Source organism: Klebsiella sp. Q2, from assembly GCF_009900705.1.
Classification (GTDB): Bacteria; Pseudomonadota; Gammaproteobacteria; order Enterobacterales; family Enterobacteriaceae; genus Klebsiella; species Klebsiella quasipneumoniae.
On record NZ_JAAABE010000003.1, the window covers coordinates 505,845 to 563,190 of the forward strand.

Below are 57,346 nucleotides of genomic sequence, written 5' to 3' on the forward strand. Positions count from 1 at the left end.
CGACAACCATATCATGATCGCGACGATCGTGGCCCTGATCGCCACGATCCAGGTGATTCAATTTTTGGGTGACCGCCTGGTCAACCGTTTACGCCACACGCAGGGGAACCTTGTATGACAACAGAGCAATTTGAGTTACGTAAAGCGCGGCGCTGGCCCTGGCTGGCGGCGCTGGCGGTGATTATCCTGCTCGCCATCGCTTTCTGGTGGTGGCGGGGACATACCCAAAGCCAGCAGGTGGTCTTCGGCAGCACGTTAAAAATTCACTATGAGCCGGCGATGGCCGGCGAGCAGCGGATTATTGAATATATTAATCAGCATATTGCGCCCGATTACGGCCTGAAGCTGGAGGCGGTGGGGGTGCAGGATCCGGTTCAGGCTGACCGCGCGGTAGCGGAAGGACAGTATGACGGGACGATCTATCAGCATCAGTGGTGGCTTAAACAGGTGGTGGACGCCAACGGCTTTGCGCTGTCGACTACGGTGCCGGTGTTCCAGTGGGCGTTCGGCATCTATTCCGACCGCTACTCGTCGGTACAGGCGTTGCCCAACGGCGCGACCATCGTGGTGCCTGACGACGGCGCCAATCAGGGACAGGCTCTGTGGCTGCTGCAGCGCATTGGTTTGATCTCGCTTGACCCGGCGGTAGAGCCGCGCACGGCGAAGCTGAAAAATATTGTCGACAACCCGCATCAGTTTGTCTTTAAAGAGCTGGATCTGCTGACCATGCCGCGGGCGTTAAATTCGGTGGATGCCGCCATCGGCTATGTCTCGCAATTTGACGCCGGGAAAGTGCCGCGTGAGAAAGGCATTTTATTCCCGCCGGCGCCGCGCACCTTTGCTTCGCAATTAGTGATTGGTACGCCGTATTTATCGCAGGAAAATATCGTCAAATTAAAACAGGCCTTTTCTGACCCACGGATCCAGACGTGGTTAAAAACCACCAACGATCCGCTGGTAAAAGACGTATTAGTTCCGGTATCGGCGGAATAAGCGTCCTGCACGACGTCTCTTTTCGTTGTTATTTACTTCCTTTTAGGATGCGCGAAAGCGCGTCCTTTTTGTGCTGGTGATTTTAATTAACTTATTGATTATATTGATTTTTATAGTATGAATTGTTGTTTTGATTCTCGCCGCTCGAGGTTTATAACCGCTGATGACCTGCACAAAATAATAAGGTGAAAAAATGAGTACATTACCAGTGGATAATCCCGGTATCGCTTCGGTACCGGTCAGTAGCGTCGTGGATGTGGCGCGGCTAATTAATTCCGGCAGGGAACAGGCGAAATATGCGCGGATGATTGTCTTCCTCGCGCTGGGCGGCGTTTTTCTCGACGCGTATGACTTAACCACGCTCTCTTACGGTATTGATGACGTCGTGCGTGAATTTCAGCTCTCGCCGCTGCTGACCGGCCTGGTGACCTCCTCCATTATGGTCGGGACCATTGTCGGCAATATTATTGGCGGCTGGCTGACCGATAAATATGGTCGCTATTCGGTGTTTATGGCCGATATGTTCTTTTTCGTTATTTCGGCTATCGCCGCCGGGCTGGCGCCAAACGTCTGGGTGTTGATTGGCGCTCGCTTCCTGATGGGCATCGGCGTCGGCATCGACCTGCCGGTGGCGATGTCCTATCTGGCCGAGTTTTCCCGCTTTGCCGGCAAAGGCAACAAAGCGGCTCGCCTCGCGGCGTGGTGCCCGATGTGGTACGCCGCCTCAACCGTCTGCTTTCTTATTATCTTCGGTCTCTATTTCCTGTTGCCGCAGGAGCATCTTGACTGGCTGTGGCGCGCCTCCCTGCTGTTCGGCGCCGTGCCGGCGCTGCTGATTATCGCCGTCCGCAGCCGGTTCATGAACGAATCCCCGCTGTGGGCGGCGAACCAGGGCGATCTGACCTCTGCGGTGCGCATCTTACGCGACTCCTGGGGGATCCATGCCCATGAGGTCCCGACGGCGAAGCCGGCGTCGGCGCCGAAAGTGAGCTTTCGCGTGCTGTTCGAAAAACCCTACCGTGAGCGGACTATCGTCGCCGGGGTGATGAACATCTGTATCTCCTTCGAGTACACGGCGATTGCCTTTTTCCTGCCGTCAATTCTTGCCCAGTTTCTCGGGGCTGGCGTCTTCGAAACTATTTCGGCATCACTGGGGCTGAACGCCCTGTTTGCCTTTACCGGCGGGCTGCTTGGTATGCATCTGGCGTGGAAATACCCTTCGCGTCATGTGGCGATAGCCGGCTTTGCCCTGCAGTTTGTGGCGCTGATTGTGCTGGCGCTGGTGGGGCAACCGCACGCGACGGCAGGCATCGTACTGGCCATCGCGATGCTGGGACTGTGGCTCTTCGCCGAAGGATTTGGCCCGGGGGCGCAGCTGATGATCTACCCGGCGCTCTCCTATCCCACCGCCATTCGCGCCACCGGGGTCGGTTTCAGCCGGGCGCTCTCCGGGATCGGCAGCGCGCTGGCGCTGTTTATTCTGCCGCTGCTGCAGGCCTCGCTCGGCACGCAGATGTTCTGGGTGGTCTCGCTTGCCGCCATTATTCCCATTTTCTTCCTGCTGGCGGTCCGTCATGAACCGACACGAGAAGATATTGACGCAATTCATGAATAAGGAACCGACTATGACCTTGCTCTCCACTGGCACCGATTATGACGCGCTGGCGGCCGCCTTCCGCCCGATATTCACCCGCATCGCCCAGGGCGCCGCGGAACGCGAACAGCAGCGCGTTCTGCCCGAGGAGCCGATCCGCTGGCTGAAAGAAGCGGGCTTCGGCACGCTGCGTATCCCGCGCGAGAAGGGCGGCTGGGGCGCTTCGCTGCCGCAGCTCAGCGCGCTGCTGATTGAGCTGGCGCAAGCGGATTCTAACCTGCCGCAGGCCCTGCGCGCGCACTTTGCTTTTGTGGAAGATCAGCTGAATCAGCCGGATTCCGCCGGGCGCGACCGCTGGTTTCGTCGCTTCCTTGACGGCGAGCTGGTGGGCAGCGGCTGGACGGAGATCGGCGCGGTTAAGCTGGGGGACGTGAACACTCGGGTGACGCCGGCAGAGGGCGGCTGGCGACTCGACGGCGAGAAGTTCTACAGCACCGGCGCGCTGTACGCCGACTGGATCGATGTGTTTGCCCGGCGCAGCGATACCGGTGGCGATGTGATTGCCCTGGTCAGCACCCAACAGCCCGGCGTGGCGCGGGAAGATGACTGGGATGGCTTTGGCCAGCGGCTGACTGGCAGCGGGACCACCCGCTTCACCGACGCCCGGGTGGAAACCGACCACGTCTACGACTTTGCCCAGCGCTTTCGCTATCAGACCGCCTTCTATCAGCATGTGCTGCTGGCGACCCTCGCGGGCATCGGCCTGGCGGTTGAGCGGGATGCCGCGCAGGGCGTCAAGCACCGGTCCCGGATGTACAGCCACGGCAACGCCGCCGTACCGCGCGATGATGCCCAGGTTCTGCAGGTCGTTGGGCAGATTAGCAGCTGGGCATGGGCGACCCGGGCCGCGGTACTGCAGGCCGCAGAATCGCTGCAGCAGGCCTATGTGGCGCACGTCAGCGACGACGAAGCGCTGATCGCCCGGCGCAACCAGCTGGCGGAAGTGGAAGCGGCGCAGGCGCAGGTGATCGCCAGCGACTGGATCCCGCGGGCGGCGACGGAGCTGTTCAATGCCCTCGGGGCGTCGGATACGCGTACCCGTCTGGCGCTGGACCGTCACTGGCGCAATGCGCGGACGGTCGCCTCGCATAATCCGGTGATTTACAAGGCGCGCAATATCGGAAACTGGCTGGTGAACGGTGAGGCGCCGACCTTCATCTGGCAGATTGGCAATGGTGAGAAAACGGCGGGATAAGTCCGTCGGCGACGGGGGGCGCAATGCCTCCCGCCGCCGGGAAAACTAAGGTTTATCCAGCGACCAGGTGGCGCTGCGTACGTCGACTTTCACCGGCAGCAGGCCGATGCGCGTAAAGGTATCCGCCAGCGCCTGCTGTTCGTTATACACCGCCGGCGTCATGCGTTCAGCGCCGTAGGGCAGGCGGGCCAGGGTCTTCAGCCAGATGGCTTTATCCAGCCCGGTTGAGGTCGACAGGAGGCCGGCGGCCTCGTCCTGATGGCTGTTCGCCCACACACTGAGTTTACCCAGCTCATCCACCACCTGTTTTGCCGTCTCCGGGTAGGTATCCGCAAACTTACGGCTGGCGAGATAGAAGGTGTAGTGCGGCACCAGCCCCTCGGCGTTGCTTATTTGTCGCGCTTTCGCGTTGGTTTCCACTTCCGCGAGGAACGGATCCCAGATCACCCACGCATCAATCGCCCCGCGCTGGAAAGCGGCGCGGGCGTCCGCCGGCGGCAGATAGACCGGGGTGATGTCTTTATAGCTGAGGCCCGCTTTTTCCAGCGCGGCGACCAGCAGGTAGTTGACGTCGGACCCCTTGTTCAGCCCCACGCGCTTGCCCTTCAGATCGGCTACGCTGCGGATCGTCGACTGCTCCGGGACCACAATCGCTTCCGTTTTTGGGTTAGCGGGGGAGTGGGCAAGGTAGACCAGATCGGCTTGCGCCGCCTGGGCAAAGGCCGGCGGCGCATCGCCGGTGGCGGCCAGATCGATACTGCCGACGTTGAGCCCCTCCAGCATTTGCGGACCGGCGGGGAATTCGACCCAGCGGACGGCAATGCCCTGTTTTTTCAGGCTCTCATCCAGGGTGCCGCGATATTTCAGCAGCGCGAAGATGTTCGCCTTTTGATAGCCGATGTTGACGGTCTCCGGCGCTTTGGCCAGCGCGGAGGCGGAAAGGGCGGCGAGGACCAGCGGCCAGGCGGGGCGGAATCGGTTGGACATTGTCTGTTCTCCTTAGCGTTTTGCGTAAGGTAACAAACAGCGCTTATAACCATTAAATAACTAAATTTTAATTGATATAACAAAAGGTGGGTGAGAGGGCCCGCCGCGGCGACGCGTGGCGGGCCAGCAGGTTAATCGCAGGCGACGATCTTCATCGCCAGACCACCGCGGGAGGTTTCCCGGTACTTGGCGTTCATGTCTTTGCCGGTTTCGTACATGGTCTCAATGACTTTATCGAGGCAGACGCGCGGCTCGCTGGTCCGGCGCAGCGCCATTCGCGCGGCGTTGACCGCTTTCACGGCGGCGATAGCGTTGCGTTCGATGCAAGGCACCTGCACCTGGCCGGCGACCGGGTCGCAGGTCAGACCGAGGTTATGCTCCATAGCGATCTCTGCCGCGATGCACACCTGGCCCGGGCTACCGCCCAGCAGTTCCGCCAGACCGGCCGCCGCCATTGAGCAGGCGACGCCCACTTCACCCTGGCAACCCACTTCGGCGCCGGAGATCGAGGCGTTCATCTTATACAGCGAACCAATCGCGCTGGCCACCAGCATATAGCGGGCCAGGGAGTTGCTGTTCACCTTGCGGATAAACTTGTCGTAATAGGCCAGCACTGCCGGCACGATACCGCAGGCGCCGTTGGTCGGCGCGGTTACCACCCGGCCGCCGGCGGCGTTCTCTTCGTTCACCGCGAGGGCGAACATATTGATCCAGTCGACCACCGCCATCGGGTCGCTGTTGGTGGTGTCCTGGCTCACCAGCATGCGGCGCAGCGCGGCGGCCCGGCGCGGAACGCGCAGTTTGCCCGGCAGGACGCCTTCGGTGGTAATGCCGCGCTCAATCCCGGCGCTCATCACTTCCCACACCGCGGCGAAGTGTTGCTCCAGTGCCTCTTTACTGTGTAGCGCCAGTTCGTTCTGCATCATCAGGCCGGAGAGCGACAGCCCGGTTTCGCGGCAGTGACGCTGCAGGTCGGCGGCGTTTTTATAGGGGTAAGGGACGGCCACCGGCGCGTCAGTGGTCTGGCCGAAGTGCGCTTCATCGACGATAAAGCCGCCGCCGATGGAGTAGTACGTCTGGCTGTAGAGCACCTGGTCGCCGGCCAGGGCGGTGATGCGCATGCCGTTCTCATGCAGCGACAGGTTGTCGGCATGGAAATTCATGCACTGATCGACCGGGAAGTCCACTTCGTGCTGGCCGTTGGCCAGCATCAGGCGACCGTGGGTGTTAACGTCCTGAATAAATCCCGGAATGGCGTCAATGTCGACGGTGTCCGGCAGGTTGCCGGCGAGCCCCATGATAATCGCGATATCGGTATGGTGGCCTTTACCGGTCAGGGAGAGGGAGCCGTAGACGTCGACGACGACTTTGCTCACCTCGGCCAGCAGGCCGCGCGCGATCAGGTCGTCAGTAAATTGTTTGCCCGCTTTCATCGGTCCAACGGTATGGGAGCTGGAAGGGCCAATGCCGATTTTAAAGATATCGAATACGCTGATCATATGTATTCCCGTGCTGTCGGAAAGCGCGCCGCCGTTCAGCGGCGCGGGGGGAGGTGTTGACTGAATTAGCTGAACAGCGAGTAGAAGATCGCGGAGATGGCAATCAGACCCATAATCACCACGAAGACGTTGCTGACGTGGCCGCTGTATTTACGCATCGCCGGCACTTTCTGAATCGCGTACATCGGCATCAGGAACAGGATCATCGCGATAATCGGGCCGCCGAGGGTCTCGATCATGCCGAGGATGCTCGGGTTCAGCGTCGCTACAATCCAGGTGGTAACCAGCATGAACAGCGCGGTCAGCTTATTCAGTTTGTTGATTTCGATCGATTTGCCTTTACCGCGCAGGGACTTAATCACCATGCCATTAAAGCCTTCGCGGGCGCCAAGGTAGTGGCCGAGGAAGGATTTGGTGATGGCGATCATCGCGATGATCGGCGCCATCCAGGCAATGATTGGCGCGTTAAAGTGGTTCGCCAGGTAAGACAGAATCGAGATGTTCTGCTCTTTCGCCGCCGCCAGGTCTGCCGGAGAGAGGCTCAGGACGCAGCTGAAGACGAAGAACATCACGGTCAGCACCATCATGATGTGGGCGCGAGCCAGGATGCTGGAGCATTTTTTCTCGGCGCCTTCGCCGTACTCTTCACGCTTGGCAACCGCGAAGGAGGAGATGATCGGCGAGTGGTTGAAAGAGAAGACCATTACCGGGATCGCCAGCCACAGGGTCATCAGCAGGCCGTTGCCGGTGACGGAGGCGCCGCTCAGGGAGAGGGTCTCCAGCGCCGCGCCGTTCCACTGCGGGATCAGGTACAGCGCCAACACCATCAGGGCGATAACGAACGGGAACACCAGCACGCTCATCGCTTTTACAATCATCTGCTCACCGAAACGCACGATAGTCATCATGCCGACGATCAGGATCAGCGACAGAATAGCGCGCGGCGGCGGCGTCATGTGCAGCTGGTGCGCCATGAAGCTTTCGACGGTATTGGTGATCGCCACGCTGTAGACCAACAGGATTGGATAGATAGCGAAGAAGTAGAGCAGGGTAATCAGCTTACCTGCGCCTACGCCGAAGTGTTCTTCAACCACTTCAGTAATGTCTTCGCCCGGGTTTTTGCCGGAGAGCACGAAGCGGGTCATACCGCGGTGGGCGAAGAAGGTCATCGGGAAGGCCAGAATCGCCATGATAATCAGGGGGATCATGCCGCCGACGCCGGCGTTGATCGGCAGGAACAAGACGCCCGCGCCGATCGCTGTACCGTACAGGCCCAGCATCCACATGGTGTCGGTTTTACGCCATCCGCTGCGGGTTTCGCCCGAAACGATGGTGCTGGTTTGAGTGGTTTCCATCTGTATCTCCTGGAGGAATCAACAAAATCTAATGAACAAATACAATTGTGTAACACGAAATTCGTTTAATTACGGTTTTTTTAGAAATTTTCTCCGTAATAATTGGGCCGGAAAGATACATTTATATGGTTTATGCATCAGTGATCGCGATCTCAAATGCAATAATCCACTTTCAATGTGCGTATTTTTAGTCCAACAGCCTGTTTCTGGTGATCAGCCAGCGATTTGTGGCGCGCAGGCTACCATTTGCAGCATATGAGATAAAAGCGGGGCGGCGTAATAACGAGGGATTTACTGTAAAAAAGAGAAGTGGTCGACGTTTTCGCGCTTAAAACCATTTTTTGCAGTGATAATTGTCGCAGTTTTTACTAACGCAAACGATTGGCTATGTAAAAACAATTCAGGTGTTTGATTAGTCACAGAAAGGTTTTTGGCGCGTTTTGGAAGTCAGAGAAAGCGTGCCCGCCGGGGCAACAGGCTGCCCCGGCGGGACGGAAATCAGGCGATGATTTCGTAGCAGGGAATATAGGCGGTACCGCCAGGAAGCTTCATGCGGTGCTGGGCGACGAAGCCCTGCAGCAGATCGTCCATGCGGCGCATCATCTCCGGGTCGCCGTGCAGCTTGTATGGACCGTACTGCTCGATGGCCTGGATGCCCACCTCTTTGACGTTACCTGCGACAATGCCGGAGAAGGCGCGGCGCAGGTCGGCGGCCAGCACTTCCACCGGCTGGTCCGGGGAGAGTTTGAGGTTGGCCATGTTTTCATGGGTCGGATCAAACGGCATCTGCAGGTCCGGCGAGATACGAATCGACCAGTTGAAGCTGTAGGCGTCGTCGGTCTCGCGACGGCTCTCTTTCACCAGCGGCATCGCTTTTTTCATCTGCCGCGCCACTTCCGCCGGGTCGTCGATGATGATCCGGTAGTGGCGACGGGCGGATTCGCCCAGGGTATGGGTGATAAATTCGTCCAGCACGCGGAAGTAGTCAGCGCTCTCTTTCGGTCCGGTGAGGATCAGCGGCAGCACCTGCGCTTTGTTATCCGGATGCATCAGAATACCCAGCAGGTAGAGCAGTTCTTCGGCGGTGCCGACGCCGCCCGGGAAGATGATGATCCCGTGGGCGATGCGCACGAAGGCCTCCAGACGCTTTTCGATGTCCGGCATGATGATCAGTTCATTGACCAGCGGGTTTGGCGGTTCTGCGGCGATAATGGACGGTTCGGTCATGCCGATAAAGCGGCTGTCTTTGTAGCGCTGCTGCGCGTGGCCGACGGCGGCGCCTTTCATCGGCGCTTCCATCGCGCCAGGCCCGCAGCCGGTGCAGATATTCAGTTCCCGCAGTCCCAGCTGCGTACCGACGCGGCGGGCGTAGAGATATTCGTTTTCGTTGATCGAGTGGCCGCCCCAGCAGACGATCATGTTCGGCGCTTCGCCGACGTGTAGCGCGCGGGCGTTGCGCAGGATCGAGAACACCAGGTTGGTGATATGGACCGAACTTTCGAGATCGAGGTTCGGGAAGCGAACGGTATTGTGGATCTGGCCGTACACGAAGAGGATGTCGCGCAGTACGGCGAACAGGTTGGCCTGCAGGGAACGAATAATGCGCCCGTCAACGAAGGCGTCTTCCGGCGGGTTGATCAGTTCCAGCTTCACGCCGCGTTCGCGACGTAGCACGTTAATATCGAAATTTTCAAAACGGGACAGGAGCTCCTTGCTGTTATCGGTCAGGCTCCCCGAGTTGAGCACAGCAAGCGAGCAGTTGCGAAACAGTTGATACAGGTCGCTGCTGGCGGTGCGCTTAAGCATATCCACTTCCAGCTGCGACAGCATATCCATTGAACCAAGCGGGCTAACATGTGTAATCAAGTGAACTCCTTACAGGACGCTTATGGTCTTCCTGTGATTACAATAGCCCTGCGAGCGGCGTTTTCACAACCTTGCGCGCGCCTAAACGCACGCAAATTGTGAAAATGTTTATTATTGTCGGGCGAGGCGGCCGGTGGCAGGGGAAAAGTCGCCGTTGCTGCGCCAGGGGTTGATATCCAGACCACCGCGTCGAGTATAGCGGGCGTAAACGGAAAGCGATTCCGGCTGGCAGAAACGGAGAATATCGTTAAAGATGCGCTCGACGCACTGCTCATGGAATTCGTTATGGTGGCGGAACGAAACCAGATAGCGCAGGAGCTGCTCGCGGTCGATTTTCGCCCCACGATACTGGATCTGCACCGAGCCCCAGTCCGGCTGGTGGGTGATCAGGCAGTTGGACTTCAGCAGATGGCTGACCAGCGTCTCTTCCACGATTTTGCCGCTGGCGGCGCCCTGCAGGTAGTCGGCGCTGAACTGATAGTTATCGATCTCGATATCCTGATCGTCGATGCAGGCGCCGTGCAGGTGGGCAATCGGCTGGCCTTCCAGTTCATCCAGACGGTACAGCGACACCTTGACCTCGCCCTGCGCGCAGGCGCTCAGATCGCGGGTCAGCGTCTCTTCAACCTCCTGCCAGCTGGCGAAACGCGTCTGGTTGAAGCTGTTGAGATAGAGCTTAAAGCTTTTTGATTCCACCAGATTGACGGTGGTGTCGGGCAGTTCGACGTGGCCGACGGCCACCTGCGGCAGGCCTTTGCCGTTCAGCCAGGAGAGTTCGTAGAGCGTCCAGATATCGGCGCCGTGAAACGGCAGGTTGTCGGCATGCAGGCCAAGCGGGTCGCGGTTAAGGCTGCGCGGAACGCCCTGCAGCAGCGAGGCGTCATAGGTATCGCGGTAATCGGTTGATTTACCGAGCGTCAGGCCGGCCAGCGCCTGATGATTATCGTAAGAAGACATGTTTCACCATAGTAAAGCGGGTACACTATTAGCCCAGTGTATCCTGTCTAACGTGAAGAGAGAAACCGGTGGACCATCAGACCGCAGAAGCGCTGCATGCTTTTACCCAACGTTATTGCGCCGCCTGGCAGCAGCAGCGCCACAGCCTGCCGCGCAGTGAAGAGCTTTACGGCGTTCCGTCGCCTTGCGTCGTCGACACCCAGGACGAGGCCGTTTTCTGGCAGCCGCAGCCGTTTTCGCTGGCGCAAAATATCAGTGCGGTTGAACGCGCCCTGGATATTGTGGTACAACAGCCGCTTCATTCTTATTATACCACTCAGTTTGCCGGCGATATGACCGGCCGGTTCGCCGGCGAAACGCTAACGCTGCTGCAGACCTGGAGTGAAGAGGATTTCCAGCGGGTGCAGGAAAACCTCATCGGGCACCTGGTGGTGCAGAAGCGGCTGAAGCTGGCGCCGACGCTGTTCATCGCTACCCTCGAGAGTGAACTGGATGTCATTTCCGTCTGTAATCTCAGCGGTGAAGTCGTCAAAGAGACCCTCGGCACCGCCAAACGCCTCACCCTTTCCCCCTCGCTTGCGGGTTTCCTCAACCAGCTTGAGCCGGTGCTGTAATCCAGTCTGCCTGGTCATTTGTGAGAGATCTCTTACAAAACCTGTAAGAGATCATCATCATTTAAGGCAAATTTAATCCAATCTTTTTTTGTTAAGTTATTGGTATTAAATTAGATCTTAATTTTTTCGTCCTTTTGAGTGGGGACTAATCTTAAGAGATTGTCTCAAGAAGGGTTGTAAGAAGAGGCAGAATCAGTGATCCTATGTCTGTCGACAGGAAGTCGCGAAATGAAGCGAACATCAGGATGATGGCGCTTCTGCAGGACCCGCCAGGATGGCGTTGCAAGGACAGGCTTCAGGATGAAGCAAGGATAACGCAGGATCGCGTAATGGACACCTCCAGGATGGAGAATGAGAGCCGCTCAGGATGAACGGTGGATCAGGAAGATCGGGACAAACTTAAGGATAAGTCATTTCACATCGGGGTGGTGTGAAAGCAGGATGCACGAGTTTATGGATGAACATGGTCAGGAGACCTCAGGAAAAGTTTTCAAGGACGAGCAGGGAGCACCAATGTAGCGGGAATGCTGCAAAACGAACCGGGAGCACTGTTTATACAGTGCTCCCTTTTTTTATTTCTCCTGCGGATTTGCTATCCTGCGCCCGGTTTTTAACTCATCGAGGTTTCCCCCATGACTCTTCACGATAGCGTGCGCGATCGCCTGCGCGCCATTGAAGCCCTGCTGCGCGAAACAGAACACTGGCAGGAGACGGCGCCGGACAGCAGCGCCTTCGCCAGCGATAAGCCGTTTTGCCTGGATACCCTGGAGCCGCTGGAGTGGCTGCAGTGGGTCCTGATCCCGCGTATGCATCAGCTGCTGGAGAGCGGCCAGCCGCTGCCGCAAAATTTCGCCGTTGCGCCGTATTACGAAATGGCGCTGGATCAAGCCCACCCGGTTCGCGAATCCATGCTGGCGGAGCTGCTGCTGCTGGACGCGCTGTTTGCCGGTGAGCAGGCCTGATGCTGGAGATAATCTACCAGGACGACTGGCTGGTGGCGGTCAACAAACCGTCGGGCTGGCTGGTGCACCGCAGCTGGCTCGATCGCGATGAGAAAGTGGTGGTGATGCAGACCGTGCGCGACCAGATCGGTCAGCACGTTTTTACCGCCCATCGCCTCGACCGGCCCACCTCCGGCGTCCTGCTCATGGGGCTGTCAAGCGAGGCGGGTCGGCTGCTGGCGCAGCAGTTCGAGCAGCATCAGATCCAGAAGCGCTACCATGCGATCGTCCGCGGCTGGCTGATGGAAGAGGCGCTGCTCGATTATCCGCTGGTGGAAGAGCTGGATAAAATCGCCGATAAGTTCGCCCGCGAAGATAAAGGCCCGCAGCCGGCGGTGACCCATTATCGTGGTCTGGCGACGGTAGAGATGCCGGTCGCTACCGGGCGTTATCCCACCACGCGCTACGGGCTGGTGGAACTGGAGCCGAAAACCGGCCGCAAGCACCAGCTGCGCCGCCATCTGGCCCACCTGCGTCATCCGATCCTCGGCGACAGCAAGCACGGCGATCTGCGGCAAAACCGCAGCGCCGCGGAGCATTTCGGCTGCCACCGCCTGATGCTGCACGCCAGCGAACTGTCGTTAACTCATCCCTTTACCGGTGAGCCGCTGACCCTGCGCGCCGGTTTTGACGACGTCTGGATGCGTGCGCTGTCGCAGTTTGGCTGGCGCGGGCTTCTCCCGCTAAATGAAAGGGTTGAGTTTGCCGACGACTGCGGTCAGGATGAAGAGAATAAGGACAATCCTGGGAGATAATAGCATGGCGGAAGTCGGAATTTTTGTCGGCACCATGTACGGCAACTCGCTGCTGGTTGCGGAAGAAGCAGAAGCGATCCTCAGCGGACTGGGACACAAGGCTACCGTGTATGAGGATCCGCAGGTCAACGACTGGGAATCCTATACGGGGAAGTATGTGCTGGTGGTCACCTCCACCACCGGGCAGGGCGATCTGCCGGACAGCATCGTCCCGCTGTATGAGGGCATCAAAGATATGTATCAACCTCACCTGCGTTACGGCATTATCGCGCTGGGCGACAGCACCTACGCCAACTTTTGCGGCGGCGGCCTGAAGTTCGATCAGCTACTGCAGGAGCAGGGCGCGAAGCGCATCGGCGAGATGCTGAAGATTGACGCCAGCGAAGATCCGGAGCCGGAGAGCGTCTCTAATCCATGGGTTGAGCAGTGGGCTACCCTGCTAGAATAAAAGCGCTGCCCTCTCCCTACGCAGAGGGCGCCCTTTCAAGCTGTCGTGGCCAGATACGCGGACAGCAAAAGTGTAGCCCTTTTCGGGCCGCACGCCTTCAGGCAAATGCACAATATCCTTAGCAATATCATGGGTTAAGCTAGCCAGTTTCACCGCGTCAAGAGAGGTATTTCACACTCCGGCTCTTTTTGCTGCCCTTTTGACCACCCGCGGCGCTGGTTTTTCATTTCCGTGAACTTCCCCCCATTCTTTCAGGCATACGCCATAAACCACCTGCAATAGCGGCGTAAAAGCTGTGTAGATGCACGGTGAGCCGCGGTGTGCCTCTTCATATACTGCTCCAGCCAGTGACAAATGCAGTGCCAGATATAACGACAACTATCAAAACACGACCACGTCATTCTGATTACCCTACAGGTTGTGCTGTTCAGAATGAACGTAGCTAAACGCTATGATTCAGGAGTACAACAATGAGTTCATTAAGTCAGGCGGCGACGGCGGCTGAAAAGCGCACCAATGCCCGCTACTGGATAGTGGTGATGCTGTTTATCGTCACCTCTTTTAACTATGGCGACCGGGCGACGCTGTCGATCGCCGGTTCGGAAATGGCCAAAGATATCGGCCTGGATCCGGTGGGGATGGGGTATGTCTTCTCCGCGTTCTCATGGGCTTATGTCATCGGCCAGATCCCGGGCGGCTGGCTGCTCGACCGCTTCGGTTCGAAGCGCGTCTATTTCTGGTCGATCTTCATCTGGTCGATGTTTACCCTGCTGCAGGGCTTCGTCGACATCTTCAGCGGCTTTGGCATTATCGTCGCGCTGTTTACCCTGCGTTTCCTCGTTGGCCTGGCCGAATCGCCGTCGTTCCCGGGTAACAGCCGTATCGTGGCCGCCTGGTTCCCGGCGCAGGAGCGCGGCACGGCGGTGGCGATCTTCAACTCCGCTCAGTACTTTGCCACCGTTATCTTCGCGCCGATCATGGGCTGGCTGACGCATGAGGTGGGCTGGTCGCACGTCTTCTTCTTTATGGGCGGCCTGGGGATTGTGATTAGCTTTGTCTGGCTGAAAGTGATCCACGATCCGAACAACCATCCGGGAGTAAACAAGAAGGAACTGGAATATATCGCCGAAGGCGGCGCCCTGATCAACATGGATCAAAAGAGCAGCGCGCAGAAGGTGCCGTTCAGCGTCAAAATGGGCCAAATCAAGCAGCTGATCGGATCGCGGATGATGATCGGCATCTATATCGGTCAGTACTGCATTAACGCCCTGACCTATTTCTTTATTACCTGGTTCCCGGTTTACCTGGTGCAGGCGCGCGGCATGTCGATCCTCAAAGCGGGGTTTGTCGCCTCCGTTCCGGCGGTGTGCGGGTTCGTCGGCGGGGTGCTGGGCGGGGTGATCTCTGACTGGTTAATGCGCCGCACCGGCTCGCTGAACATTGCCCGCAAAACGCCGATAGTACTGGGGATGCTGCTCTCTATGACCATGCTGATGTGTAACTATGTCAACGTGGAGTGGATGGTGATTGGCTTTATGGCGATGGCCTTCTTCGGCAAAGGGATCGGCGCGCTTGGCTGGGCGGTGATGGCGGATACCGCGCCGAAAGAGATTAGCGGTCTTTCCGGCGGCCTGTTCAACATGTTCGGCAATATCTCCGGTATCGTCACCCCGATCGCTATCGGCTATATCGTCGGCACCACCGGCTCGTTCAACGGGGCGCTGGTTTACGTCGGCATCCATGCCCTGGTGGCAGTGCTGAGCTACCTGGTGCTGGTGGGCGACATCAAACGTATTGAACTGAAACCTGTAGCGGGACGTTAATCATGACTACCCAATCCAGCCCGATTATTACAGAGATGAAGGTCATTCCGGTGGCCGGACACGACAGCATGCTGCTGAACATCGGTGGGGCGCATAACGCCTGGTTTACCCGCAATATCGTGGTGTTGACCGATAACGCCGGCAACACCGGCGTGGGCGAAGCCCCTGGCGGTGAGGTTATCTACCAGACGCTGCTGGCGGCGATCCCGCAGGTGGTAGGTCAGGAGGTCGCCAGGCTGAATCGCGTGGTGCAGCAGGTACACAAAGGCAATCAGGCGGCGGATTTCGACACCTTTGGCAAAGGGGCGTGGACCTTTGAACTGAAAGTCAACGCGGTAGCGGCGCTGGAGGCCGCGTTGCTCGATCTGCTCGGCAAAGTGCTCAATGTGCCGGTCTGCGAGCTGCTGGGGCCGGGCAAGCAGCGTGATGCCGTCACCGTGCTGGGCTACCTGTTCTATATCGGCGATCGGCAGAAAACCGACCTTGGTTATCTGGACCATACGCCGGGCGATCACGAATGGTATCGCCTGCGCCACCAGCAGGCGTTGAGCAGCGAAGCGGTGGTGCGCCTGGCGGAAGCCGCTCAGGATCGCTACGGTTTCAAAGACTTTAAGCTGAAGGGCGGCGTGCTGCCCGGCGAGCAGGAAATTGACACCGCCCGGGCGCTGAAAAAGCGCTTTCCGGACGCGCGCATCACCGTCGATCCTAACGGCGCCTGGCTGCTGGATGAGGCGATCGCCCTGTGCAAAGGGCTGCAGGATGTTCTGACCTACGCCGAAGATCCGTGCGGCGCCGAGCAGGGTTTTTCCGGCCGGGAGGTGATGGCCGAGTTCCGCCGCGCCACCGGGCTACCGGTCGCCACCAATATGATCGCCACTAACTGGCGCGAGATGGGTCATGCGGTGATGCTCAACGCCGTCGATATTCCCCTGGCGGACCCGCACTTCTGGACGCTCTCCGGCGCGGTACGAGTGGCGCAGCTGTGCGACGAATGGGGGCTGACCTGGGGCTGCCATTCCAACAACCATTTTGATATTTCCCTTGCGATGTTTACCCACGTCGGCGCCGCGGCGCCGGGTCAGCCCACCGCCATCGACACCCACTGGATCTGGCAGGAAGGCGAGGCGCGCCTGACCAAAAATCCGCTGCAGATTATTAACGGCAAGATTGCCGTGCCAGACGCGCCGGGACTCGGCGTGGAACTTGACTGGGAGCAGGTGCGCAAAGCCCATGAGGCCTATAAAGCGCTGCCGGGCGGCGCACGCAACGACGCGGGCCCGATGCAGTACCTGATCCCCGGCTGGACATTCGACCGCAAACGTCCCGTTTTCGGCCGCCACTAATTACAAAAGGATGATGCTATGACGACTTTCTCTTCCACGCCCGTTGTCACCACCATGCAGGTGATCCCGGTTGCCGGCCATGACAGTATGCTGATGAATCTGAGCGGGGCCCACGCTCCGTACTTCACCCGCAATATCGTGATTATCAAAGATAACGCCGGCCATACCGGCGTCGGTGAAATTCCGGGGGGCGAAAAAATTCGCCAGACTCTGGAGGATGCCATTCCGCTGGTGGTGGGCAAAACGCTGGGCGAGTATAAAAACGTGCTCGGTGCGGTGCGCAATCAGTTCGCCGACCGTGACGCCGGCGGCCGCGGCCTGCAGACCTTTGACCTGCGCACCACCATCCACGTGGTGACTGGAATCGAAGCGGCGCTGCTGGACCTGCTGGGCCAGCACCTTGGGGTCAACGTCGCCTCGCTGCTCGGCGATGGACAACAGCGCAGCGAAGTTGAAATGCTGGGCTACCTGTTCTTTATCGGTAACCGCCACGCCACGCCGCTGGCCTATCAGAGCCAGCCGGATGAACAATGCGAGTGGTATCGCCTGCGCCATGAAGAGGCGATGACGCCGGATGCGGTGGTCCGCCTCGCGGAAGCGGCGTATGAAAAATATGGCTTCAACGACTTTAAGCTGAAGGGCGGCGTGCTGGCCGGTTTTGAAGAAGCCGAAGCGATCGGCGCCCTGGCGAAGCGCTTCCCGAATGCCCGCGTGACCCTCGATCCGAACGGCGCCTGGCTGCTTGAAGAAGCCATTCAGATTGGCAAGCAGCTGAAGGGAGTACTGGCCTATGCGGAGGATCCGTGCGGCGCTGAGCAGGGCTTCTCCGGCCGCGAAGTGATGGCGGAGTTCCGTCGCGCGACGGGCCTGCCGACCGCCACCAATATGATCGCCACCGACTGGCGGCAGATGGGCCATACGCTCTCCCTGCAGTCGGTGGATATCCCGCTGGCGGACCCGCACTTCTGGACCATGCAGGGATCGGTTCGCGTGGCGCAGATGTGCCATGAGTTTGGCCTGACCTGGGGTTCGCACTCCAATAACCACTTCGACGTGTCGCTGGCGATGTTCACCCACGTTGCGGCTGCGGCGCCGGGCAAGATCACCGCTATCGATACCCACTGGATCTGGCAGGAGGGCAATCAGCGTCTGACCAAACAACCGTTTGAAATTAAAGGCGGAATGGTGCAGGTGCCGAGCACGCCGGGTCTGGGGGTTGAGCTGGATATGGACCGCGTAATGCAGGCAAATGAGCTATATAAGAAACATGGCCTTGGCGCCCGCGATGATGCGATGGCGATGCAGTACCTGATCCCGGGCTGGACCTTTGACAACAAGCGTCCATGCATGGTGCGCTAAAAGGCCGCCGGCCTCTGCGGGGGCCGGCATTGCGCGATAGCCACAAGGGTTAGCTCAGAGTAAGGACTGCAGATGAAAATAGTGATCGCACCGGATTCCTGGAAGGAGAGCCTGAGCGCGCTGGAAGTAGCCAGTGCGATAGAGCAAGGCTTTCGCGAGATTTATCCTGACGCGGAATATGTCAGGCTGCCGGTTGCCGACGGCGGGGAAGGGACGGTGGAAGCCATGGTGGCGGCGACCGGCGGGCATCAGGTTCCGCTGACGGTGACCGGGCCGCTGGGGGAGCCGGTAGAGGCATTTTATGGGCTGTCCGGCGATCGCCAGTGCGCCTTTATCGAAATGGCGGCGGCCAGCGGGCTGGAAAGCGTTCCCCCGGCGCAGCGTAACCCGCTGCTGACCACCTCCTGGGGCACCGGGGAGCTCATACGCCATGCGCTGGACGCTGGTGTGCGGCAGATCATTATTGGCATTGGCGGCAGCGCGACCAATGACGGCGGCGCCGGCATGGCGCAGGCGCTGGGGGCGAAACTGCTGACCGCCGACGGTCAGCAGATCGCGCCAGGGGGCGGTGCGCTGGAGACGCTGGCGCGCATCGATCTTAGCGAGCTGGATCCACGGCTGGCAGATTGTCGGATTGAAGTGGCCTGCGACGTTACCAACCCGTTGACCGGCCCGCAGGGCGCCAGCGCGGTATTCGGCCCGCAAAAAGGGGCGACGGCGCAGATGATTGACCTGCTTGACGGCGGCCTGCGGCACTATGCCCGGATCATCGCCCGTGATTTAGATTGCGACGTGCTGAGCCTGGAAGGCGGCGGCGCGGCGGGCGGGATGGGCGCGGCGCTGTATGCGTTTTGCGGCGCTCAGCTGCGCCCGGGCATTGAGATTGTCACCGATGCGCTGCAGCTGGCGGAGCGGGTGGCGGATGCTGATTTAGTGATCACCGGCGAAGGGCGTATCGACAGTCAGACTATCCACGGTAAGGTGCCGGTGGGGGTGGCCCGGGTGGCGAAGCGATTTAACGTACCGGTGATCGGGATTGCCGGCAGCCTGACCGCCGATGTCGGCGTCGTGCATCAGCACGGGCTGGATGCGGTATTCAGCGTGTTGTACACCATCTGCACTCTGGATGAAGCGCTGGCCAATGCCGCCGCCAATCTGCGGATGACGGCGCGAAACGTCGCCGCGGTTTTGCAGATGGGCGGTAAGCTGTAATTGAGGGATCCCGGCTGGCGCAGTGGTATTTGTAGCCCGGATAAGGTGCGTAGCACCGCGATCCGGGAACCATCCCCGGTGGCGCTTACGCTTACCGGGGCTACCAACCGAATACCGGACCGTAGGGCGTAGCCCGGATGAGGCGCATAGCGCCGCTATCCGGGGTTTACACCCCCATCCGGCACGCTTCGCGCGCCACATTGTCCATCTCATCTAACAGCTCAAGCAGCTCCGGCTCCAGATCCTCGGCGGCGGTGCCTGCGCGCAGCTGGCTCTCCAGGGTGTGGCACAGCTTTTTCAGCCGCGGCACGCCGCTGTAGCTGCAGCTGCCATGCAGTTTGTGGATCAGATCCACCAGCCCTTCCGGCTGCTCGCCAACCAGTTGCTCTTCCACTTTGTTACGTACCTCCGGCATAAAAGCGATCAGCATCTGCAGCATCTCCCTCGCCAGATCTGGCTTCATCGCCGCCTGGCGCAGCGCCAGCTGCCAGTCGAGCGTCTGGTTATGGTCGATGACCGGCTCTGTGGGCGGTATCGCCGCCGGGGCGATACTGTGTACTCCGGGCTGATAGCGCAGCAGCAGGGCGTGCAGTTTCTCTTCTTCGATCGGCTTCGCCAGATAGTCGTTCATGCCGGCGCTCAGGAGCTTCTCGCGCTGGCCCTCCAGGGCGTGCGCGGTGACGGCGATAACCGGCGTTAGCTGGTGATGCGGCAGATGATGGATAAGCTCACAAGCGCGGATGCCGTCCATATCCGGCATCTGAATATCCATCAGGATCAGATCCATCTGCAGTTGCTTGGCCTTGTCCACCGCCTGCTGGCCGCTGTCGCAGAGGATCACCTGCTGCACAAGGTCATCCAGCAGGGCGCCAATGAGCTTCAGGTTTGCCGGGTTGTCGTCGACGGCCATCACGGTCATCGGCAGCTTATGGCTGTCGGCCTGCGTCAACGGCGCGGAGGCTGTCGCATGATTGGTGGCCACCAGCGCTGGCAGTAAACGGGTAGTGGTGAGCGGTTTCAACAGGCAGGCGGCGACGCCATCGCGTTTCAGGGCTTCGGCGCTAACCTGGGCATGACACGGCAGAGCCAGCAGTACGTTGTCTGACATCGCGCAGGCTTTGGCCAATTTTTCCCGGTGCGGTGACAAATCGCGCATTGAGACCGGGATACCGACCAGCAGAATGTCGTACTGGGCTTCCGCCAGCGAGGAGAAGGTGGGGCTGTAGATCACCTCCAGCGGCGTGGCGGCCAGCATCTCCAGCGTGCACTGCGCCGCCGTTGCGTTGGCTTCCACATAAGCCAGACGCTTGCCCGCCAGCCCGTCGGTATTCAGCATATCCGGGATGGCGTTCGGGTTGAGATCGAGGTTGATATGGAACCAGAAGGTGGAGCCGCGGTTCGGCTGACTGTGAAACGAGATATCGCCGCCCATCTCCTTGACCAGACGCTGGGTGATCACCAGCCCGAGCCCGGTGCCGCCGTGGCGGCGTGAAATACTGGCATCGGCCTGACGGAAGGCCTGGAACAGCCGGGACTGATCGCGCTCGGGGATGCCGATGCCGGTATCGTGGATCTGAATTTCGATCTGCACCCGCGAATTACTGATGGCCCGCTGCTCCACCAGCACGTCGATATTACCGTGCTCGGTAAATTTGATGGCGTTGCCCACGAGGTTGGTCACAATCTGCTGCAGACGCAGCGGGTCGCCGATGACGTTATCCGGCACGTTGTTCTTAATGTTCAGCGTCAGCTCCAGCCCCTTATCATGCGCGGAATGCGCCAGCAGGGTGACCACCTCATCAAGCGAGGTGCGCAGCAGGAACGGAATACTCTCCAGGATGAGTTTCCCCGCCTCCAGCTTGGAAAAGTCGAGCACGTCGTTGATGATCGCCAGCAGATTATTGGCCGAGCGTTCGATGGTGGTCAGGTGGTCGCGCTGCGTGGCGTTGAGATCGGTTTTCAGCGTCAGGCGGGTAAAGCCGATCACCCCATTGAGCGGGGTGCGCAGTTCGTGGGACATATTGGCCAGGAATTCAGACTTAATGCGCGCCGCCTCCTGGGCGCGCTTTTTCGCCAGGTCCAGTTCGACGTTCTGAATCTCCATCTGCTCAAGGGTTTCCCGCAGATCGGAGGTGGCCTGGTCGACGTTGTGCTGCATCTCCTCATGGTACGCCGCCAGCGACATGGCCATCGAGTTGATGCCGTTTTTCAGCATATCCAGCTCGCCGAGCATAAAGCCCTCGACCCGACTGTCCAGCTGCCCACGGCGGATGCGGTCGACGGTATTGACCATATTGCGGATAGGGCCGGTGACGTCGCGCATCAGGCGCCAGCCGAAGATCAGCGCAATGCCGATGCAGAACAGCATCATCACGCTGGAGATGAAAATCTCTTTGTACTGCTGCAGGCGGACCGATTTCAGATCCAGCTCCAGCGCGACGTAGCCCAGCATATTGCCCGGCATTTTGGCATCGGATTCGGGGGATTCATCCGGCGAATAACTTTCCGAGACGATCGGCGTGCGCAGGATCATCATGTCGCCGTCGCGGATGACGCTGAGACGACGGGGAAACGCCTCGCCTTTTGGGATCTGCAGGTCGCTGGGGTTGAGCTGGTAATTGGAGGTGACAAACAGGCGGTTATGCGAATCGTATACCGAGATGGCCCGCACGATCTCCGAGTGGCGACGATGCAGAACGCTGATCAACTGGCCGATGGATTCGCGGTTTTGCAGATTCATGCCATATTCGCTGGAGACCGCCAGCGGCTCAATAATGCTGGTGCCGGCGTCCTCCAGCTGACGTTGCAGGTCGTTATAACGGTGAGCGACAAAGAAAACACTGAGCAACAGCCCTATCAGGACGGTTGGCGCCAGAATCAGAATCATCATGCGAGCACGCAGGCTGTAGTTGGTCATGCGGTTCCATTATGGGAGAATATAGACATCATCGTTCGGTGCGCGTCGGTGCGCTTCGCGGCGCTGCCGCTCTGAACGAGCTCGTTTTATTTGATTGAGACAACTCTCTACGATGGCGCAATTCTACTCTGCAAAACGGCGTGTGACGACGCGCCAGATCATAACCGTTACAGTCAACGACCTCGATCCCTTTGGCCAGGGCGTGGCCCGCCACCAGGGGAAAGCGCTGTTCGTCGGCGGCGTGCTGCCGCAGGAGCAGGCTGAGGTGGTGCTGGTGGAAGACAAAAAGCAGTACGCCCGCGCCCAGGTAAAACGCCGTCTGACCCACAGCCCGCAGCGCCAGGCGCCTCGCTGTCCCCATTTTGGCGTTTGCGGCGGTTGCCAACAGCAGCATGCCAGCATCACGCTTCAGCAGCAAAGTAAACGCGCCGCGCTGGCGCGCCTGATGAAACGCGAGGTGGATGAGATCATCGCCGGCGAGCCGTGGGGCTATCGCCGTCGTGCGCGCTTAAGCTTGAATTATCAGCCAAAGACCCAACAATTGCAGATGGGTTTTCGTCAGGCCAGCGACAAAGCGATCGTCGATGTGGTGCAGTGCCCTGTTTTGGTGCCCCAACTTGAGGCGCTGCTGCCCGCCGTGCGCGAGTGCTTAAGCGCGCTGAGCGCATTACGCTGCCTTGGCCACGTCGAGCTGGTGCTGGCGGACAACGGCCCACTAATGGTACTGCGCCATACCGCTGCGCTACCGGCCGCTGACAGGGAAAAACTGGAACGTTTTTCGCAAACTCACGGTCTTTCCCTGTACCTCGCGCCGCAAAGCGAGATACTGGAACATATTCACGGCGAAGCGCCATGGTATACCTCAGACGGACTACGCTTAGTGTTCAGTCCGCGGGATTTTATCCAGGTCAACGACGGCGTGAATCAGCAGATGGTGCGTACCGCGCTGGCTTGGCTGGATCTGCAGCCCGAAGACCGGGTGCTGGATCTGTTCTGCGGGATGGGCAATTTTACCCTGCCGCTGGCGACTCGCGCCGCCCACGTGGTCGGGGTGGAAGGGGTGCCGGCGCTGGTGGAGAAGGGGCGGGAAAATGCCGCCCTCAATGGTTTACCTAATGTCACCTTCTTCCATGAAAATCTGGAAGAGGATGTCACCCGCCAGGCCTGGGCGAAGCACGGCTTTGATAAAGTGCTGCTGGACCCGGCCCGCGCCGGCGCGCCGGGCGTGATGCCGCATATTATAAAACTGGCGCCGCGGCGGGTGGTGTATGTTTCCTGCAACCCGGCGACGCTGGCGCGAGACAGCGAAACCCTGTTGCAGGCTGGATATCAGATTCAACGCCTGGCGATGCTGGATATGTTCCCGCATACCGGTCATCTGGAATCAATGGTGTTGTTTGAGCGCAGGCTTACATAAGGTCATTCACAACGTCGCAGAAGAGCCGCCCCGGCCATCAATGCTGACGCGACCTGCAGGATGACATGTAGAAAGTTGAGGCTTGCCGACTTCGGCAGGCCGGTCCCTTAAGGAGAGGACAATGGTTGCGGTAAGAAGTGCACATCTTAATAAAGCTGGTGAATTTGACCCGAAGAAATGGATCGCGAGTCTGGGGATTTCCAGCCAGCAGTCGTGTGAGCGCTTAGCCGAAACCTGGGATTATTGTCGCGAAAAAACGCAAGGACACCCGCTGGCGGACCTGCTGCTGTGGCGGGGCGTCGAAATGGTGGAGATCCTCTCCACCCTAAGTATGGATATCGATACCCTGCGCGCGGCGCTGCTGTTCCCGCTGGCCGACAGCGAAGTCGTCAGCGAAGCGGTCATGCAGGAGAGCGTGGGTAAATCGGTCGTGACCCTGATTCACGGGGTACGGGACATGGCCGCCATCCGTCAGCTGAAAGCTACTCATACCGACTCAGTATCTTCCGAGCAGGTGGATAACATTCGCCGCATGCTGCTGGCGATGGTGGACGATTTCCGCTGCGTGGTTATCAAGCTTGCCGAACGTATCGCGCATCTGCGCGAGGTCAAGGACGCGCCGGAAGATGAGCGCGTGCTGGCGGCGAAAGAGTGCACCAATATCTATGCTCCCCTGGCGAACCGCTTAGGTATCGGCCAGCTGAAGTGGGAGCTGGAAGATTACTGCTTCCGCTACCTGCACCCGGCAGAGTACAAGCGTATTGCCAAACTGCTCCACGAACGCCGTATCGACCGTGAGCATTATATCGACGAGTTCGTCGGCCACCTGCGGGCAGAAATGAAAGCCGAAGGGGTCAAGGCCGAGGTCTATGGTCGGCCGAAGCATATCTACAGCATCTGGCGCAAAATGCAGAAAAAACACCTCGCCTTTGACGAGCTGTTTGACGTTCGCGCGGTGCGCATCGTGGCCGAGCGGTTGCAGGATTGTTATGCCGCGCTGGGGATCGTTCATACTCACTACCGTCATCTGCCGGATGAATTCGATGATTACGTGGCCAACCCGAAACCCAACGGCTACCAGTCTATCCACACCGTGGTGCTGGGGCCGAGCGGCAAGACGGTGGAGATTCAAATCCGCACCCGGCAGATGCATGAAGACGCCGAGCTGGGCGTGGCCGCGCACTGGAAGTACAAAGAGGGCGCGGGAGCGGGTACCAGTGGCGGTCGCGGCTATGAGGACCGTATCGCCTGGCTGCGCAAGCTGATTGCCTGGCAGGAAGAGATGGCCGACTCCGGCGAAATGCTCGACGAAGTGCGCAGCCAGGTCTTTGACGACCGGGTGTATGTCTTTACGCCGAAAGGCGACGTGGTGGACCTGCCGGCGGGGTCGACGCCGCTCGATTTTGCCTACCATATCCACAGCGACGTCGGTCATCGCTGCATCGGCGCTAAAATCGGCGGCCGCATCGTGCCGTTTACCTATCAGCTGCAGATGGGCGATCAGATCGAAATTATTACCCAGAAGCAGCCGAACCCGAGCCGCGACTGGCTCAACCCTAACCTCGGCTACGTTACCACCAGCCGCGGACGCTCCAAAATTCACGCCTGGTTCCGTAAGCAGGATCGCGACAAAAACATTCTTGCCGGCCGGCAGATCCTTGACGACGAGCTGGAGCATCTGGGCATCAGCCTGAAGGATGCGGAAAAGCACCTGCTGCCGCGCTACAATTTCAATGAGCTCGATGAACTGCTGGCGGCCATCGGCGGCGGCGATATCCGCCTCAACCAGATGGTCAACTTCCTGCAGGCGCAGTTCAATAAACCGAGCGCCGCCGAGCAGGATGCGGCAGCGCTGAAGCAGCTGCAGCAGAAAACCTATGCTCCGCAGAACCGCACCAAGGATAATGGCCGGGTGGTGGTGGAAGGGGTTGGCAATCTGATGCACCATATTGCCCGCTGCTGCCAGCCGATCCCGGGCGATGAGATCGTCGGCTTTATCACTCAAGGGCGCGGGATTTCCGTGCATCGTGCCGACTGCGATCAGCTCGCTGAACTGCAGTCGCATGCCCCGGAGCGCATCGTCGATGCGGTATGGGGCGAAAGCTACTCGGCGGGATATTCGCTGGTGGTCAGGGTGGAGGCGAACGATCGCAGCGGGTTACTGCGCGATATCACCACCATCCTCGCCAATGAGAAGGTGAACGTGCTGGGCGTTGCCAGCCGCAGCGATACCCGTCAGCAGCTGGCCACCATCGATATGACCATCGAGATTTACAACCTGCAGGTGCTGGGCCGGGTGCTCGGTAAGCTGAACCAGGTGCCCGATGTGATCGACGCGCGTCGTCTGCACGGCGGTTAATTCGTCTCCAGGCCGGATAAGGCGAAGCCGCCATCCGGCAATTTCGCAACGTCGGATAAGGTCGAAAGGCCTTATCCGGCCGACTTTTTTTTGAATTTCCAGGATTGTCACATGACTCAGATTGACCGCTTGCTCGGCATTATGCGCCGCCTGCGCGACCCGGAAAACGGCTGCCCGTGGGATAAAGAGCAGACCTTTGCCACCATCGCCCCCTATACCCTCGAAGAAACCTATGAAGTGCTGGACGCTATTTCGCGAGAGGATTTTGACGACCTGCGCGGTGAGCTGGGCGATCTGCTGTTCCAGGTGGTGTTCTATGCGCAGATGGCGCAGGAAGAGGGACGTTTTAACTTTGACGATATCTGCGCCGCCATCAGCGACAAGCTGGAGCGCCGCCATCCCCATATCTTCGCTGATGCCACCGCGGGAAACAGCAGCGAAGTCCTGGCCCGCTGGGAGCAGATCAAAAGCGCGGAGCGGGCGGAAAAAGCCCAGCACTCGGCGCTGGACGACATTCCGCATAGCCTGCCGGCGCTGATGCGCGCGCATAAAATCCAGCGTCGCTGCTCGGCGGTCGGTTTTGACTGGACCTCGCTGGGCCCGGTGCTCGACAAAGTGCATGAAGAAATTGATGAAGTGATGCATGAAGCGCAGCAGGCGGTGGTGGATGAAGCGAAACTGGAAGAGGAAGTGGGCGATCTGCTGTTCGCCACGGTGAATTTATCCCGCCATTTAGGGGTCAAAGCCGAGGTGGCGCTGCAAAAAGCGAACCGCAAATTCGAGCGGCGCTTTCGCGAAGTCGAGCGCATTGTCGCCGCCCGCGGCCTGGAAATGACCGGCGTCGACCTCGATACCATGGAAGAAGTATGGCAACAGGTAAAACGCCAGGAAACTGATCTCTAACGAGTTTTCGTGATCAAGCGCGATTTGTGTGATTTTATAAATAACAAGCGCTTGATTTACGTCAAAAACATTTCGCCAAAAGCGTCTATTTTCTCTTTCCGTTATGTCGTTGAAACACCATGTAGCCTGCCTCTTCGAGTTGTTCGGGTCGCAACACAGGTGCAACTTGAAGAACGAAGGGGAGGGGAAGAATGAAAGTTTGTGGCGTCACGCATGTTCGGGTATACTACTTTCCCGTCCTGGTTATTCCATCGTTTTACCCTAACTTCTCAGGTTCAGCATGACAACGAACTATATTTTTGTGACCGGCGGGGTCGTATCCTCTCTGGGTAAAGGCATTGCCGCAGCCTCCCTGGCAGCCATTCTTGAAGCCCGTGGTCTCAACGTGACCATCATGAAACTGGATCCGTATATCAACGTCGATCCGGGCACCATGAGCCCAATCCAGCATGGGGAAGTGTTCGTTACTGAAGACGGCGCAGAAACCGATCTGGACCTGGGCCACTACGAGCGTTTCATCCGCACCAAGATGACTCGTCGCAACAACTTCACCACCGGTCGAATCTACTCCGACGTGCTGCGTAAAGAGCGCCGTGGCGACTATCTGGGCGCAACCGTACAGGTTATTCCGCACATCACCAACGCCATTAAAGAGCGCGTACTGGCTGGCGGCGAAGGCCATGACGTGGTGCTGGTGGAAATCGGCGGTACCGTAGGCGATATCGAATCCCTGCCGTTCCTCGAAGCTATTCGTCAGATGGCGGTAGAGATCGGCCGCGAGCATACCCTGTTTATGCACCTGACTTTAGTGCCGTACATGGCCGCCGCCGGTGAAGTCAAAACCAAACCGACTCAGCACTCCGTGAAAGAGCTGCTCTCCATCGGTATTCAGCCTGACATCCTGATTTGCCGCTCCGATCGCGCGGTTCCGGCCAACGAACGGGCGAAAATTGCTTTGTTCTGTAACGTTCCGGAAAAGGCTGTTATTTCTCTGAAAGACGTCGATTCCATTTATAAAATTCCAGGCCTGTTGAAATCTCAGGGGCTGGACGATTATATTTGTAAACGATTCAGCTTAACTTGTCCGGAAGCAAACCTGGCCGAATGGGAACAGGTAATCTATGAAGAAGCCAATCCGGCAGGCGAAGTCACCATCGGCATGGTCGGTAAGTACATTGAACTGCCGGACGCCTACAAGTCGGTGATTGAAGCGCTGAAACACGGTGGTCTGAAAAACCGCGTTACCGTCAACATCAAGCTGATCGATTCGCAGGATGTGGAAACGCGCGGCGTCGAAATCCTCAAGGATTTAGATGCTATCCTTATCCCGGGCGGCTTCGGCTACCGCGGTGTGGAAGGTAAGATCGCCACCGCGCGCTATGCGCGTGAGAACAATATTCCTTATCTGGGCATTTGCCTGGGTATGCAGGTTGCGCTGATTGAATTCGCGCGCAACGTAGCGGGTATGGAAAACGCCAACTCGACGGAATTTGTGCCAGACTGTAAATACCCGGTTGTGGCCCTGATTACCGAATGGCGTGACGAAGATGGCAACGTTGAAGTCCGCTCTGAGAAGAGCGATCTGGGCGGCACCATGCGCCTGGGCGCGCAGCAGTGCCAGCTGGATGAGGATTCTCTGGTACGCCAGCTGTACGGCGAGCCGACCATCACCGAGCGCCATCGTCACCGCTACGAAGTCAACAACATGTTGTTGAAACCGATTGAAGCTGCCGGTCTGCGCGTTGCGGGCCGTTCCGGGGATGATCAGTTGGTCGAGATCATCGAAGTGCCGAACCATCCGTGGTTTGTGGCCTGCCAGTTCCACCCGGAGTTTACTTCGACGCCGCGTGATGGACACCCGCTGTTTGCCGGCTTTGTGAAAGCCGCCAGCGAGTACCAGAAACGCCAGGCGAAGTAAAAAGAGTTAGAACGGCAATGCACCCATCCGGGTGCATTGTTTGTCTGGAGTTTTAGTTTAACTTGTACTGAGGAAAACCTAATGTCCAAAATCGTTAAAGTCATCGGTCGTGAAATCATCGACTCCCGTGGTAACCCGACTGTTGAAGCCGAAGTACACCTGGAAGGTGGTTTCGTCGGTATGGCAGCTGCTCCGTCAGGTGCTTCTACTGGTTCCCGCGAAGCGCTGGAACTGCGCGATGGCGACAAATCCCGTTTCCTGGGTAAAGGCGTAACCAAAGCTGTTGCTGCGGTAAACGGCCCGATCGCTCAGGCAATCCTGGGCAAAGATGCCAAAGATCAGGCTGGCATCGACAAGATCATGATCGACCTGGACGGTACTGAAAACAAATCTAACTTCGGTGCGAACGCAATCCTGGCCGTTTCTCTGGCGAACGCCAAAGCAGCTGCTGCCTCCAAAGGCCTGCCGCTGTACGCGCACATCGCTGAACTGAACGGCACTCCGGGCAAATACTCCATGCCGGTTCCGATGATGAACATCATCAACGGCGGTGAGCACGCTGACAACAACGTCGACATCCAGGAATTCATGATTCAGCCGGTTGGCGCGCCGACCCTGAAAGAAGCAGTACGCATGGGTTCTGAAGTGTTCCATCACCTGGCGAAAGTGCTGAAGTCCAAAGGCATGAACACTGCCGTTGGTGACGAAGGCGGCTACGCGCCGAACCTGGGTTCCAACGCCGAAGCGCTGGCTGTTATCGCTGAAGCGGTTAAAGCAGCAGGCTACGAGCTGGGCAAAGACATCACCCTGGCGATGGACTGCGCAGCGTCTGAATTCTACAAAGACGGTAAATACGTTCTGGCCGGCGAAGGCAACAAAGCGTTCACCTCTGAAGAGTTCACTCACTTCCTGGAAGAGCTGACCAAACAGTACCCGATCGTCTCCATCGAAGATGGCCTGGACGAATCTGACTGGGAAGGTTTCGCTTACCAGACCAAAGTACTGGGCGACAAAATCCAGCTGGTTGGTGACGACCTGTTCGTAACCAACACCAAGATCCTGAAAGAAGGCATCGAAAAAGGCATCGCTAACTCCATCCTGATCAAATTCAACCAGATCGGTTCTCTGACCGAAACTCTGGCTGCTATCAAGATGGCGAAAGACGCTGGCTACACCGCTGTCATCTCTCACCGTTCTGGCGAAACTGAAGACGCGACCATCGCCGACCTGGCTGTGGGTACCGCTGCAGGCCAGATCAAAACCGGTTCTATGAGCCGTTCTGACCGCGTTGCTAAATACAACCAGCTGATTCGTATCGAAGAAGCGCTGGGTGAGCAAGCGCCGTTCAATGGTCGTAAAGAGATCAAAGGCCAGGCTTAATCCTGTCCTGATGAAATAACCATGCCAGCCTTCGGGCTGGCATTTTTTTTATACCTGCGGCCATTATTTAAAGTCGACGGCCATTTGCTGAGGAATCGAAAGCCCGCGGGTGGTTTCCACGCAGCGGTCGATGTAATCGGTAAAGCGCGGCGGTTTTGGCATCCCCATGCTCAGCAGCTTGTCGTTGCTAAAGCGCACGTTCAGCGTGGCGAACGCGCCATATAAGCGCATCGCTTTCAGCATCAGTCGCTCATTGCACGGCCCAAAAATTCCTTTCAGTTCGCGACGCATTTTGACCAGCGTTTCATAACTCACCTGGGCGTACTTATCTCCCACCGGCGCCTGCTCCAGCGCCAGGGCCATCGCCCGGTCGATGTCGGCAAACTTCACGCTGTTCTCCTCACCGGCAGAGATATGCACTACCTCGCCATGGGCCAGCGGCTGGTTAAGCAGCATCAGCAGGGCGTCGGCGCAGTAGTCCACCGGGATAACATCGATCCGGTCCTCCATCGCGCACATAAATTTCTGCAGCATCAGCCCCATGCTGAACACCCAGAAAATACTGCTGGAAGGCCGGCAGCCGTGATGAGTATGGCCCACCACAATAGAAGGGCGGGCAATGACCAGCGGTAGCGTAGGGCAGTGCTGCTGCATCAGTTGCTCGATGGCCGATTTCGAGTGGGTATATTCCACCAGATGCTCGGCGCGCTGCCGAAACTCCGCGCTCTCGGCGACCAGCGAATCCGGCTCCGGTGAGCAGGACATTGCGGTGCCGACGTGGAGAAAACGCTGCAGACCCGCCACCTGCGCCATCCGTTGCGCCAGACGCAGCGTACCCGTAACGTTAACCTTCCAGATGAGCGGGTTGCTGCCAAACGAGGCGACAGCGGCGCAGTTGAGAACATGGGTGACTTGCTCAAGCCGCGGATCGTTAAGAAAATGCTCCGGAGAGGCGAGATCGCCCAGCAGGATCTGCTGCGGTCGCAGCATCGCCAGTTTCTCCTCGGCGATGTTGAACTTACGCATGTTTTCCTTGACCCGTTCCAGGCCTGCTTCGGGGCTGTTGGCACGCACCAGTAGCAGCAGATCTAATTGGCTATCCTGATGGAGTATTTTCTCTAACGCCGCGCCGCCCAGAAAACCGGTGACGCCGGTAATGAATAATGTGGTCATAAACGCTATCTCATTATGGTTGGTCTGCGGGATTCTAGGAGGGCCAAAGTAAACGACGATTAAATAAAAAATGGCGGGCAGCAGGACTTTATTAAGAGGGGCTTAAGCTTATTTTCGGCGGCGGATTGGATTCGACTCTCAGACCAGGTAAATAATTCACTCTTTCATGTATCAATTTGTACATGCATGTATTTAAACATGTTTTTTATTTTTCCGCTGACGTTTTTTATGTTCTGGTATATAACACGAAAAACATCTTCTGTTACATCTTTCTTCGCTGCAGTACGCTCCGCTGTTTATTTAAATCCTTACCACACTAATGAAATAAACGAAAACAGATGCATACTTTTAATTAACAATGAATAACGTCCAGGGTGAGAAAGCGACCCCGTGAGGGAAAAACGATCGCAGCGCAGGACAAGACCTGGACAGTGAAATCTGCGATAATAAGCGTTTATCACCCTAAACAGAGATGACTATGCAGTACCCGATTAACGAGATGTTCCAGACCCTGCAAGGCGAGGGTTACTTCACCGGCGTGCCTGCCATTTTTATTCGTCTGCAGGGATGCCCGGTAGGATGCGCGTGGTGTGACACCAAGCATACCTGGGACAAACTGACCGATCGGGAAGTGTCGTTGTTCAGTATCCTGGCGAAAACCAAAGAGAGCGATAAGTGGGGGCCGGCAAGCAGTGAAGATCTGCTGGCGATTATCGGTCGTCAGGGGTGGACTGCCCGCCACGTGGTCATTACCGGCGGTGAGCCCTGCATTCACGACTTAACGCCGTTAACCTCGCTTCTGGAACAAAACGGCTTTAGCTGTCAGATTGAAACCAGCGGCACCCATGAAGTGCTTTGCAGCCACAACACCTGGGTGACGGTTTCCCCGAAGGTCAACATGCGCGGCGGGTATGACGTGCTGTCTCAGGCCCTGCAGCGGGCGGATGAGATCAAGCATCCGGTAGGGCGCGTCCGCGACATCGAAGCGCTGGACGAACTGCTGGAAACGCTGAGCGATGACAAACCGCGGATCATCGCCCTGCAGCCGATCAGTCAGAAAGAAGACGCGACGCGCTTGTGTATCGACACCTGCATCGCCCGTAACTGGCGCCTGTCCATGCAGACGCATAAATATCTGAATATCGCCTGATAAAAAAGCCCGGTAGCATACTGACCGGGCTTTTTTTCGCTTACTCGCCGCGATAGACGCAGCCGGCGGTGCAGGTCTCTTTCACCATCACGGCGCTCAGCAGCGGCACCCGCGGTTTCATCTCATCCCAGATCCATTTGGCCAGCACTTCGCTGGTAGGGTTTTCCAGACCGGGGATATCGTTCAGATAATAGTGGTCCAGGCGATCGTAGGTCGGCTTGAAGGCGGCCTTCAGCTCGGCGAAATCCATGATCCACCCGGTATGGGGATCGACTTCACCGGTTATCTCCAGACGCACCATAAAGGAGTGGCCATGCAGGCGACCGCATTTGTGTCCTTCCGGGACGTGCGGCAGGTGGTGGGCGGCTTCGAAGGTGAAATCTTTAAACAGCGTGGTGGACATCATTGACTCTCAACAGGACGAAAAAAACCGCCGTAGGGTACCGGAAAGTACATTTTTTCGCATTAACTAAAACGGCCCTGAACAGAAAATCGACACATTTATCTGGGTTAAGTCCATAAAGTTTCGATATTTCAGATGGTTATTTAATCGATTTTGTTGTTAATAACTACAACTAAAACCGGTTAGTCCATTTGGTTATTTATTATTTCCATCCCTTCTTTAATTGTTACTATGCCCGCCGTTAACCTTCTATTCTCTTCTGTTTTTGTCGCGCTGACAGGGTGCGAATAACAGCTTTGCTTACTGGAACAAACGACGCATGACGACACAGGCCCCACCTTCCAACTTGCTGCCGCTCAACCCGGAGCAACTGGCGCGCCTTCAGGCGGCCACCACTGACTTCACGCCCACTCAGCTCGCCTGGGTGTCTGGCTATTTCTGGGGCGTGCTGAATCAGCACTCTGGCGCAGCGGCAGCCGCTCCCGCCCCGGCCGCCGAGGTCCCGACGATCACGCTGATTTCCGCCTCGCAAACCGGCAACGCTCGCCGCGTCGCCGAAGCGCTGCGTGACGATCTGCTGGCGGCGAAGCTGAACGTGAAGCTGGTGAATGCAGGTGATTATAAATTCAAACAAATTGCTGCTGAAAAACTGCTGGTGGTCGTGACCTCCACCCAGGGGGAAGGTGAGCCGCCGGAAGAAGCGGTCGCATTGCATAAGTTTCTGTTCTCTAAAAAAGCGCCGAAGCTGGACGGAACCGCATTCGCCGTCTTTGGCCTCGGCGATACCTCTTATGAATTCTTCTGCCAGTCCGGCAAAGATTTCGACAGCAAGCTGGCCGAACTTGGCGCGGAACGCCTGCTCGATCGCGTCGACGCCGACGTTGAATATCAGGCTGCGGCCGCTGAATGGCGCGCGCGCGTCGTTGAGGTGCTGAAGGCCCGTGCGCCGGTCGCCGCGCCCGCTCAGCTGGCCGCCAGCGGCGCAGTGAACGACATACATACCAGCCCATACACCAAAGAGGCTCCGCTGACGGCGACCCTGTCGGTCAACCAGAAAATCACCGGCCGCGATTCAGAAAAAGATGTACGCCATATCGAAATTGACCTCGGTGATTCCGGTCTGCGCTATCAGCCGGGCGACGCGCTGGGCGTCTGGTATCAAAACGATCCTCAGCTGGTGAAAGAGCTGGTGGAGCTGCTGTGGCTGAAAGGCGACGAGCCGGTAACCGTCGAGGGCAAAACCCTGCCGCTGGCGGAAGCCCTGCAGTGGCATTTTGAGCTGACGGTCAACACCGCCGCTATCGTTGAGAACTACGCCACCCTGACCCGCAGCGAATCGCTGCTGCCGCTGGTGGGCGATAAAGCTCAGCTGCAGCAGTATGCCGCCGCGACGCCGATCGTCGATATGGTCCGTTTCTCCCCGGCGCAGCTGGACGCTGAGGCGTTAATCGGTCTGCTACGCCCGCTGACGCCGCGTCTGTACTCCATTGCCTCCTCGCAGGCGGAAGTGGAGAGCGAAGTGCATGTCACCGTGGGCGTGGTGCGCTATGACATTGAAGGCCGCGCCCGGGCTGGCGGCGCCTCCAGCTTCCTCGCCGACCGCGTGGAAGAGGATGGCGAAGTCCGCGTCTTTATCGAGCACAATGACAACTTCCGTCTGCCGGCTAACCCGGAGACGCCGGTGATCATGATTGGCCCGGGCACCGGTATTGCGCCGTTCCGCGCCTTCATGCAGCAGCGCGCAGCGGACGGGGCGCCAGGTAAGAACTGGCTGTTCTTCGGCAACCCGCACTTCACTGAAGATTTCCTCTATCAGGTGGAGTGGCAGAGCTATGTAAAAGAGGGGCTGCTGACCCGTATCGATCTGGCCTGGTCCCGCGATCAACAACAAAAAATCTATGTGCAGGACAAACTGCGTGAGCAGGGGGCCGAGCTGTGGCGCTGGATCAATGATGGCGCCCACATTTATGTCTGCGGCGACGCCAATCGTATGGCGAAAGACGTGGAACAGACTTTACTGGAAGTGATTGCCGAATACGGCGCGATGGACGCCGAAGCGGCGGACGAATTTTTAAGTGAGCTGCGCGTTGAGCGCCGTTATCAGCGAGATGTCTACTAATGAGCGAAAAACATCCGGGGCCTTTAGTGGTCGAAGGTAAACTGACCGATGCCGAGCGTATGAAGCTCGAGAGCAACTACCTGCGCGGCACCATTGCGGAAGATTTAAACGACGGTCTGACCGGCGGTTTTAAAGGCGATAACTTCCTGCTGATCCGTTTCCACGGTATGTACCAGCAGGACGATCGCGATATCCGCGCGGAACGCGCCGCTCAGAAGCTGGAGCCGCGCCATGCAATGCTCCTGCGCTGCCGTCTGCCGGGCGGAGTGATCACCACCACCCAGTGGAAGGCGATCGATAAGTTTGCCGCCGAGAACACCATTTACGGCAGTATTCGCCTGACCAACCGGCAGACTTTCCAGTTCCACGGCATTCTGAAAAAGAACGTCAAGCCGGTGCATCAGATGCTGCACTCGGTGGGGCTGGACGCGCTGGCCACCGCCAACGATATGAACCGTAACGTGCTGTGCACCTCCAACCCGTACGAGTCGCAGCTGCACGCCGAGGCCTACGAGTGGGCGAAAAAGATCTCCGAGCATCTGCTGCCGCGCACCCGCGCCTATGCCGAAATCTGGCTGGATCAGAAAAAGGTCGCCACCACTGACGAAGAGCCGATCCTCGGTCAGACCTATCTGCCGCGTAAGTTTAAAACCACGGTGGTGATCCCGCCGCAGAACGATATCGATCTGCACGCCAACGACATGAACTTCGTAGCGATCGCCGAAAACGGCAAGCTGGTGGGCTTTAACCTGTTGGTGGGCGGCGGTCTGTCTATCGAACACGGTAACAAAAAAACCTACGCCCGCACGGCGAGCGAATTCGGTTATCTGCCGCTGGAGCATACTCTGGCGGTGGCGGAAGCGGTCGTGACCACCCAGCGCGACTGGGGTAACCGTACCGACCGTAAGAATGCGAAAACCAAGTACACCCTTGAGCGCGTTGGCGTCGAAACCTTCAAGGCGGAAGTGGAGCGCCGGGCAGGTATTAAGTTTGAGCCGATCCGCCCGTACGAATTCACCGGCCGCGGCGACCGCATCGGCTGGGTGAAGGGGATTGATGATAAATGGCACCTGACGCTGTTTATTGAAAACGGCCGCATTCTGGATTATCCGGGGCGCCCGCTGAAAACCGGTCTGCTGGAGATTGCTAAGATCCATCAAGGTGAATTCCGCATCACCGCCAACCAGAACCTGATCGTCGCCAGCGTACCGGAAGATCAGAAGGCGCGGATCGAGAAGCTGGCGCGGGATCATGGCCTGATGAATGCCGTCACCCCGCAGCGCGAAAACTCGATGGCCTGCGTCTCCTTCCCGACCTGCCCGCTGGCGATGGCGGAAGCCGAGCGTTTCCTGCCGTCGTTTATCGACAAGGTGGAAGGGGTGATGAGCAAGCACGGCGTGAGCGATGAGCATATCGTCACCCGCGTCACCGGCTGCCCGAACGGCTGCGGTCGCGCGATGCTGGCGGAAGTGGGGCTGGTGGGGAAAGCGCCAGGTCGCTATAACCTGCACATCGGCGGTAACCGCAGCGGCACCCGCATCCCGCGGATGTACCGGGAGAACATTACCGAGTCGGAAATTCTCGACTCGCTAGACCAACTGGTAGGGCGCTGGGCGAAAGAGCGCGAAGCGGGTGAAGGCTTCGGCGACTTTACGGTGCGTGCGGGCATCATTCGCCCGGTGCTCGATCCAGCCCGCGATTTCTGGGAGTAACATCCTGGTGCCCGGTGGCGCGTAGCGATCCGGGCCTGTAAAACCCGTAGGCCGGGCAAACGCAGTGCCGCCCGGCAAAACAGGCAAACGAGGTTCTTATGTCCGTACTCGATCTAAACGCGCTTAATGCATTGCCGAAAGTGGAACGCATTCTGGCACTCGCGGAAACCAACGCCCAGCTGGAAAAGCTCGACGCCGAAGGGCGTGTGGCCTGGGCGCTGGAAAACCTGCCGGGAGACTATGTGCTGTCGTCAAGCTTTGGCATTCAGGCGGCGGTGAGTTTGCACCTGGTGAACCAGATCCGCCCGGACATTCCGGTGATCCTTACCGATACCGGTTACCTGTTCCCGGAAACCTACCAGTTTATTGATGAGCTGACGGACAAACTCAAGCTGAACCTGAAGGTCTACCGCGCGGCTGAAAGCGCGGCCTGGCAGGAGGCGCGCTACGGCAAGCTGTGGGAGCAGGGCGTTGAGGGCATTGAGAAATACAATGAGATCAACAAGGTTGAACCGATGAACCGGGCGCTGAAAGAGCTCAACGCGCAGACGTGGTTTGCCGGTCTGCGCCGCGAGCAGTCGGGCAGCCGGGCTACGCTTCCGGTGCTGGCGGTCCAGCGCGGGGTGTTCAAGGTGTTGCCGATTATCGACTGGGATAACCGGACGGTGTATCAGTACCTGCAAAAGCACGGGCTGAAATACCATCCGCTGTGGGATCAGGGCTATCTGTCGGTAGGCGATACCCACACCACCCGCAAATGGGAGCCGGGCATGGCAGAAGAAGAGACCCGGTTCTTCGGGCTTAAACGCGAGTGCGGATTGCACGAGGGTTAATAGCGCCTCCTGAGGGAAAGGTGTGCAAGAGAACACGCGGGTGATGCCGCGTGTTCATTTGCAGCCGTCAGCTTTTCTTCTCCACCTTCGCCAGCTCTTTCACCAGCGGCAGCATCACTTTCACGACATCGCGCCCGCGATGCTCGATCCGTCCCGGCAGCGCGTGGTCGATATACTGCTGATTATCCAGCTGCACATCATGCCAGCTGATGCCCTGCGGGAAGCTGCGCGATTTGCTCCGCTGCTGATAGCCATCTTTCTTGCCTAATGACCAGTTGGTCGCTTCCACCGACAGCACCGGGATCCCCGCGTTGTCGAAGACGCTGGCGTCATTACAGCAGCTGGTGCCTTTTGGGTAAGCCGGATTGAGTCCCGGATTGGTGTAGGCGGCAATGCCTTTGCTGCGGGCGATAGCCAACGCGCGATCGCGGGTCAGCTTGCGTACCGAGGCCGGCGTGCGGCGGCCGCTGTTGAAGTAAAGCTTATCGCCCACCACCAGGTTATCGAGATTGATCACCAGCAGGGTATTTTTCTTTTCCGCCTCGCTCATCCGCTGCAGCAGGTTTTGCGCGCCGAGACGACCTTCCTCTTCGCCGCTGGTGGCGATAAAGCGAATGCCATAGCGGGTGGGGACGTTCTTTAAATGCTCCGCCAGCTCCAGCATCACCCCGAGCCCCATCGCGTTGTCGTCAATTCCCTGCAGCGTCAGGCCGCCGAGGTTGTTTTCGACGTCTTTATCGCTCTGCGGCGCGTAGGTATCAAGGTGGGCCATGATGATGATTTGCTGGCGAGACTGGCCTTCATGGGCGGCGATCACCGTACTGCCGGTGGCGTTATGCCAGTTTTTACGCTGGTTGCTGTCGGTATAGATGTAGCGGGTATTGAAGCTCCGCACGTCGCTCTGATAGCCCATCCGGGCGAACTGCTGGCGCAGATAGTCAGCTGAGAGCATTTCCGGGGGCGTTCCGGTCATGCGTCCCGGGAAGACGGTGGCGATATGGCGAGCCTGACTACTGGCGGTGTCGCCCAGCGCGCAGAAGGCGGGGGCGGCGGCGAAAACAAAACCGGTGCCGAGCGCCAGCGGAAGCAGACGGCGGCACAACGCGGAAAACATAAGGGGTCCTTACACGAACGAGACAATTTGACGCGTACAGTATGAAACTGTGACCGCGGTTAAACAATTTCAATTGCTCTTAAATAGCGGAAAAATAGCGTGTTAAGCACTTTTTGATATTTGGATTTCCATCGCGTTATTCCTTTGCGTCACAACTCATTCCATTTCGTAATTTCATTTGCTCTAAGGCGCACCCTATAGTCGCAGTATCGCTGATTGTAAGAGAGTTGTTACCCCGTGGATTACTTGCCCCTTTTTGCCGAACTGAAACAAAGGCCCGTACTGGTGATCGGCGGCGGTGAGATTGCCGAACGCAAGATCAAGTTCCTGCTGCGAGCCCAGGCGCAGGTGCAGGTGGTCGCCGGGACGTTGTCTCCGGCGCTGGCCGATCTGGCGGCGCGCCAGGCGCTTAGCTGGCGGGCGACGGAATTTAGCGACGCTCTGGTGGACGATGTCTTTCTGGTGATTGCCGCCACGGAGGACGAGGCGCTTAACCAGCGGGTGTTTGCGGCGGCTAACGCGCGCTACCGACTGGTCAACGTAGTGGATAACCAGGCGCTGTGCTCGTTTGTTTTCCCTTCTATCGTCGACCGTTCGCCGCTGCTGGTGGCGATCTCCTCCAGCGGGAAAGCGCCGGTGCTGTCGCGCATTCTGCGCGAAAAAATCGAAGCGCTACTGCCGACGAACCTCGGGCGTCTGGCGGAATCGGCGAGCTACTGGCGCAACCATCTGAAAACCCGTCTGACGACCACCGAAGCGCGTCGCCGCTTTTGGGAGCGGGTCTTTACCGGTCGCTTCGCCAGCCTGATGGTGGCGGGCAACGCTGCGGAGGCGGAAAAGGCGCTGCAGGATGAGCTGGATAAGCCCGAACGCGAAACGGGTGAAATTATTCTGGTAGGGGCCGGACCGGGCGATGCCGGGCTGCTGACCCTGCGTGGCTTGCAGGCGATCCAGCAGGCGGACGTGGTTTTCCACGATCATCTGGTGACCCAGCCGGTTCTCGAGCTGGTGCGCCGCGATGCCGAGCTGGTTTGCGTCGGCAAACGCGCCGGCGAGCACTCGGTGCCGCAGCATGAAACCAATCAGCTGCTGGTGGAGGCGGCGAAGGCGGGGAAAACCGTCGTGCGCCTGAAAGGCGGCGATCCGTTTATTTTTGGCCGCGGCGCTGAAGAGCTGCAGGCCGCCGCCGCTGCGGGCATCCCGTTCCAGGTGGTGCCAGGCGTCACTGCCGCCGCCGGCGCGACGGCCTACGCCGGTATTCCTCTGACCCATCGCGATTATGCGCAAAGCGCCGTCTTTGTCACCGGGCACTATAAGCCGGACAGCGCCCCCTTCGACTGGGCGCTGTTGGCGAAGAGCCAACAGACGCTGGCGATTTACATGGGCACCATGAAGGCGGCGGAAATCAGCGCCCAGCTGATTGCCCACGGTCGCGACAGCAATACGCCGGTAGCGGTGATATCCCGTGGTACCCGCGACGATCAGCAGACGATAACCGGCACATTGCAACAACTCGAACACCTGGCGAAAGACGCCCCGATGCCCGCCCTGCTGGTGGTCGGCGAAGTGGTGCAGCTGCATCAGCAGCTCGCCTGGTTTCAACATACATCATCCGCCGAGGGGTTTAACTCTTCGGTGGTCAATCTGGCTTAAGGAACGGTTATGGACCAAAAACGACTCACTCACCTGCGGCAACTGGAGGCGGAAAGCATCCATATTATTCGTGAGGTGGCCGCCGAATTTTCTAACCCGGTGATGATGTACTCCATCGGGAAAGATTCCAGCGTAATGCTGCATCTGGCGCGCAAAGCGTTTTATCCGGGAACCCTGCCGTTCCCGCTGCTGCACGTCGATACCGGCTGGAAATTCCGTGAGATGTATGAGTTCCGCGACCGTACCGCCAAAGCCTATGGCTGCGAGCTGCTGGTGCATAAAAACCCGGAAGGGGTGGCGATGGGCATTAACCCGTTCGTCCACGGCAGCGCCAAGCATACCGATATCATGAAAACCGAAGGGCTGAAGCAGGCGCTGAACAAATACGGCTTTGACGCCGCATTCGGCGGCGCGCGCCGTGATGAAGAGAAATCCCGCGCCAAAGAGCGCATCTACTCCTTCCGCGACCGCTTCCACCGCTGGGACCCGAAAAACCAGCGTCCGGAGCTGTGGCACAACTACAACGGCCAGATTAACAAAGGCGAAAGCATCCGCGTCTTCCCGCTCTCCAACTGGACCGAGCTGGATATCTGGCAGTACATCTATCTGGAAAACATCGAAATCGTGCCGCTGTATCTGGCCGCTGAGCGCCCGGTGCTGGAGCGCGACGGCATGCTGATGATGATCGATGACGACCGTATCGATCTGCAGCCGGGCGAAGTGATTGAAAAGCGGATGGTGCGTTTCCGTACCCTCGGCTGCTGGCCGCTGACCGGCGCAGTGGAGTCTGAAGCGCAAACGCTGCCGGAAATTATTGAAGAGATGCTGGTATCCACCACCAGCGAACGTCAGGGGCGCGTCATTGACCGCGACCAGGCCGGCTCGATGGAGCTGAAGAAACGTCAGGGGTATTTCTAAGGAGCCGCCATGAACACGACCATTGCCCAACAAATTGCTAATGAAGGCGGCGTAGAAGCTTATCTGCACGCGCAACAGCACAAGAGCCTGCTGCGTTTTCTGACCTGCGGCAGCGTCGATGACGGTAAAAGCACCCTGATTGGCCGTCTGCTGCACGATACCCGCCAGATCTATGAAGATCAGCTCTCTTCGCTGCATAACGACAGCAAGCGCCACGGCACCCAGGGCGAAAAACTGGACCTGGCGCTGCTGGTGGATGGCCTGCAGGCCGAGCGTGAGCAGGGCATCACCATCGACGTGGCCTATCGCTATTTCTCCACCGAGAAGCGCAAATTTATCATCGCTGACACCCCGGGGCACGAGCAGTACACCCGCAATATGGCCACCGGCGCGTCCACCTGCGATCTGGCGATCCTGCTGATCGACGCGCGCAAAGGCGTGCTGGATCAGACCCGCCGTCACAGCTTTATCTCCACCCTGCTGGGCATTAAACACCTGGTGGTGGCGGTCAACAAAATGGATCTCGTCGAGTTTAGCGAAGCGCGCTTCAACGAGATCCGTGAAGCTTACCTGACCTTTGCCGAGCAGCTGCCGGGCAACCTCGATATCCGCTTTGTACCGCTGTCGGCGCTGGAGGGCGATAACGTCGCCAGCCAGAGCGCGAACATGCCGTGGTACAGCGGCCCGACCCTGCTGGAAGTCCTCGAAACCGTGGAGATCCAACGGGTAGTAGAGAGCCAGCCGCTGCGCTTCCCGGTGCAGTATGTTAACCGTCCGAACCTCGATTTCCGCGGCTTCTCCGGTACGGTCGCCTCCGGCACCGTGCAGGTCGGCCAGCGCCTGAAGGTGCTGCCGTCGGGCGTCGAATCGAGCGTAGCGCGGATCGTCACCTTCGACGGCGATCTGCAGGAAGCCGCCGCCGGGGAAGCCATTACCATTGTGCTGAAAGATGAAATCGACATCAGCCGCGGCGACCTGCTGGTTGACGCGCAAGCCACGCTGCCGGCGGTGCAAAGCGCCAGCATCGACGTGGTGTGGATGGCCGAGCAGACGTTGACCCCGGGGCAGAGCTACGACATCAAAATCGCCGGTAAGAAGACCCGCGCCCGCGTGGACGCTATCCGTTACCAGGTGGATATTAACAACCTGACCCAGCGTGAAGTCGAGTCTCTGCCGCTGAACGGCATCGGGCTGGTGGAGCTGACCTTTGACGAACCTTTAGTGCTGGATCCGTATCAGCAAAACCCGGTGACCGGCGGGCTTATCTTTATCGATCGTCTGACCAACGTCACCGTCGGTGCCGGGATGGTCAACGAGCCGCACCTGCAGGCGTTGACGTCGGCATCGCAGTACAGCGCTTTCGAGCTGGAACTGAACCAGCTGATCCGCAAACACTTCCCGCACTGGGATGCCCGCGACCTGCTGGGAGGCAAATAATGGCCCAGCATGACGAAAACGTCGTCTGGCATGCCCACCCTGTGACCCAGCAGCAGCGGGAACAGCATCACGGCCATCGCGGCGTGGTGCTGTGGTTTACCGGCCTTTCGGGGTCGGGTAAATCCACCGTCGCCGGGGCGCTGGAGGAAGCCTTGCATGAGCGCGGCGTCAGCACCTATCTGCTGGACGGCGATAACGTGCGTCATGGCCTGTGCAGCGACCTGGGATTCAGCGATGAGGATCGCAAAGAGAACATTCGCCGCGTCGGTGAAGTGGCCAGGCTGATGGTCGATGCCGGGCTGGTTGTATTGACGGCATTTATATCTCCGCACCGCGCGGAGCGACAGATGGTGCGCGAGCGCCTGGGGGAGGGACGCTTTATCGAAGTGTTCGTCGATACCCCGCTGGCCATTTGCGAGGCGCGGGATCCGAAAGGATTGTATAAGAAGGCGCGGGCAGGGGAATTACGCAATTTTACCGGCATAGACTCGGTCTATGAGGCACCGGAAAAGGCGGAAATTCATCTGGATGGTGAACAATTGGTAACAAATTTGGTGCACCAACTATTAGACCTGCTGCAACAGAGCGATATTATCAGATCCTGAAACGGCAGCGGCATCGAGGGGTGCCGGTTGCCCGGTCTACAGGATTCGATATGCGCAATACCCAGAACCTCAGTATTATTCGTTCAGAACCGCCTCCGGCGACCGGCGACGAGACCACCTGGTCTTTGTCGGGCGCTGCCGTGGGCTTTATTTCATGGCTGCTGGCGCTGGGTATTCCCTTCCTTCTCTATGGCAGTAATACACTTTTCTTCCTCCTCTACACCTGGCCATTCTTCCTTGCGTTGATGCCAGTGGCGGTGGTAGTCGGTATTGCGCTGCACTCTCTGCTCAATGGCAAACTGCTCTATAGCGCCAGCGCGACCATCCTGACCGTCGGGCTGATGTTTGCGCTACTCTTCCTCTGGCTGTTGGGATAACCCGTTTCTGGTATGAATCAAGCATGGGTATCAGCGGCAAAAATATGGTACAGTCCCCGCGTTACGCGGCATCGTCCGCGCGCCCCGGTAGCGTACCCGGGCGAGTTTTGGGATGATGATGCCGTTTTTCAGGGGGCAGGATGGGTAAACTAACGCTGCTATTATTAGCTTTGCTGGTCTGGCTACAGTATTCGCTGTGGTTCGGTAAAAACGGCCTGCATGACTACACGCGGGTTAACGACGACGTCACCGCCCAGCAGGCGACTAACGCCAAATTAAAAGCACGCAACGATCAGCTGTTTGCCGAAATTGACGACCTCAACGGCGGTCAGGAAGCGATCGAGGAGCGTGCGCGCAATGAACTCAGCATGACCCGCCCGGGCGAAACCTTCTATCGTCTGGTACCGGATGCGTCTAAACGCAACCAGGCATCGGGGCAACAGCAGAACAATCGATAACCAGGCCCAGGATTACGACATGGCAGCCACTTTTCCGGGCATTTGCGCCGTGGTGCCGGCAGCCGGTTTTGGCCGCCGCATGCAAACGGAATGCCCGAAACAATATCTCTCAATCGGTAACAAAACGATTCTCGAACACGCGGTCGCCGCGCTGCTGGCGGATCCGCGCGTCCAGCGCGTGGTGATTGCCGTCAGCCCCGGCGATCGGCGCTTCAGCCAGCTGCCGCTGGCCCAGCACCCGCAAATTACCGTCGTGGATGGCGGCGCCGAGCGCGCCGATTCGGTACTCGCCGGCCTGCAGGCGTTACCGGAAGCGCAGTGGGTGCTGGTGCATGACGCCGCGCGCCCCTGCCTGCATCAGGATGACCTCAGCCGCCTGCTGGCACTCTGTGAAACCAGCCGCGTCGGCGGGATCCTCGCGGCCCCGGTGCGCGACACCATGAAGCGCGCCGAGCCGGGCAAAACCGCCGTCGCCCATACCGTCGATCGTAATGACCTGTGGCACGCGCTCACCCCGCAATTTTTCCCTCGCGAGCTGCTGGTGGATTGCCTCACCCGGGCGCTGAACGAGGGGGCCACCATCACCGATGAAGCCTCGGCGCTGGAGTATTGCGGCTTCCATCCGCAGCTGGTCGCCGGACGCGCTGATAATATTAAAGTGACGCGCCCGGAAGATCTGGCGCTGGCGGAATTTTACCTCACCCGTTCCCGACACCAGGAGAAAGCTTAATGCGAATTGGACATGGTTTTGACGTACACGCTTTTGGCGGTGAAGGCCCAATCATCATTGGCGGGGTACGCATTCCTTATGAAAAAGGGCTGCTGGCCCACTCCGACGGCGACGTCGCGCTGCATGCGCTGACCGACGCGCTGCTGGGCGCTGCGGCGCTCGGCGATATTGGCAAGCTGTTCCCGGATACCGATCCGGCGTTTAAAGGCGCCGACAGCCGCGAACTGCTGCGCGAAGCGTGGCGCCGCATTCAGGCCAAAGGCTATACGCTCGGCAACGTCGACGTCACCATTATCGCCCAGGCACCGAAAATGCTGCCGCATATCCCGCAAATGCGTGTCTTTATCGCTGAAGATCTCGGCTGCCATATGGACGACGTCAACGTGAAAGCGACCACCACCGAGAAGCTGGGCTTCACCGGCCGCGGGGAAGGGATCGCCTGCGAAGCGGTCGCGCTGCTGCGTAAGGCCGACAAATGATCGCCTTTGACCAACTGACCTGGCTGCACGGCAAGCCGCAGAGCAGCGGGCTGCTGAAAGCCAATCCGGAAGATTTTCTGGTAGTGGAAGACCTGGGCTTTGCCCCGGACGGCGAAGGCGAGCACGTGCTGGTGCGGATCCTTAAAAACGGCTGCAATACGCGCTTTGTCGCCGACGCGCTGGCGAAATTCCTCAAAATCCATGCCCGTGAAGTGAGCTTCGCCGGGCAAAAAGATAAGCACGCCGTCACCGAGCAGTGGCTGTGCGCTCGGGTGCCCGGCAAAGAGATGCCGGATCTGAGTAAATTTCAGCTTGAGGGCTGCCAGGTACTGGAATATGCCCGCCATAAGCGTAAGCTGCGATTAGGCGCGCTGAAGGGCAACCAGTTTACCCTGATCCTGCGCGAGATTAGCGATCGCCAGGAGGTGGAGACGCGTCTGCAGGCCATCGCTGAACGGGGCGTGCCAAACTATTTCGGCGCTCAGCGCTTCGGCATTGGCGGCAGTAACCTGCAGGGCGCGCTGCGCTGGGCGGAGAGCGGCGCGCCGGTGCGCGATCGCAATAAGCGCAGTTTTTGGTTGTCGGCGGCCCGCAGTGCGTTGTTTAATCAGCAAGTCAGTATTAGATTAAAAAAAACGGAATTTAATCAGGTTGTTGATGGCGATGCGCTACAATTAGCGGGGCGTGGGAGCTGGTTTGTCGTCACACCGGAAGAACTCGAGGTTTCGCAGGCGCGGGTGCACAACCGCGAACTGATGATCACGGCTGCGCTACCGGGCAGCGGCGACTGGGGAAGCCAGCGCGACGCCCTGGCCGCCGAGCAGGCCGCCATCGCCGAGGAAACCTCGCTGCAGACACTGTTGGTGCGGGAGAAAGTCGAGGCGGCGCGCCGGGCGATGCTCCTCTATCCGCAGCAGTTGAGCTGGAACTGGTGGGATGATGTAACCGTTGAACTGCGTTTCTGGCTGCCGGCGGGCAGCTTCGCCACCAGCGTGGTCAGGGAGCTTATCAATACAACGGGTGACTATGCGAATATTGCTGAGTAACGATGACGGGATCCATGCGCCGGGGATACAGACCCTGGCGAAGGCCTTAAGGGAGTTTGCCGAGGTCCAGGTGGTTGCACCCGATCGTAACCGCAGCGGGGCTTCGAATTCGCTGACGCTGGAATCGTCATTGCGCACCTTTACCTATGAAAATGGCGATATCGCCGTCCAGATGGGGACGCCGACGGACTGCGTCTATCTTGGCGTGAACGCGCTGATGCGCCCGCGCCCGGACATCGTCGTTTCCGGCATCAACGCCGGACCCAACCTGGGCGATGACGTCATTTACTCCGGCACCGTGGCGGCGGCGATGGAAGGCCGCCATCTGGGGTTCCCCGCGCTGGCCGTGTCGCTCAATGGCTATCAACACTACGACACCGCCGCGGCGGTGACCTGTACTCTCCTGCGCGGACTCAGCCGTGAACCGCTGCGCACCGGGCGGATCCTCAACGTCAATGTCCCGGACCTGCCCCTTGATCAGATCAAAGGCATCCGCGTGACCCGCTGCGGCAACCGCCATCCTGCCGACCAGGTGATTCCGCAAAAGGATCCGCGCGGCAATACCCTGTACTGGATAGGCCCCCCGGGCGATAAGCGCGACGCCGGGCCGGGCACCGATTTTGCGGCAGTGGATGAAGGCTATGTTTCCGTTACGCCATTGCACGTCGATTTAACCGCCCATCAGGCGCATGAGGTGGTCACCGATTGGCTGGAACGTGTCGGGGTTGACAGGCAATGGTAAGTAAACGTGTTGAAAGTTTGTTGAATCAACTGCGCACGCAGGGCATCGTCGATGAACGTGTCCTCGAGGCGATCGCGCGCGTCCCGCGCGAAAAGTTTGTTGATGAAGCCTTTGAACATAAAGCGTGGGAAAACACCGCGCTGCCGATTGGCCAGGGGCAAACCATCTCCCAGCCGTACATGGTGGCGCGGATGACCGAGCTGCTGACGTTGACGCCGGAGTCGCGGGTGCTGGAGATCGGCACCGGTTCCGGTTACCAGACGGCCATCCTGGCGCATCTGGTGCATCACGTTTGCTCGGTAGAGCGAATTAAGAGTTTACAGTGGCAGGCGCGTCGTCGCCTGAAACAACTTGATTTACATAATGTTTCAACCCGTCATGGCGATGGGTGGCAAGGTTGGCAGGCGCGGGCGCCGTTTGATGCCATTATTGTGACGGCGGCGCCGCCGGAAATACCGACCGCGCTGCTGGCGCAGCTGGATGACGACGGCGTGCTGGTACTGCCGGTTGGCGAGGAGCATCAGTTTCTCAAACGGATCCGTCGCCGGGGCAACGAATTTATCATTGATACCGTCGAGGCCGTTCGCTTTGTTCCCCTGGTGAAAGGGGAGCTGGCCTGAGACCCGGATTATTCCAGGTTTTTTTTGCCTGACTTTAGGCGTAGGGTGGACACATTTTTCAGTGTCCTGGCCGGGCGTCGCCCGGTAAGCAAGATATTGGCAGTTAACATATTCCTGGGGGATAAATGAGCGCGGGAAGCACCAAATTTACCGTCAGCCGTATTGCGGCTCTTTCACTGGTTTCACTCTGGCTGGCCGGATGTACCAACACCAATAATCCGCCTGCGCCGGTCAGCTCTGCCGGCGGTGCCGCCTCTTCCAGCACCAACTCCGGCATGTTGATTACGCCGCCATCCTCCGGCGTCAAGTCTGCTCCTCAGGCGCAGCCGATCCAGCCGGTACAGACCCAGACCATTCAGCCGCAGCCAATGGCGCAGGAGCCGGTGCAGACGGTGAATGGCAAGATCGTTTATAACCGCAAATATGGCGATATTCCGAAAGGTAGCTATACCGGCGGCAGTACCTATACGGTCAAACGCGGCGACACGCTGTTCTATATCGCCTGGGTCACCGGCAACGATTTCCGTGACCTGGCGCAACGCAACAATGTCCCGGCCCCGTACGCCCTGAACGTCGGCCAGGTGCTGCAGGTCGGCAACGCTTCAGGCCAGCCGATCACCGGTGAAAATGCCGTTTCTCAGGCCAGCGCAAGGGCGAGCGGCGGTGCGACGGCCACCACAACTTCTGCACAAAAATCGACCGCGGTGGTTGCTTCACAACCGACTATTACGTATTCTGAATCCTCAGGTGAACAAAGTGCTACCAAGATGTTGCCTAATAATAAACCAGCGACCACGACCTCGACGGTCGTCGCGCCGGTGACGGCACCAACAACGGTGAGCACAACCCAGCCGACTGCAAGCAGTACGTCAACCAGTTCGCCGATCTCATCATGGCGCTGGCCGACTGATGGCAAAGTTATCGAGAACTTTAGTGGCGCGGAAGGCGGCAATAAAGGTATCGACATTGCAGGCAGTAAGGGACAGGCTATTGTCGCGACCGCCGATGGGCGCGTCGTCTATGCCGGTAACGCACTGCGCGGCTACGGTAATCTTATTATCATCAAACACAACGATGATTACCTGAGTGCCTACGCTCATAACGATACCATGCTGGTTCGGGAGCAACAGGAAGTCAAAGCGGGGCAGAAAATCGCTACCATGGGTAGCACCGGAACCAGCTCAACAAGATTACATTTTGAAATTCGTTACAAGGGGAAATCCGTCAACCCGCTGCAGTACTTACCGCAGCGATAATTTGGCAAAGTACGGATAAGCGAAGCATTAGCTAACAGGCGCCAGGGCGGTGTCTATGCGCCTCTCGCAGAGAGGAGTAGGGGAAATCGTCCTGGCGTCTTTTGTTGATGCGCCGTGGAAGGTGCTTTGCTCAGGGATCACGGGTAGGAGCCACCTTTATGAGTCAGAATACGCTGAAAGTTCATGATTTAAATGAAGACGCGGAATTTGATGAGAACGGAATTGAGGTTTTCGACGAGAAGGCCTTAGTAGAAGAGGAACCCAGTGATAGCGATCTGGCTGAGGAAGAGCTGCTGTCGCAAGGCGCAACGCAACGCGTGCTTGACGCCACTCAGCTTTATCTTGGAGAGATTGGTTATTCCCCACTGCTGACCGCGGAAGAGGAAGTCTATTTCGCGCGTCGCGCACTGCGTGGTGATGTCGCTTCACGCCGTCGCATGATTGAAAGCAACCTGCGTCTGGTGGTGAAGATTGCCCGTCGTTACAGCAATCGTGGTCTGGCGCTGCTGGATCTGATTGAAGAAGGTAACCTCGGCCTGATCCGTGCCGTTGAGAAGTTTGACCCGGAACGTGGGTTCCGTTTTTCGACCTATGCGACCTGGTGGATCCGCCAGACCATTGAACGGGCGATCATGAACCAAACCCGTACGATCCGTTTGCCGATCCACATTGTCAAAGAGCTGAACGTCTATCTGCGTACCGCGCGCGAGTTGTCCCATAAGCTGGACCACGAGCCGAGCGCGGAAGAGATTGCCGAACAGCTGGACAAACCGGTCGATGACGTCAGCCGTATGCTGCGTCTGAACGAGCGCATCACCTCGGTGGATACCCCGCTGGGTGGCGATTCAGAAAAAGCGCTGCTGGATATTCTGGCCGATGAGAAAGAGAACGGCCCGGAAGACACCACGCAGGACGATGATATGAAACAAAGCATCGTTAAATGGCTGTTCGAACTGAACGCCAAGCAGCGTGAGGTTCTGGCGCGTCGTTTCGGTCTGCTGGGTTATGAAGCCGCCACCCTGGAAGATGTGGGCCGTGAAATTGGCCTCACCCGCGAGCGTGTGCGTCAGATCCAGGTGGAAGGTCTGCGTCGTTTGCGGGAAATTCTGCAGGGGCAAGGACTGAATATCGAAGCGCTCTTCCGCGAATAAGATCTTTTCTCTCAAAAAGGCCCCCTCGAAAGTCGGGGCCTTTTTCTTTGCGCTAGCCGCGGCGGGTTTCCTGCAGATGGCGCCAGACAATTTTCCCTTCCACTTGCTGAAAAATCGCCGTCGACCAGCGTACGTTCTCACTGCCATCCGCCAGCGTTTGGCGTTCACGGTATAGCACGGCGGCGCCGTCGTGCCACTCGCTGATGATTTTCGTCTGATCCACCACGATGTGTAATCCCGGACGGCTTGCGCCCGCCTGGTGGAAAAAACGGCTCACCGTCGGGTAGTCCATCTTCTCGCCGCTCAGAGGGATCATAGTGAATTCGGCGGCAAAACGGCTCATCAGCGCCTCAGCGCTCCCTTCCCCCTGGCTTAACCAGCGTTCGATAAGGACATGGGCGTCGAGGACTTCCTGCAGATACGGGTTCATGACTTCTCCAGAGTGGTGTGCAGGCGATGGATAATCGCCCGATTATTCAGCCGCAGGCAACACAGCAGCGGCAACAGGGTTATGGCGGCGGCGCAGCTAAACGCGCCTTGCCAGGCGTAGGCCGGCGGGAATATCCTCAGCAGCAGAGCGAGCAGCGCGCTGCCGGCAAAGAAGCTGAGCTGGCGGTTAAGGTTCCACAGCGCGCTGGCGTCAGGCATCTCTTCGCCAGGCGTATGCAGGAAAGCGCTGCTTTGCGCGGTGCTGCTGCATAAGCTACCTCCGCCGCCCATCAGCGTAAAGGCCAGAATCAACAGCGCCAGCGGGCTGTGCGCATCGACCTGCAGCAGCAGCAGGATCCCTGCCGCCTGAAGCAGGCAGCCGACTATCACCAGAGGCCGCGGTCCGAAGCGGTTGAAATACCTGCCGGTAAAGGTGATGGCGACAAACGAGGCCAGCGACCAGGGCACCATCAGGGCGCCAATGGCCCCCGGCGCCATCCCGGTGACGCGTTGCAGGTAGAACATTCCCACGACGTTGACGCCAATAAACATTCCCGGTACGCAGAGATAAATAAGCATGGCGAAGCGCAGGAGAGGATCGGCCAGCAACGACAGCGGGAGCAAGCGGGCCGGCCGGACAGGGGCGGAGATGTCGTTCAGCCATCGCGCCGCCAGCATAAAGGTAAGCAGGGCGACAGGCAGGCTGGCGAAAAAGACCCAGCGCCAGCTGAAGGCCTGGACTAGCAGACCGCCGATCGCCGGCGAGCAGGCGGGCGCCAGCAGGCCGACCAGCATCACCGCCGCCGATAGCTTCGCCCGCTCCTGCGGCTGAAACAGCGGCCAGGTCAGCGCCTGACCGAGGGGGATTAGCAGCCCGCCGCCCATCCCCTGCAACGTCCGCCAGAAAATCAGCGCACCCAGGCTGTGGGCCAGCCCTGATGCCAGCGCGCCGAGGCTGAACAGCCCCAGCGAGAGTAAAAACAGCCGTTTTGGTCCACAGCGCTGGCTGAGCCAGGCGCTGAACGGCACGACGACCGTCAGGCCAAGAATATAGGCATTGCTGACCCACGCCAGCTGCGAGACGGATACCGCCAGCGCGTGGCTGATAGCCGGGAAGGCGATGCTGGCGATAAACATATTGATTAAGTCGAGAAAAAAGCCGAACAGAAAAACGGTGGCAACGCGGTGGCGATAGGTCATGATTCACTCCCTCAGACAGGCGGCTACTGTAAACCCGGCGCCACGGGGGATAAACGGGGTGAATCGGGATATACTGTCTGAATATTTTTGACAATCATCCGGACGACGATGCTAAACCTTCAGCGCGTGACCATGTTTATCGCCGTGGTGGACGCCGGCAGCTTCACCCAGGCCGCCGCGGCGCTGGGGCAGACCAAAGCGGTGGTCAGCTTTAACGTAAGGCAACTGGAAAATGAGCTGGGGGTGACCCTGCTGCTGCGCTCGACGCGACGTCTGCGGCTCACTGACGCCGGGGCGCTGTTCTATCAGCGTGGGGTGGCGCTGCTGAAAGCGGCGGAAAATCTGCAGGATGAGGTTCGGGCCAGCCATAGCGGTTTAAGCGGAGAGCTGCGGATCACCACCACGCCGGAGTATGGCGCACAGGTTATCATCCCGGCGCTGGCGGCGTTTTCCCGTCATCATCCGGCGTTACGGGTGCGGCACGTCTCGTCCTCCCATCATGCGGATCTTATCTCCGAACGATTTGACGTGGCGATACGCCTCGGCACGTTGGCCGATTCCCGCTACCGGGCGACGCGGATTGCCAGTTTTGCGATCCTGCCCGTCGCCTCACCGGCCTGGCTGGCGAGCCATCCGCTGCAGACGCTGTCCGATCTGGCGCAAGCTGACTGGATTATTCACGAGCGTCTGCCGGCGCCGCTGCGCTGGCAGCTGCGAACGGATGAACAGGCAGAGGTGGATTTTACGATAGTCAACGCGCCACGGTTTTCAGCCGACAGCGCCACGGCGCTGATGAGCTTTGCTCTGGCCGGATGCGGCGTCGCTTTGCTGCCTGCCTGGCTGGTGGCCGGGAAACTGGCGCAGCGGGAGCTGGTGGCTGTCCTGCCGGAATACTATTTCCCGCCGCAGGGCGTTTATGCCCTTTTTCCCGATGCGCAGCATATGCCGACCCGGGTGCGGGCGTTTATCGACTTTCTGCGTGAGCAGCTCGACTAGGCGCTTGCTCAGGGAACCATCATCTTACGCACCAGCCGGGAGAACTGCTCGCGTTCATCATCGCTCAAGCGGCCGAGAAACTCGTCATCGACCTCATTGCCTTGCGGAATGGAACGGTTAAGCAGCGCCTCGCCTTCGTCGGTCAGAAAGACAAAACGGCGGCGTTTATCGGCCGGATCGTGCTCCCGGCGCACCAGGCCGCGCGCTTCCATCCGGCTGAGCATCTCCGCCAGCGTGGCCTTAGTACTGACCGCCGCTTCAATCAGCACCACCTGTTCGATCCCCGGCTGCTCGGCAACCGAGCGCATCACCGCATACTGAGGCTTAGTCAGGTCCGGTAACGCCTGCTGCCAGCGGGCGGTATGTTGTTGAAAAAGCTGGCGCAGCAGGTGGAATGCTTCGTTTCGTAACTCCATGAATACTCCGTAACAAAACTGTCACCTCTATGATAGCTGTTCGTACGCCTTTTTATACCTTTTCCCTGTGTGATTAAAAATGCGCACGTATACGAACGATCTTGTTATTTGAATCAGGAGGGGGTAATTTAAACATAAAGTTCGTGTACGAACAAAGTGAATGAGGTGTGAAATGAAACTGATTATTGGGATGACGGGGGCCACCGGGGCTCCGCTTGGGGTGGCATTGCTGCAGGCGCTGCGCGATATGCCGGAGGTGGAAACCCATCTGGTGATGTCGAAATGGGCCAAAACCACCATCGAGCTGGAAACGCCGTGGACGGCACGGGAAGTGGCCGCGCTGGCGGACTTTTCCCACAGCCCGGCCGACCAGGCCGCCACCATCTCATCAGGTTCATTTCGCACCGACGGCATGATCGTTATTCCCTGCAGTATGAAGACGCTGGCGGGCATTCGCGCGGGCTATGCCGAAGGGCTGGTGGGCCGCGCGGCGGACGTGGTGCTTAAAGAGGGGCGCAAGCTGGTGCTGGTCCCGCGGGAAATGCCGCTCAGCACGATCCATCTGGAGAACATGCTGGCGCTGTCCCGGATGGGCGTGGCGATGGTGCCGCCGATGCCGGCTTACTACAACCACCCGGAAACGGTTGACGATATCACCAACCATATTGTGACCCGGGTGTTGGATCAGTTTGGCCTCGACTACCACAAGGCGCGCCGCTGGAACGGCTTGCGTACGGCAGAACAATTTGCACAGGAGATCGAATAATGGCTTTTGATGATTTGCGCAGCTTTTTGCAGGCGCTGGATGACCAGGGACAACTGCTGAAAATCAGTGAAGAGGTGAACGCTGAGCCAGACCTGGCGGCGGCGGCCAATGCCACCGGACGCATCGGCGACGGCGCCCCGGCGCTGTGGTTCGATAATATTCGCGGCTTTACCGACGCCCGGGTGACGATGAACACCATCGGCTCGTGGCAGAACCATGCCATCTCGCTGGGCCTGCCGCCCAACACGCCGGTGAAAAAGCAGATTGATGAATTCATCCGCCGTTGGGATAACTTCCCGGTGACGCCAGAGCGCCGCGCCAACCCGGCATGGGCGGAAAACACCGTGGATGGCGACGATATCAACCTGTTCGATATTCTGCCGCTGTTCCGCCTCAACGATGGCGACGGTGGCTTCTACCTCGACAAAGCCTGTGTCGTTTCGCGCGATCCGCTTGACCCTGACAACTTCGGTAAGCAAAACGTCGGTATCTACCGTATGGAAGTGAAAGGCAAGCGCAAGCTCGGCCTGCAGCCGGTGCCGATGCACGATATCGCCCTGCATCTGCATAAGGCGGAAGAGCGCGGGGAAGACCTGCCGATCGCCATTACCCTCGGTAACGACCCGATTATCACCCTGATGGGCGCCACGCCGCTGAAATACGATCAGTCAGAATATGAAATGGCCGGCGCGCTGCGCGAGAGCCCGTATCCCATCGCCACCGCGCCGCTGACCGGCTTTGACGTGCCCTGGGGTTCGGAAGTGATCCTCGAAGGGGTGATTGAAGGCCGCAAGCGTGAGATAGAGGGGCCGTTCGGTGAGTTTACCGGCCACTACTCCGGCGGTCGTAACATGACGGTAGTGCGCATCGACAAAGTCTCGTATCGCAGCAAACCGATTTTTGAATCGCTCTATCTCGGTATGCCATGGACCGAAATCGACTATCTGATGGGCCCGGCCACCTGCGTGCCGCTGTATCAGCAGCTGAAGGCAGAGTTTCCGGAAGTGCAGGCGGTCAACGCCATGTACACCCACGGTCTGCTGGCGATCATCTCCACCAAAAAACGCTACGGCGGCTTTGCCCGCGCGGTGGGACTGCGGGCGATGACCACTCCCCACGGCCTCGGCTATGTGAAGATGGTGATTATGGTTGATGAAGACGTCGACCCGTTCAACCTGCCGCAGGTGATGTGGGCGCTCTCCTCTAAGGTTAACCCGGCGGGAGACCTGGTGCAGTTGCCGAACATGTCGGTCCTTGAACTTGATCCAGGCTCCAGCCCGGCGGGCATCACCGACAAACTCATTATCGACGCCACCACCCCGGTTGCGCCGGACCTGCGCGGCCACTACAGCCAGCCGGTGCAGGATCTGCCGGAAACCAAAGCCTGGGCTGAAAAACTGACCGCCATGCTGGCCAACCGTAAATAAGGAGAAGAAGATGATTTGTCCACGTTGCGCCGATGAAAAGATTGAAGTCATGGCAAAATCACCGGTGAAAGGGGTCTGGACTGTGTATCAGTGCCAGCACTGCCTTTATACCTGGCGGGATACCGAGCCGCTGCGCCGCACCAGCCGCGAGCACTATCCGGAAGCGTTCCGGATGACGCAGAAAGATATTGATGAGGCGCCGCAGGTGCCGCACGTACCGCCGCTATTGCCGGAAGATAAGCGTTAATGAAAAGGGCCCGCTAAGGGCCTATTTCATTTGGGCTATTTTACCGGCCATATTAAAACTGGGCAGTGCGCAAACTGCCTGCGACAAATACGCCGACTGGGATAATCTCTCAGTCGGTTTTTTTATATTTCGCAGAATGATAAAAGTTATTATATTCATTAAATCCAGAAATGGTGTAAAGGGATAATAGCGTGGGATGACTTTGCGAGCCTGCTTCCAGATTATTATAAAATCCGTCTGATTAATTCCTTGCAGATAAATTTCACGCCCTGACGAGTATAGAATAGCGGCGGGTGCTTGAGGCTGTCTGGCCTTGAGCATTACCAGGACCCCAGACAGACGAAAGCCCCAGGAGATATTTCTATCAACTGAGGCTAGCGAATGAACATCGACAATTCAGATGTTAGTCTCTTCTTTGCAGGGAGGCAAGATATGCTGACAAAATATGCCCTTGTGGCAATCATCGTACTCTGTATTACGGTACTGGGATTTACGCTGTTGGCGCACAGCTCGCTATGCGAGCTGAGTATTAAAGAGCGTAGTATTGAGTTTAAAGCTGTTCTCGCTTACGAATCGAAGAAGTAGCATCCGCGCGGGGGCAACCCCGCGTATTGGTTGTCAGGACGCATCCTCTTGCACCCATTTTTAGTTTGTTAAAACGGCAGCGCGGAGCGGCGCTGCCGTTTTTGACCTTAATAGGGCGATTGGGGTGCTAGACCAGACTTTTCAGACGATAAATCCACTCCAGCGCCTGACGCGGGGTCAGGGAGTCCGGATCAAGATTCTCCAGCGCCTCAACCGCAGGCGAGGTCTCTTCCGGGGCGGCGAGCAGCGACATCTGCGTGCCGTCGACCTGGGTCGCCGCCGCGTTGGGCGAAATACTCTCCAGCTCGCGCAGTTTCTGCCGCGCGCGCTTGATCACCTCTTTCGGCACCCCGGCCAGCGCGGCGACCGCCAGGCCGTAGCTCTTGCTGGCCGCGCCATCCTGCACGCTGTGCATAAAGGCGATGGTATCGCCATGCTCCAGCGCGTCGAGATGGACGTTGGCAACGCCTTCCATTTTCTCCGGCAGCTGGGTGAGCTCGAAGTAGTGGGTGGCGAACAGCGTCAGCGCCTTGATTTTGTTGGCCAGATTTTCCGCACAGGCCCATGCCAGCGACAGACCGTCGTAGGTGGACGTGCCGCGGCCAATCTCATCCATCAGCACCAGGCTGTGTTCGGTGGCGTTGTGCAGAATATTGGCGGTTTCGGTCATCTCCACCATAAAGGTCGAGCGGCCGCTGGCCAGGTCATCCGCCGCGCCGACGCGGGTAAAGATGCGATCGATGGGGCCTATCTCCACCTTCTGCGCCGGGACGTAGCTGCCGATATAGGCCAGCAGCGCAATCAGCGCGGTCTGGCGCATATAGGTACTTTTACCGCCCATGTTCGGCCCGGTGATGATCAGCATCCGCCGCTGCGGCGCCAGCTGCAGCGGGTTGGCGATAAACGGCTCTTTCAGCACCTGCTCGACCACCGGATGGCGGCCTTCGCTGATGCGAATGCCCGGCTTATCGCTAAAGGTCGGGCAGCAGTAGTTCAGGGTTTCCGCGCGTTCCGCCAGGTTGACCAGCACGTCCAGCTCGGCCAGCGCGCTGGCGCTCGCCTGCAGGTCGGCAAGATGCGGCAGCAGCAGGTCGAACAGTTCGTCATAAAGCTGTTTTTCCAGCGCCAGCGCCTTGCCCTTGGAGGTCAGCACCTTATCTTCGTATTCCTTCAGTTCAGGAATAATGTAGCGTTCGGCGTTTTTCAGCGTCTGGCGACGCACGTAGTGGATCGGCGCCAGGTGGCTCTGGCCGCGGCTGATCTGGATGTAGTAGCCGTGGACGGCGTTGTAGCCGACCTTCAGGGTATCGAGGCCCAGCCGCTCGCGCTCGCGGATCTCAAGCTTATCG

53 protein-coding genes (2 of these 53 only partly in view) are annotated in these 57,346 nt (G+C 58.6%); 39 read left to right on the forward strand and 14 right to left on the reverse strand.

The window, feature by feature from the left end:
- The 4 genes from GT756_RS14215 to GT756_RS14230 form a co-directional block, all read left to right on the forward strand.
- Nucleotides 1-118, forward strand: the 3' end of a protein-coding gene (locus GT756_RS14215) for a methionine ABC transporter permease (protein ID WP_160124853.1). It extends 581 nt beyond the left edge of the window; 118 of the gene's 699 nt are visible here — the last part of the coding sequence; its start codon lies beyond the left edge, outside the window; the stop codon is at nt 116-118.
- Nucleotides 115-993 carry a MetQ/NlpA family ABC transporter substrate-binding protein gene (locus GT756_RS14220; RefSeq protein WP_160124854.1) on the forward strand — a complete coding sequence of 293 codons (879 nt, stop codon included), beginning with the start codon at nt 115-117 and terminating at the stop codon, nt 991-993. The genes GT756_RS14215 and GT756_RS14220 overlap by 4 nt, the downstream gene beginning before the upstream one ends.
- Nucleotides 994-1,186: 193 nt before the next feature.
- On the forward strand, nt 1,187-2,608 hold the full coding sequence (locus tag GT756_RS14225; protein WP_160124855.1) for an MFS transporter: 1,422 nt from the start codon (nt 1,187-1,189) through the stop codon (nt 2,606-2,608).
- A gap of 10 nt (nt 2,609-2,618) precedes the next feature.
- Nucleotides 2,619-3,842, forward strand: a complete 1,224-nt coding sequence (locus tag GT756_RS14230; protein ID WP_004205543.1) for an acyl-CoA dehydrogenase family protein — start codon at nt 2,619-2,621, stop codon at nt 3,840-3,842.
- 45 nt (nt 3,843-3,887) lie between these two features.
- Here the strand turns inward: GT756_RS14230 and GT756_RS14235 are convergent, their stop codons facing one another.
- The 5 genes from GT756_RS14235 to queF all read right to left on the reverse strand — a co-directional run bounded on the left by GT756_RS14235 (nt 3,888) and on the right by queF (nt 10,506).
- On the reverse strand, nt 3,888-4,829 hold the full coding sequence (locus tag GT756_RS14235; protein WP_160124856.1) for an aliphatic sulfonate ABC transporter substrate-binding protein: 942 nt from the start codon (nt 4,827-4,829) through the stop codon (nt 3,888-3,890).
- 131 nt (nt 4,830-4,960) lie between these two features.
- Nucleotides 4,961-6,328, reverse strand: coding sequence for an L-serine ammonia-lyase (locus tag GT756_RS14240; RefSeq protein ID WP_017899189.1), 1,368 nt, complete (start codon nt 6,326-6,328; stop codon nt 4,961-4,963).
- Nucleotides 6,329-6,393: 65 nt separating this feature from the next.
- The gene (locus GT756_RS14245; protein ID WP_004205549.1) at nt 6,394-7,683 is read right to left on the reverse strand and encodes an HAAAP family serine/threonine permease; all 1,290 of its coding nucleotides are present in this window, start codon (nt 7,681-7,683) and stop codon (nt 6,394-6,396) included.
- A gap of 498 nt (nt 7,684-8,181) precedes the next feature.
- Complete coding sequence (gene ppnN, locus GT756_RS14250; RefSeq protein ID WP_004205551.1) at nt 8,182-9,549, reverse strand: nucleotide 5'-monophosphate nucleosidase PpnN; 1,368 nt, start codon at nt 9,547-9,549, stop codon at nt 8,182-8,184.
- Nucleotides 9,550-9,660: 111 nt separating this feature from the next.
- On the reverse strand, nt 9,661-10,506 hold the full coding sequence (gene queF, locus GT756_RS14255) for an NADPH-dependent 7-cyano-7-deazaguanine reductase QueF (RefSeq protein WP_004205552.1): 846 nt from the start codon (nt 10,504-10,506) through the stop codon (nt 9,661-9,663).
- Between the two features lie 68 nt (nt 10,507-10,574).
- On the opposite strand from queF, the gene syd reads away from it, so the two are divergent.
- From syd to GT756_RS14295, 8 genes are all read left to right on the forward strand, one after another.
- A complete protein-coding gene (syd, locus tag GT756_RS14260; protein WP_004205553.1) occupies nt 10,575-11,120 on the forward strand; it encodes a SecY-interacting protein in 546 nt (181 codons plus the stop codon).
- 632 nt (nt 11,121-11,752) lie between these two features.
- Entirely contained in the window at nt 11,753-12,082 is a 330-nt protein-coding gene (locus GT756_RS14265; protein ID WP_002915249.1) for a YqcC family protein, read from the forward strand.
- Nucleotides 12,082-12,876, forward strand: a complete 795-nt coding sequence (gene truC / locus GT756_RS14270) for a tRNA pseudouridine(65) synthase TruC (RefSeq protein WP_004205557.1) — start codon at nt 12,082-12,084, stop codon at nt 12,874-12,876. Before GT756_RS14265 ends, truC begins: the two co-directional genes overlap by 1 nt.
- Before the next feature lie 4 nt (nt 12,877-12,880).
- Nucleotides 12,881-13,324, forward strand: coding sequence for a flavodoxin (locus GT756_RS14275; RefSeq protein WP_004205560.1), 444 nt, complete (start codon nt 12,881-12,883; stop codon nt 13,322-13,324).
- Between the two features lie 470 nt (nt 13,325-13,794).
- A complete protein-coding gene (locus GT756_RS14280; RefSeq protein ID WP_004205562.1) occupies nt 13,795-15,147 on the forward strand; it encodes an MFS transporter in 1,353 nt (450 codons plus the stop codon).
- Nucleotides 15,148-15,149: 2 nt separating this feature from the next.
- Complete coding sequence (locus tag GT756_RS14285) at nt 15,150-16,490, forward strand: enolase C-terminal domain-like protein (RefSeq protein WP_023319020.1); 1,341 nt, start codon at nt 15,150-15,152, stop codon at nt 16,488-16,490.
- An 18-nt stretch (nt 16,491-16,508) separates the two neighbouring features.
- Nucleotides 16,509-17,849 (forward strand): glucarate dehydratase, encoded by a 1,341-nt coding sequence (gene gudD / locus GT756_RS14290; RefSeq protein ID WP_032456528.1) that lies wholly within the window; start codon nt 16,509-16,511, stop codon nt 17,847-17,849.
- Nucleotides 17,850-17,921: 72 nt separating this feature from the next.
- Nucleotides 17,922-19,061, forward strand: a complete 1,140-nt coding sequence (locus tag GT756_RS14295) for a glycerate kinase (RefSeq protein ID WP_117131793.1) — start codon at nt 17,922-17,924, stop codon at nt 19,059-19,061.
- Between the two features lie 166 nt (nt 19,062-19,227).
- Here GT756_RS14295 and barA read toward each other — a convergent pair whose 3' ends face one another.
- A complete protein-coding gene (gene barA, locus GT756_RS14300; protein WP_023319018.1) occupies nt 19,228-21,978 on the reverse strand; it encodes a two-component sensor histidine kinase BarA in 2,751 nt (916 codons plus the stop codon).
- A gap of 112 nt (nt 21,979-22,090) precedes the next feature.
- Between barA and rlmD the strand changes: the two genes are divergently transcribed.
- The 5 genes from rlmD to eno all read left to right on the forward strand — a co-directional run bounded on the left by rlmD (nt 22,091) and on the right by eno (nt 29,955).
- On the forward strand, nt 22,091-23,395 hold the full coding sequence (gene rlmD / locus GT756_RS14305) for a 23S rRNA (uracil(1939)-C(5))-methyltransferase RlmD (RefSeq protein WP_160124857.1): 1,305 nt from the start codon (nt 22,091-22,093) through the stop codon (nt 23,393-23,395).
- Between the two features lie 121 nt (nt 23,396-23,516).
- Complete coding sequence (gene relA / locus GT756_RS14310) at nt 23,517-25,754, forward strand: GTP diphosphokinase (protein WP_004205575.1); 2,238 nt, start codon at nt 23,517-23,519, stop codon at nt 25,752-25,754.
- Between the two features lie 111 nt (nt 25,755-25,865).
- Nucleotides 25,866-26,657, forward strand: coding sequence for a nucleoside triphosphate pyrophosphohydrolase (gene mazG, locus GT756_RS14315; RefSeq protein WP_004205577.1), 792 nt, complete (start codon nt 25,866-25,868; stop codon nt 26,655-26,657).
- A gap of 280 nt (nt 26,658-26,937) precedes the next feature.
- Nucleotides 26,938-28,575 carry a glutamine hydrolyzing CTP synthase gene (gene pyrG, locus GT756_RS14320; protein WP_004205579.1) on the forward strand — a complete coding sequence of 546 codons (1,638 nt, stop codon included), beginning with the start codon at nt 26,938-26,940 and terminating at the stop codon, nt 28,573-28,575.
- Between the two features lie 81 nt (nt 28,576-28,656).
- A complete protein-coding gene (eno, locus tag GT756_RS14325; RefSeq protein ID WP_002915213.1) occupies nt 28,657-29,955 on the forward strand; it encodes a phosphopyruvate hydratase in 1,299 nt (432 codons plus the stop codon).
- A 63-nt stretch (nt 29,956-30,018) separates the two neighbouring features.
- Here the strand turns inward: eno and GT756_RS14330 are convergent, their stop codons facing one another.
- The gene (locus tag GT756_RS14330) at nt 30,019-31,128 is read right to left on the reverse strand and encodes an SDR family oxidoreductase (RefSeq protein WP_004205581.1); all 1,110 of its coding nucleotides are present in this window, start codon (nt 31,126-31,128) and stop codon (nt 30,019-30,021) included.
- Nucleotides 31,129-31,606: 478 nt separating this feature from the next.
- Between GT756_RS14330 and queE the strand changes: the two genes are divergently transcribed.
- A complete protein-coding gene (queE, locus tag GT756_RS14335) occupies nt 31,607-32,278 on the forward strand; it encodes a 7-carboxy-7-deazaguanine synthase QueE (protein ID WP_049004707.1) in 672 nt (223 codons plus the stop codon).
- A 40-nt stretch (nt 32,279-32,318) separates the two neighbouring features.
- Here queE and queD read toward each other — a convergent pair whose 3' ends face one another.
- On the reverse strand, nt 32,319-32,684 hold the full coding sequence (gene queD / locus GT756_RS14340; RefSeq protein WP_004174641.1) for a 6-carboxytetrahydropterin synthase QueD: 366 nt from the start codon (nt 32,682-32,684) through the stop codon (nt 32,319-32,321).
- 316 nt (nt 32,685-33,000) lie between these two features.
- Between queD and cysJ the strand changes: the two genes are divergently transcribed.
- The 3 genes from cysJ to cysH all read left to right on the forward strand — a co-directional run bounded on the left by cysJ (nt 33,001) and on the right by cysH (nt 37,345).
- A complete protein-coding gene (cysJ, locus tag GT756_RS14345; RefSeq protein WP_004205584.1) occupies nt 33,001-34,800 on the forward strand; it encodes an NADPH-dependent assimilatory sulfite reductase flavoprotein subunit in 1,800 nt (599 codons plus the stop codon).
- A complete protein-coding gene (gene cysI, locus GT756_RS14350; RefSeq protein ID WP_004205585.1) occupies nt 34,800-36,512 on the forward strand; it encodes an assimilatory sulfite reductase (NADPH) hemoprotein subunit in 1,713 nt (570 codons plus the stop codon). Before cysJ ends, cysI begins: the two co-directional genes overlap by 1 nt.
- A gap of 98 nt (nt 36,513-36,610) precedes the next feature.
- Nucleotides 36,611-37,345, forward strand: a complete 735-nt coding sequence (cysH, locus tag GT756_RS14355; protein ID WP_004205586.1) for a phosphoadenosine phosphosulfate reductase — start codon at nt 36,611-36,613, stop codon at nt 37,343-37,345.
- Between the two features lie 67 nt (nt 37,346-37,412).
- Here the strand turns inward: cysH and GT756_RS14360 are convergent, their stop codons facing one another.
- A complete protein-coding gene (locus tag GT756_RS14360) occupies nt 37,413-38,459 on the reverse strand; it encodes an aminopeptidase (RefSeq protein WP_017899183.1) in 1,047 nt (348 codons plus the stop codon).
- Nucleotides 38,460-38,705: 246 nt separating this feature from the next.
- Between GT756_RS14360 and cysG the strand changes: the two genes are divergently transcribed.
- The 11 genes from cysG (at nt 38,706) to GT756_RS14415 (ending at nt 47,524) form a co-directional block, all read left to right on the forward strand.
- Nucleotides 38,706-40,112: a siroheme synthase CysG gene (gene cysG, locus GT756_RS14365; protein WP_072096587.1), complete on the forward strand. Its 1,407-nt coding sequence runs from the start codon at nt 38,706-38,708 to the stop codon at nt 40,110-40,112.
- Nucleotides 40,113-40,121: 9 nt separating this feature from the next.
- A complete protein-coding gene (gene cysD / locus GT756_RS14370; RefSeq protein WP_002915160.1) occupies nt 40,122-41,030 on the forward strand; it encodes a sulfate adenylyltransferase subunit CysD in 909 nt (302 codons plus the stop codon).
- Between the two features lie 9 nt (nt 41,031-41,039).
- Nucleotides 41,040-42,467 carry a sulfate adenylyltransferase subunit CysN gene (cysN, locus tag GT756_RS14375; protein ID WP_049004708.1) on the forward strand — a complete coding sequence of 476 codons (1,428 nt, stop codon included), beginning with the start codon at nt 41,040-41,042 and terminating at the stop codon, nt 42,465-42,467.
- Nucleotides 42,467-43,072, forward strand: a complete 606-nt coding sequence (gene cysC, locus GT756_RS14380; protein WP_002915158.1) for an adenylyl-sulfate kinase — start codon at nt 42,467-42,469, stop codon at nt 43,070-43,072. The genes cysN and cysC overlap by 1 nt, the downstream gene beginning before the upstream one ends.
- A gap of 50 nt (nt 43,073-43,122) precedes the next feature.
- A complete protein-coding gene (locus tag GT756_RS14385) occupies nt 43,123-43,449 on the forward strand; it encodes a DUF3561 family protein (RefSeq protein WP_004205590.1) in 327 nt (108 codons plus the stop codon).
- Between the two features lie 140 nt (nt 43,450-43,589).
- Nucleotides 43,590-43,907, forward strand: coding sequence for a cell division protein FtsB (gene ftsB, locus GT756_RS14390; protein WP_002915156.1), 318 nt, complete (start codon nt 43,590-43,592; stop codon nt 43,905-43,907).
- A gap of 19 nt (nt 43,908-43,926) precedes the next feature.
- On the forward strand, nt 43,927-44,637 hold the full coding sequence (gene ispD / locus GT756_RS14395) for a 2-C-methyl-D-erythritol 4-phosphate cytidylyltransferase (protein ID WP_017899180.1): 711 nt from the start codon (nt 43,927-43,929) through the stop codon (nt 44,635-44,637).
- The gene (gene ispF / locus GT756_RS14400; RefSeq protein WP_004181093.1) at nt 44,637-45,116 is read left to right on the forward strand and encodes a 2-C-methyl-D-erythritol 2,4-cyclodiphosphate synthase; all 480 of its coding nucleotides are present in this window, start codon (nt 44,637-44,639) and stop codon (nt 45,114-45,116) included. The genes ispD and ispF overlap by 1 nt, the downstream gene beginning before the upstream one ends.
- Nucleotides 45,113-46,162, forward strand: a complete 1,050-nt coding sequence (gene truD, locus GT756_RS14405; protein ID WP_004205599.1) for a tRNA pseudouridine(13) synthase TruD — start codon at nt 45,113-45,115, stop codon at nt 46,160-46,162. The genes ispF and truD overlap by 4 nt, the downstream gene beginning before the upstream one ends.
- Nucleotides 46,143-46,904 (forward strand): 5'/3'-nucleotidase SurE, encoded by a 762-nt coding sequence (gene surE, locus GT756_RS14410; protein WP_004205600.1) that lies wholly within the window; start codon nt 46,143-46,145, stop codon nt 46,902-46,904. Before truD ends, surE begins: the two co-directional genes overlap by 20 nt.
- Entirely contained in the window at nt 46,898-47,524 is a 627-nt protein-coding gene (locus GT756_RS14415; RefSeq protein ID WP_004205602.1) for a protein-L-isoaspartate(D-aspartate) O-methyltransferase, read from the forward strand. The genes surE and GT756_RS14415 overlap by 7 nt, the downstream gene beginning before the upstream one ends.
- A gap of 103 nt (nt 47,525-47,627) precedes the next feature.
- Here the strand turns inward: GT756_RS14415 and GT756_RS26230 are convergent, their stop codons facing one another.
- Nucleotides 47,628-47,759, reverse strand: a complete 132-nt coding sequence (locus tag GT756_RS26230) for a peptidase (RefSeq protein ID WP_224052236.1) — start codon at nt 47,757-47,759, stop codon at nt 47,628-47,630.
- On the opposite strand from GT756_RS26230, the gene nlpD reads away from it, so the two are divergent.
- Both nlpD and rpoS read left to right on the forward strand, forming a co-directional pair.
- Entirely contained in the window at nt 47,701-48,780 is a 1,080-nt protein-coding gene (gene nlpD, locus GT756_RS14420) for a murein hydrolase activator NlpD (RefSeq protein WP_224052234.1), read from the forward strand. The two genes, GT756_RS26230 and nlpD, sit on opposite strands and share 59 nt — an antisense overlap.
- A 158-nt stretch (nt 48,781-48,938) precedes the next feature.
- Nucleotides 48,939-49,931 (forward strand): RNA polymerase sigma factor RpoS, encoded by a 993-nt coding sequence (gene rpoS, locus GT756_RS14425; RefSeq protein ID WP_002915106.1) that lies wholly within the window; start codon nt 48,939-48,941, stop codon nt 49,929-49,931.
- Nucleotides 49,932-49,983: 52 nt separating this feature from the next.
- Here the strand turns inward: rpoS and GT756_RS14430 are convergent, their stop codons facing one another.
- Together GT756_RS14430 and GT756_RS14435 are read right to left on the reverse strand one after the other, a co-directional pair.
- Nucleotides 49,984-50,361: a hypothetical protein gene (locus tag GT756_RS14430; protein ID WP_004205607.1), complete on the reverse strand. Its 378-nt coding sequence runs from the start codon at nt 50,359-50,361 to the stop codon at nt 49,984-49,986.
- A complete protein-coding gene (locus tag GT756_RS14435; protein WP_160124858.1) occupies nt 50,358-51,560 on the reverse strand; it encodes an MFS transporter in 1,203 nt (400 codons plus the stop codon). The genes GT756_RS14430 and GT756_RS14435 overlap by 4 nt, the downstream gene beginning before the upstream one ends.
- 108 nt (nt 51,561-51,668) lie before the next feature.
- Between GT756_RS14435 and GT756_RS14440 the strand changes: the two genes are divergently transcribed.
- On the forward strand, nt 51,669-52,556 hold the full coding sequence (locus tag GT756_RS14440) for a LysR family transcriptional regulator (protein WP_043520747.1): 888 nt from the start codon (nt 51,669-51,671) through the stop codon (nt 52,554-52,556).
- A gap of 8 nt (nt 52,557-52,564) precedes the next feature.
- Here GT756_RS14440 and GT756_RS14445 read toward each other — a convergent pair whose 3' ends face one another.
- Complete coding sequence (locus GT756_RS14445) at nt 52,565-52,972, reverse strand: MarR family winged helix-turn-helix transcriptional regulator (protein WP_004205611.1); 408 nt, start codon at nt 52,970-52,972, stop codon at nt 52,565-52,567.
- Nucleotides 52,973-53,144: 172 nt separating this feature from the next.
- Between GT756_RS14445 and GT756_RS14450 the strand changes: the two genes are divergently transcribed.
- The 4 genes from GT756_RS14450 (at nt 53,145) to GT756_RS14465 (ending at nt 55,997) form a co-directional block, all read left to right on the forward strand.
- Entirely contained in the window at nt 53,145-53,738 is a 594-nt protein-coding gene (locus GT756_RS14450) for a non-oxidative hydroxyarylic acid decarboxylases subunit B (RefSeq protein ID WP_002915099.1), read from the forward strand.
- Nucleotides 53,738-55,165 (forward strand): non-oxidative hydroxyarylic acid decarboxylases subunit C, encoded by a 1,428-nt coding sequence (locus tag GT756_RS14455; RefSeq protein ID WP_004205612.1) that lies wholly within the window; start codon nt 53,738-53,740, stop codon nt 55,163-55,165. Before GT756_RS14450 ends, GT756_RS14455 begins: the two co-directional genes overlap by 1 nt.
- A gap of 10 nt (nt 55,166-55,175) precedes the next feature.
- Nucleotides 55,176-55,412, forward strand: coding sequence for a non-oxidative hydroxyarylic acid decarboxylases subunit D (locus GT756_RS14460; protein ID WP_004205613.1), 237 nt, complete (start codon nt 55,176-55,178; stop codon nt 55,410-55,412).
- A 432-nt stretch (nt 55,413-55,844) separates the two neighbouring features.
- On the forward strand, nt 55,845-55,997 hold the full coding sequence (locus GT756_RS14465) for a Hok/Gef family protein (protein WP_100050854.1): 153 nt from the start codon (nt 55,845-55,847) through the stop codon (nt 55,995-55,997).
- Nucleotides 55,998-56,124: 127 nt separating this feature from the next.
- Here GT756_RS14465 and mutS read toward each other — a convergent pair whose 3' ends face one another.
- Nucleotides 56,125-57,346, reverse strand: partial view of a DNA mismatch repair protein MutS gene (gene mutS / locus GT756_RS14470; RefSeq protein WP_023290813.1) — the final stretch only. It continues 1,340 nt past the right edge of the window; 1,222 of the gene's 2,562 nt are visible here — the last part of the coding sequence; the start codon falls outside the window, past its right edge — the gene reads right to left on this strand; the stop codon is at nt 56,125-56,127.

What these genes read in the sequence shown, in the direction of transcription:
- cysH (WP_004205586.1), top strand. Translation starts at nt 36,611, where the DNA reads ATGTCCGTACTCGATCTAAACGCGCTTAATGCATTGCCGAAAGTGGAA.
- GT756_RS14440 (WP_043520747.1), top strand. Translation starts at nt 51,669, where the DNA reads ATGCTAAACCTTCAGCGCGTGACCATGTTTATCGCCGTGGTGGACGCC.
- GT756_RS14385 (WP_004205590.1), top strand. Translation starts at nt 43,123, where the DNA reads ATGCGCAATACCCAGAACCTCAGTATTATTCGTTCAGAACCGCCTCCG.
- GT756_RS14225 (WP_160124855.1), top strand. Translation starts at nt 1,187, where the DNA reads ATGAGTACATTACCAGTGGATAATCCCGGTATCGCTTCGGTACCGGTC.
- GT756_RS14295 (WP_117131793.1), top strand. Translation starts at nt 17,922, where the DNA reads ATGAAAATAGTGATCGCACCGGATTCCTGGAAGGAGAGCCTGAGCGCG.
- GT756_RS14430 (WP_004205607.1), bottom strand. Translation starts at nt 50,361, where the DNA reads ATGAACCCGTATCTGCAGGAAGTCCTCGACGCCCATGTCCTTATCGAA.
- ftsB (WP_002915156.1), top strand. Translation starts at nt 43,590, where the DNA reads ATGGGTAAACTAACGCTGCTATTATTAGCTTTGCTGGTCTGGCTACAG.
- GT756_RS14285 (WP_023319020.1), top strand. Translation starts at nt 15,150, where the DNA reads ATGACTACCCAATCCAGCCCGATTATTACAGAGATGAAGGTCATTCCG.
- rlmD (WP_160124857.1), top strand. Translation starts at nt 22,091, where the DNA reads ATGGCGCAATTCTACTCTGCAAAACGGCGTGTGACGACGCGCCAGATC.
- GT756_RS14435 (WP_160124858.1), bottom strand. Translation starts at nt 51,560, where the DNA reads ATGACCTATCGCCACCGCGTTGCCACCGTTTTTCTGTTCGGCTTTTTT.
- GT756_RS14445 (WP_004205611.1), bottom strand. Translation starts at nt 52,972, where the DNA reads ATGGAGTTACGAAACGAAGCATTCCACCTGCTGCGCCAGCTTTTTCAA.
- GT756_RS14220 (WP_160124854.1), top strand. Translation starts at nt 115, where the DNA reads ATGACAACAGAGCAATTTGAGTTACGTAAAGCGCGGCGCTGGCCCTGG.
- GT756_RS14330 (WP_004205581.1), bottom strand. Translation starts at nt 31,128, where the DNA reads ATGACCACATTATTCATTACCGGCGTCACCGGTTTTCTGGGCGGCGCG.
- cysD (WP_002915160.1), top strand. Translation starts at nt 40,122, where the DNA reads ATGGACCAAAAACGACTCACTCACCTGCGGCAACTGGAGGCGGAAAGC.
- GT756_RS14230 (WP_004205543.1), top strand. Translation starts at nt 2,619, where the DNA reads ATGACCTTGCTCTCCACTGGCACCGATTATGACGCGCTGGCGGCCGCC.
- GT756_RS14235 (WP_160124856.1), bottom strand. Translation starts at nt 4,829, where the DNA reads ATGTCCAACCGATTCCGCCCCGCCTGGCCGCTGGTCCTCGCCGCCCTT.
- mazG (WP_004205577.1), top strand. Translation starts at nt 25,866, where the DNA reads ATGACTCAGATTGACCGCTTGCTCGGCATTATGCGCCGCCTGCGCGAC.
- GT756_RS14465 (WP_100050854.1), top strand. Translation starts at nt 55,845, where the DNA reads ATGCTGACAAAATATGCCCTTGTGGCAATCATCGTACTCTGTATTACG.
- GT756_RS14460 (WP_004205613.1), top strand. Translation starts at nt 55,176, where the DNA reads ATGATTTGTCCACGTTGCGCCGATGAAAAGATTGAAGTCATGGCAAAA.
- cysI (WP_004205585.1), top strand. Translation starts at nt 34,800, where the DNA reads ATGAGCGAAAAACATCCGGGGCCTTTAGTGGTCGAAGGTAAACTGACC.
- relA (WP_004205575.1), top strand. Translation starts at nt 23,517, where the DNA reads ATGGTTGCGGTAAGAAGTGCACATCTTAATAAAGCTGGTGAATTTGAC.
- ispD (WP_017899180.1), top strand. Translation starts at nt 43,927, where the DNA reads ATGGCAGCCACTTTTCCGGGCATTTGCGCCGTGGTGCCGGCAGCCGGT.
- eno (WP_002915213.1), top strand. Translation starts at nt 28,657, where the DNA reads ATGTCCAAAATCGTTAAAGTCATCGGTCGTGAAATCATCGACTCCCGT.
- GT756_RS14280 (WP_004205562.1), top strand. Translation starts at nt 13,795, where the DNA reads ATGAGTTCATTAAGTCAGGCGGCGACGGCGGCTGAAAAGCGCACCAAT.
- truC (WP_004205557.1), top strand. Translation starts at nt 12,082, where the DNA reads ATGCTGGAGATAATCTACCAGGACGACTGGCTGGTGGCGGTCAACAAA.
- truD (WP_004205599.1), top strand. Translation starts at nt 45,113, where the DNA reads ATGATCGCCTTTGACCAACTGACCTGGCTGCACGGCAAGCCGCAGAGC.
- ispF (WP_004181093.1), top strand. Translation starts at nt 44,637, where the DNA reads ATGCGAATTGGACATGGTTTTGACGTACACGCTTTTGGCGGTGAAGGC.
- barA (WP_023319018.1), bottom strand. Translation starts at nt 21,978, where the DNA reads ATGACCAACTACAGCCTGCGTGCTCGCATGATGATTCTGATTCTGGCG.
- gudD (WP_032456528.1), top strand. Translation starts at nt 16,509, where the DNA reads ATGACGACTTTCTCTTCCACGCCCGTTGTCACCACCATGCAGGTGATC.
- GT756_RS14265 (WP_002915249.1), top strand. Translation starts at nt 11,753, where the DNA reads ATGACTCTTCACGATAGCGTGCGCGATCGCCTGCGCGCCATTGAAGCC.
- GT756_RS14245 (WP_004205549.1), bottom strand. Translation starts at nt 7,683, where the DNA reads ATGGAAACCACTCAAACCAGCACCATCGTTTCGGGCGAAACCCGCAGC.
- queD (WP_004174641.1), bottom strand. Translation starts at nt 32,684, where the DNA reads ATGATGTCCACCACGCTGTTTAAAGATTTCACCTTCGAAGCCGCCCAC.
- queE (WP_049004707.1), top strand. Translation starts at nt 31,607, where the DNA reads ATGCAGTACCCGATTAACGAGATGTTCCAGACCCTGCAAGGCGAGGGT.
- GT756_RS14415 (WP_004205602.1), top strand. Translation starts at nt 46,898, where the DNA reads ATGGTAAGTAAACGTGTTGAAAGTTTGTTGAATCAACTGCGCACGCAG.
- rpoS (WP_002915106.1), top strand. Translation starts at nt 48,939, where the DNA reads ATGAGTCAGAATACGCTGAAAGTTCATGATTTAAATGAAGACGCGGAA.
- GT756_RS14450 (WP_002915099.1), top strand. Translation starts at nt 53,145, where the DNA reads ATGAAACTGATTATTGGGATGACGGGGGCCACCGGGGCTCCGCTTGGG.
- queF (WP_004205552.1), bottom strand. Translation starts at nt 10,506, where the DNA reads ATGTCTTCTTACGATAATCATCAGGCGCTGGCCGGCCTGACGCTCGGT.
- GT756_RS14275 (WP_004205560.1), top strand. Translation starts at nt 12,881, where the DNA reads ATGGCGGAAGTCGGAATTTTTGTCGGCACCATGTACGGCAACTCGCTG.
- GT756_RS14240 (WP_017899189.1), bottom strand. Translation starts at nt 6,328, where the DNA reads ATGATCAGCGTATTCGATATCTTTAAAATCGGCATTGGCCCTTCCAGC.
- cysJ (WP_004205584.1), top strand. Translation starts at nt 33,001, where the DNA reads ATGACGACACAGGCCCCACCTTCCAACTTGCTGCCGCTCAACCCGGAG.
- pyrG (WP_004205579.1), top strand. Translation starts at nt 26,938, where the DNA reads ATGACAACGAACTATATTTTTGTGACCGGCGGGGTCGTATCCTCTCTG.
- GT756_RS14360 (WP_017899183.1), bottom strand. Translation starts at nt 38,459, where the DNA reads ATGTTTTCCGCGTTGTGCCGCCGTCTGCTTCCGCTGGCGCTCGGCACC.
- cysN (WP_049004708.1), top strand. Translation starts at nt 41,040, where the DNA reads ATGAACACGACCATTGCCCAACAAATTGCTAATGAAGGCGGCGTAGAA.
- cysC (WP_002915158.1), top strand. Translation starts at nt 42,467, where the DNA reads ATGGCCCAGCATGACGAAAACGTCGTCTGGCATGCCCACCCTGTGACC.
- GT756_RS14455 (WP_004205612.1), top strand. Translation starts at nt 53,738, where the DNA reads ATGGCTTTTGATGATTTGCGCAGCTTTTTGCAGGCGCTGGATGACCAG.
- surE (WP_004205600.1), top strand. Translation starts at nt 46,143, where the DNA reads ATGCGAATATTGCTGAGTAACGATGACGGGATCCATGCGCCGGGGATA.